Below are 57671 nucleotides of genomic sequence, written 5' to 3'. Positions count from 1 at the left end.
TTGTCCATGTGGTGGGATATTCTTCAGGGGCGGCAAACGGAAATAGACTTCCTGCAAGGTGCAGTTGTGCGTGAAGCGCAGAGTCTGGGGCTGGCAGCACCAGTCTGTGATCGGGTTTATAAGGCCATATTAAAGTTACAAACCGGCGAGGCGGTGTCCAAAACTGACTGGTTAGGCTGACTTTGCCTGATACATAGTTGAGTCGGCCAGCTCCAGCCAATGTTCGACACTTTGCACCTCGGCAGAGAATTCGGCATAGCCTATACTTGCCGACAACTGCAGATTTTGGTGCGGCTCTTTGAGATTCATTGGCTTAAATTGCATTCGCCCTAACAGCGTTTTTGCGTCGTTTAAATTGGTCTCAGGCAGAAGCACAATAAATTCATCTCCGCCAAAGCGACCGACCATATCGGAGCAGCGAATTCCTTCGCGAATACTCTGCGCGAAATGACGTAGGGCCTGATCGCCAACTAAATGCCCAAATTGATCATTGATATGTTTAAAGTTATTTAGATCCAGAAATACCAGCGTGGATACCAGTGAATGGCGTAAGCAACGTTCAAATTCCTGATTTATCTGATTAATGATGGTGTGCCGATTAGCGACCTGCGTGAGTGTATCGATACTGGCAATTTTTTCTAATTGTTTGTTTTGTTCTTCCAGCACACGTTGAGAATTGACGTAGTCGGTGCAATCCCGCGCAACGTGGATTTGGCTGGTAATCGCCTGCTGCGCGTCGAATAAGTCGAAGGTACTGCTTTCGATGTAACGGATATGGCCATCGTCCCTGACTATTCGGTAACTCAAACGCCAATTTTTATGCTGATGCTCCAGCAGCGCATGTTTAAATGCAGCCTGATCGTCAGGGTGAATAAGCTGCATAAAACTTTCCGGATCAGCATACAGTTCTTTGGCGCTGCGCCCCCAGATAATTTCATAGCCAGAATTCACATACAGTGTCCGTGAAAAGTGTGGCTCCGTAACCCATACCACCAGGTTGTCTGATAACAGTTCGACGATAGTTTTGAATTTCAGCTCAGAGACCTGTAATGAATCTTCCGCTCGCTTTTTATCCTGAATATTCTCAACCACAGAGATAAAAAATAGTGGTTTTTTTGCGCTGTCGCGCACAATGGAAACGGTGAGTTTGCCCCACAGATAGTGGCCTGATTTATGTCGGTACAGCTTTTCCATGCTGTAATCATCGGCTTTACCATCGATTAAGCGTTGTACATTGTCCAGGTCGGCAGATAAATAGTCCGGGTGGGTGATTTGCTGGAACGTTAGTTGCAAAAATTCCTGTTCTGTATAACCGAGGAAATCGCATAAGGCCGCGTTGACACGGACAAAGTTACCGTCAGTAGATACCTGGGTCATACCGACCGCGCAACGGTCAAAAATCGTTTCAAACATATTATTGGAAAGCGCGTTATCCATCGCTGCATCCTGTCATTTTTATCTTCTGCGCATAGGTATAGTTAAGATGCGCAATAATTTCCGCATGAATAGTAGGGCTTAGGTATAAAAAAACGCCCAGGTTTGGGCGTTTATTCGAAAATTCAGGGAGTTAAGGCTTTTTTGCCTGCTGTACTATGTTACGTACATCCGCCAGTAATGATTTTGCATCGTAAATTATGCCGTCTTTGATGGTGTATTTGACGCCACCGATGCGGGTAGGTTGGCCATTATCACCCAATACAAAATGGCCGGTTCCATAGAGTAACTTAAAGTTCGCCAACGGGTTTTGTTCAACGATGACCATATCCGCCAGCTTGCCGACCGCTAACGAACCAATTTGTTGCTCCATACCCAGCGCTTGCGCGCCGTTAAGTGTGGCGGACTGAATGACTTCCAGTGGATGAAAGCCAGCTTCCTGCAGCAGTTCTAACTCGCGGATGTATCCAAAGCCATAAATTTTATAGATATAGCCCGAATCTGAGCCGGTGGTGACCCGCCCACCATGATTCTTGTAATCATTGATAAAGTTCATCCAGCGTCGAAAGTTATTCTTCCAGTCAATTTCCTTTTGTGTGGTCCAGTCAAACCAATAGCTGCCATGCGCTTGTTTGCTGGGCTGGAAAAACTCCCATAAGGTCGGCAGGGTATAGTCATCATGCCAAATGGCCCGCTGTTCGCGCATCAGATCCCGGTTGGCTTCATAGATGGTTAGCGTGGGGTCCAGTGTGAAATCCAAAGCAAGAAGTGTGTTGCGCACTTCATTCCATTTTTCAGAACCCGGCTCGGCGCTTTGCATCCACAGGCGGCCCGCTTCTTCAAAGCGATGTTGTTCATTGTTGTAATTGTAATCGTGGGGATAATGCTGAATGCGTTTATCCTCAAACATGGCTTCCGGTAATCCGTACCAGTGCTCCATAGTGGTCAGGCCCATTTGCGCAGAATCAACCACATTGGTGCGCATCACATTCAGCTGTGCATGGTGCATAGCACTGCCCAGCCCCTGTTTTTTGGCTTCGTCCAACGCTGCAGCCATAATCTCCGGACGGGCACCGAAGAACTTGATCCCTTTGGCGCCTTTTTGCCGAGCTTGTTTGACCCACTTACGCGCCTGTTCCCCCGTAGAAATTGGTTCATCGGACCCCATGCCAAATCCCAGATAGGGGATAATGCGTGGTGCCGTGATGGTATTTTGGGCGCTGCGATTGACGTGGTCTAATACCCAATCGAGGCCATTGAAACTACCCGGTTCACGTACCGTGGTAATGCCATGAGCCAGCCATAACTTGAATACATATTCCGCCGGAATATCATCGGCAGAGCCGCCAATGTGCCCGTGCATGTCAATAAAACCAGGCAAAATGGTGTGACCGCTCAGGTCCAGTTCTTTATCTCCCGATTTTGCCTTGGGGCGATACTTTGGATTGATAGGGGCACCCGGTGCTCCCACGCTGACGATATGAACAATGCGATTGCCTTCGATAACGATATCGACAGGGCCCTGCAGGGGGGCACCTTCACCGCTGACATAATTAGCACCGCGTAAAATAAGGCGCGGGAAGGGACCATCACCTTCTCCGGCAGGACGGTTTGGCGCGGACGCTCCGGGGGTAGCACTGGCAGGCAGTGCCAGCAACAGCATCAGGCTGGCAATCAATAGTTGGCGCATAGTCTTTCCTTGGACCTGATCAATGAAAAATAAACAGTATTTTCAATTAACTAGGTATTGTTGTCGGTTTAATAACCGTTCTATGCTAGGCCAAACAGGGAGAGAAATACCATGCATATAATCAGAAAAATTCTGCTGGGCAGCGTATTGGTGTTGTTAGTGTTGGCCGGGATCGGCTTTTTGTTGCCGTCGCAGTATCGGGTTGAACGTAGTATTGATATTGCTGCGAAGCCAGAGGTGATTTTTGCTGAGCTTGCCGATCTTCGGCAGTGGCATAGCTGGTCGGTGTGGTATCAGCGCGACGCGTCTATGCTGGTGGAATATAGCGGCGAGCCCGGCCAAACTGGTCAGTTGTCACGCTGGCAAAGTGCGAGTCAGGGCAATGGAGAAATGCAAATTATTCTGGTTGATGCCCCCAAGCGATTGCTATACCAGTTGCGTTTTGAAGGCTTTGACATGGTCTCAACCGGAGAAATCACGTTAATTGAGCATGAGGGGCGCACTCAGGTGGTCTGGGCGGATTATGGCGATCTTGGTAACAATCCGGTTAATCATTACCTGGGGTTGGTGATGGACTCAATCATCGGGCCGGATTTTGAGGCCAGCTTGCGTGGCCTCAAACAACAAGTAGAAAAGTAATTAAGGGCGCTGTGAGTACTGGCGGAAATACTGGTGAATTGCCACGGCCAGTAACAGATGAAAGAAACTCTCAGATAATCCGGCACTTTGCATGCCGGTTAACGCCAATGCACCGGCGCCTAGAATGGCAATAAAGGCGGTAGCAAAGTGATAGGCAGGAACCTTATTGCGATACAGGCTGAGACCTTGAATAACAAATGCAGCTATGATGGCAACATCTTTAAGCCAACTGATTTGCAGGGTATAGCCCAGCATAGATACCAACAGCAGCAAATATAATGGGAAATCATCCCGCTTGATGGTACCGGCTAATACTGTGAAATACGCGACGATTCCAAAGTAACTGGCAATCTCACTCATCCAAATGTGGTAGGCCACTAGATCACTACCTGTGTAGCGTAATGCGCCCAAACAGGCAGCGATGCCTACGGTAAGCAGACCCAATGCCGCCACTCTTGGAGCCAGTCGCTTTACGACCAGCAACTCCAGGCAAATGGCAAAACAGTTGATCATCAGAATTAATTCCGCTGCAGCGGCAAATAACTGGGTTGGCAAATTAATAATGTCCGTATTCAGAAAAAGTAATCCGGTTAGAAAGAAACCGACGCCTGACTGGAAATTCTACTGACCCTCGCGCTAGCATACAAGTAATTGAATCAGGAGCGATTAGGTTAAATGCGCGCAAATAATATCGCCGAGTTAATCGGCAATACAGATTTACTGAAAATACCCAGCTTATCGGCGCTATCTGGCAGCGATATTTATGTGAAGTGTGAATTCCAAAATCCTGGGGGCTCGATTAAAGACCGTGCGGCCTTACAGATAGTTACCGATGCCATGCAAACGGGTGAACTCAAACCCGGCATGACTATCGTAGAAGGCACTGCCGGTAACACAGGTATCGGCCTGGCGTTGGTGGCGAAAGCGTTTGGATTGAATGCTTTAATAGTGATGCCGAATGATCAATCACCACAAAAAGCGCAGGCAATCAGTTTGTTTGGCGCAGAGCTCAAGACGGTACCACCGTGCCCATTTGCAAATCAGGATCACTTTTATCATCAGGCCCGGCGTATTGCCGAGAGCCGCGAAGATGCATTTTGGGCAAATCAGTTCGAAAATCTGAGTAATTTCAGGGCTCATTATCTGCAAACCGGCCCAGAAATTTGGCGGCAAACCGGCGGCAAGATAGACATTTTGGTGTCCTCTGCAGGAACCGGTGGGACATTGGCGGGAAATTCCCGCTACTTAAAGGAATGTAATCCGAACATTGAAGTGTGGTCGGTTGACCCTGACGGCTCCGGGGTCTATCACTTTTTGCAACATGGCGAATACAAAAATAATGGCGGCTCGATGACTGAGGGCATTGGCATTATGCGCCTGGTGAATAATTTCAAACAGGCGCGTATTGATACGGCGATTAATATCGGTGATGCGGATATTGTCACCATAGCCCGCTATGTGCGCGATCACGATGGGATTTTGCTGGGCAGCAGCAGTGCTCTGAATGTGGCCGGCGCATTGATGGCCGCGATTCAGCGCGGCCCTGGCAAAACGATTGTTACGTTCGCTTGTGATTTAGGCGAACGCTCGGCAGGGAAACTGTATAACCCTGACTACCTGGCTGGGCGCGGCCTTGGCCCCACATTTGAAACAATTGACCAGCTCACCACGCGTTATGCCAGTGATGAGGCCAGCGCCAAAGCTGTACAAGTTAACTGGCAGGGGATGCTTGATTAATGCGCCTTAACTGCGATTTGGGCGAAAGTTATGGGGCCTGGCAGATGGGGGCCGATGACGCGGTGATGCCGCTGATTGATCAGGCCAATATTGCCTGTGGCGTGCATGCCGGTGACCCAATTGTGATGCAGCGGACCATCGCCATGGCGCTGGAGCACAATGTTCAAATTGGTGCTCATCCCTCCTATCCGGATCGGCAAGGTTTCGGTCGCCGCAGTATGGCGTTGTCTGAACAAGAATTAATAGCGTGGCTGCATTACCAACTCAGTACACTGGATGGCATGGCCAAGGTGCAGGGCGGCAAACTCGTCTATGTGAAGCCACACGGCGCCTTGTATAACGATATGATGCATGATGAAGCATTACGTCACCTTATTTACAAGGCAATGGCGCAATATGACATGTCGTTGTCTCTGATGGTGTTGGCTGGGCCTAATGGACAAGTCTTGAGCTGTGAAGCGAAACAATTTGGTTTGTCGCTGCTGTTTGAAGCGTTTGCCGATCGCCAGTACGCCGCCAGCGGTGACCTGATACCACGTCAGATCGAGGGGGCGGTGTTGAGTCACAGTGATGCGCTGCGCCAGGCGTCGCAGCTGATTGAGCACCAGACCGTGACCACCGCCAGCGGCGCGGTTATCGCTGTTCAGGCGGACAGTTTATGCGTGCATGGCGATAACCCTGAGGCGCTGGCATTACTAAAAGATATCCGGGCGCTGATGACTTAATGAAAATTCAGCAGGGTGGGGCGAATAGTCTGATCATTTACGGGGAATTCAGCATCCTTGAATGGTCGGCACTGGCACATTGGTTACGGGATAATTTCCGCCAGATTGGCGTTATCGACGCCGTTGCCGCCCCTGAATCAGTGTATGTTCAGTTTGACCCTGTACGAATTGATGTATTTACCTTACGCCGTAAAATTCGCCACTGGCAACCCGTTGCCAGCGCACGTCTGGCTTCGACGCAACATGTTTTACCCGTGTGTTATGACCCCGCATTCGCACCGGATCTGTATGAAGTTTGTCGTCAGTTAAAGGTATCCTCAGACCAATTGATTAATTGGCACTCAAATCAAATATTTACGGTTGAAGCCATCGGCTTTGCGCCAGGATTTGCCTATCTGTCGGGTGTGCCGGATACGTTCCAGTTACCACGTCGAATGCGTCCTCGTACCCGTGTGCCGCCTGGCTCGGTTGCACTGGCTGAACGCTGGAGTGCAGTCTATCCCCAGGCGTCGCCGGCCGGCTGGCATATTATCGGTATTTGTCCTATGCCGCTATTCCAGCGATCGGCTGAGCCGCCGGTTATGCTGAATGTGGGAGACACCGTGCGGTTTACTCCCTGTACCATCAGTGAGGTCAGGCAATGGCTGCCCTGATTGAGTTTTTACGTGCGGGTCCGTTAACCACCTTGCAAGGTCCTACCCGTGCAGGATTATCTCATTACGGGGTCAGTCCCTGCTTTGCTGTGGATGCAATCAGCCTGATGCAGGTCAATCAGTTACTGAAGCGTGAACCATTGGCTCCTTGTGTGGAAATGGCGCTGGGCAATATAGAACTGAGATTCGCACAGACTGTGCAAGTCGCATTGTGCGGTGGCCACGGGCAAATTTACCTGGATGGTGTAAGAGTGCCTATGTATCGCACTTTTAAAGTTAAGGCGGGGCAACACTTACGTATTGGTCCGCTGACGCAAGGTAATTATATTTATTTGGGCATGGCGGCGCACTTACATGAGTCGACCAGCTTTGCCAGCCCATCATGCAGCGTGCGCGAAGAGCTGGGAGCGAATCAGGGCAGGCCTTACAAAAATGGCGACGTGATTCAGGGCAATCCCCTTACCGATATACCAATCCAAACCATTCCATTCGCCCAGCGACTCACATATCCGTGGCAATTAACCTTATCGTTAGTCCCGGGCTATCAGTTCCGGCAACTACCCAAAGGACTTAAGCAGGTGTTTTTTTCTCAGCCCTTTACTGTGAGTGCTGAATCTGGTCGCATGGGGGTGAGATTAGCCGGGGTTAATCTGCCGTCCAGTCAATTACGCCTGGTATCTGAAGGGCTGGGATTAGGTGCCGTGCAAATTCCCGATAACGGACAACCGATTGTGATGCTGGGGGAACATCAGACCCTTGGCGGCTACCCTAAAATAGGCTCAGTAATCGAATCTGATTGTGCTCGTCTGGCCCAGGCGAGGCCGGGTACTAAAGTGCGTTTTCGCTTGTTGAGCCGATTTGCTGCTAACCACCTCAATTAAACCGCGATTCATCAATATCCTATGGCTTTTCAGTTATTTGCAGGATAAATCTGTGCGAAATGAACTGCGAAACGCATCGCAGATAGGATAAACTGCTCAGTCTTTTAACCTTATATGTTTGGTAGCCATGTCAGTCGCATTTTTAAACGGTGAATTTGTCAAATTATCTGAAGCGCGTATCTCACCGTTAGATCGGGGATTTTTATTTGGCGACGGTGTATATGAGGTAATTCCGGCATATGCAGGCAAAACCGTTGGACTGCGACCGCACCTTGCCCGTTTGAATAATGGATTGGCTGCGCTTGAGATAACCACGGGTTGGGATGACGCTCACTGGCAACAGACCATTGATGGATTGCTGGCCCAAAACCCAGTGGGTAACTGGGGGGTTTATATTCAGGTGAGTCGTGGCGCAGATGTCACCCGTTTTCATGCCTATCCGAAAGATGTCTCGCCCACGATCTTTATGTTCGTTTTTCCTATTGCTACGCCGCCAAGTGAGTCGCCGCAAACTGTGAAGGGATTAAAGGTTGTCAGCGCTGAGGACCTTCGTTGGCAGCGCTGTCACATTAAGTCCACCTCTTTGCTGGGTAACGTTATGCATTTTCAGCAAGCTGTAACCCAGGGGGGCAATGACACGTTGTTATATGACAACCAGGGAAATCTGACCGAATTCAGCAGCGCCAATGTGTTCGTTGTGCAAGGTAACGTTATTTCTACTCCCGCATTGGATAACCATATTTTGCCGGGTATAACCCGCCTGATGTTATTGGACATGCTGCGTAAGCAGAACAAATATCAGGTGGTGGAAGGGGCAATTGGGTTGCAACAGGCTCGCGCGGCGGACGAGATATGGCTGACCAGTTCCAGTAAAGAAGTGTCACCGGTATTAAAGCTGGATGGCCGCAACGTGGGCGACGGTCTGCCAGGTAAAGTCTGGCAGGATGTGATTGCCTTATACGGCCAGCAAAAATACGATTATTAGAGCAGTTCATGACCCGACCAACCCAGGCCAAAATCAATCTTGCCAACCTCCGACACAATTACCAGTTTGCTAAACAGACGACTGGTGTTGCCTGTTTAGCGGTCGTCAAAGCCGATGCGTACGGACATGGTGCGGCGGCTATTGGACGTGCGCTTGAGCAAGAGGTTGACGGTTTTGCGGTGGGTATGCTTTCAGAGGCACTGGAGTTACGTCAAAACGGTATTAATAAGCCGGTACTATTGCTGCAAGGTGCCCATGAGCGTGGTGAAATAGGCGACATCGTTGCCAATCAACTTACCATGCTGATTGCCTCTGACTATCAGTTAGCCTGGGCGCTGGAAGCAAAGATTCCTGAGCCAATTGATGTCTGGATTAAATATGACACAGGCATGCACCGGTTAGGTTTATCACATAGCGAGGTTGTCCGGGCAATCAATTCGTTAAACAACTTACCCTGGGTGAGAAGTCTGACGCTGATGACCCATATGGCTTGCGCGGATGAGTTCAATCATCCGCATACACAGGGCCAATTGGTGCTGTTTCAGCAACTGGCACAGCAGTTCAGATTACCTGTTAGTATCGCCAATTCTGCATCATTGTTGTCGTTGCCGCAGACCCATGGACACATTGCCAGACCGGGTCTGATGCTTTACGGCACGTCACCGCTGGCCTATGAACATGCCTTAGCGAGTCAGTTAAAAGCAGTAATGACATTGGAAGCCAGTGTCATAGCGTTGCATCAGGTTCAGTCGGGGGAGTCCGTCGGTTATGGTGCGACCTGGACTGCACAGCGTCCTTCTGTGATTGCCACCTTGTCGGTTGGCTATGGCGATGGTTATCCCCGTGTAACGACCTGTGATTCGTTTGTCGTTATTCGCGGTCAGCGCGCGCCGGTTGCTGGTCGGGTATCGATGGATATGATGTGTGTTGATGTTACTGATATTAAAGGTGTTATCTGCGGCGATGTGGCCGAGTGTTGGGGCAGCCAGGTTCCGGTTGCCCACGTCGCTCAGCAAGCTGGCACGTTAGCCTACGAAACTCTGGCAGCGATGCCGGCCAGAGTTCCACGGGTTTATACCGAATAGCAGACGCTTAAGCCTTGTAGGCGTAGTCCACTTTGTTCAGGAGTGCAGGGTTCGCCACGTCTAGCCTGACCGGTTGCTGCAAAATAATTCGTCCGTCAATTTGCGAATCGGCGCTTATCGTCAGCGTAGGTTGGTGGTTGTTATTCCCAGACCACCAACTGCGTTTCTTACTTTTAAATACGATATCGCCCTTAATGTGCGAAGAGCCATCCAAACTAACATCGCCGTTCAGGCTGATGATATCGCCGCTTACCTGACTGTTATGCACCTTGATTTGACCATTCACACTTTCGATATTATGCGCGATGTGACTGCCGTTGGTGCGTATGTCACCGTTGACCGAATTCACATTGTCTGCCTGATTGTTGTGGGTAAGCTCGATATTGCCGTTAACCGCATCGATATCTTTGGCCGCAGCAAACGCCTGCAACTCGATATTGCCATTGACGTTGCTGACATCCCCAACCTGACGATGTGTTTCGATGCGTAAGTCACTGTTAACGCTGGACAAGTCGGACTGATTGCTACGGACGTAGCCGAACTCGATGTCACTGTCGTCGCCATGGCCGCCGACATGCACAATACAGCCACTCAAGCCCATGGAGCAGGTGATCACACTGGCAAGTAATAATTTTTTCATTGAGTTTTCTCACGTTATTGTTAGTTGTATTTGCTAGGCAAAAATCAAACCAAAATATTAAGTTATTGATTTTAAATCAAATTGTATTGATTTGATGATGAGATCATCTCGGGCTCGTGGCGAGAATCACGAAAATACGTGGATATTGGCTAAATTACTTGAGGGGGCACTAAATATGCGGATAATACCCGCAAATTTTTAGGGGGATTTATGGCAATTTCAGCTGACTTAGCTGCCCGTAGCGGCGAGAAATGTGAATTATGTGGTAGCACGGATGGCCTTGAGGCTGTCGAGGTGTCGGATGCACCGGTTGGCTTTAGTGCTGATGTCGTGTTATGCGCAACCTGTGCGCAGCACAGCAAAGATCCGGGCGGCATTGACGCGCATCATTGGCGCTGCCTGACCGACAGCATGTGGAGCCAGGTACCCGCGGTACAGGTGTTATCTGCCAGATTGTTGAATAAGATCAGCGCAGAGAGCTGGGCGCAGGATGCACTGGATATGTTGTATCTGGATGACGAGTTACAAAGCTGGGTCGAGGCGGGTAATGTCGATGAAATTGTTCACCTGGACTCAAATGGCGTCCGCCTGCAAGCCGGTGATAGCGTCACGATCATTAAAGATTTAGACGTAAAAGGCACCAGTTTTGTTGCCAAGCGTGGAACACCGGTGCGCGGCATCTCACTGACGTCGAATCCTGAGCATATCGAGGGGCGGGTTAACGGCACCAAGATTGTTATTTTGACCAAATATGTGAAGAAAAACTAATCACAATCAAGTGATAAAAAGCCCGGCTTAGTTACCGGGCTTTTTTGTATGTATAAACGGACAGAAACGCTGTTCGAACTCATCCGCTGGCATGTTATTGAGCAAGTCAATATTACGCTGGGGAATACTGTCGGTATCCGGGTACTGGTCGATTACTCTGGTAAGTTCGGCTTCACGTAACAGATGTAATATGGGGTAGGGAGCGCGGTTGGTGAAGTTTTCTCTGTCCTGCGCCAATGTGCCGGCAAACTGATAGGCCGGATGAAATGAGGCAATCTGATAAATACCTTCATAGCCTTTATCGGCCAGCCAGTCTTCGCATTCGGCAACCAGATCCAAATAATCGATAAAATCGTCAAAGCCATTTTCCAGTACCAGCAAGGTCGTTTCGGTCGCGATGTTGGTATTCAGATGCCCAATCTCACTGGCCAGCACAGACATGATTGCCTCGGTGTCGTCGCTGGGGCATAGCGCGATCCGAATCTTATCCTGACGGCGCGGACGGGCGGCGAAGGGACATAAATTCAGGTCAATAACGATCTCGTCCAGCCAGCGCTGAACGAGATCGAGTGTTTGCTGTGACAATGACTTACCCTTTTATTGGCAGTTCTGTGGTGTATTTGACTTGCTTGAGGGCAAACGTAGAGCTGATATGGTCGACGCTCGGCAGATGGGTGAGTTTGCTCTTTAACAGCAGTTCATATTCTTCAATGCTTTCGACCACTACTTTGAGCAGGTAATCGCGATCACCGCTGGTGGTGTGACATTCGACAATTTCATCGATGTCCTGTACTGCTGCTTCAAAGCGGTTTAATGAGGTCTCGTCATGATTTTTCAGCGACACGTAAATAAATACGCTGACACCTAAATTGAGCTTTTTGTTATTGAGTAACGTGACTTTGCGCTGTATAAAGCCGTCCTTTTCCAGGCGTTTCACGCGTCGCCAGCATGGTGTATGAGATAACCCTACGTGGTTACTCAGTTCAGCCATAGAAACAGTTGCGTCTTGTTGCAGGGTGCGCAGTATTTGTTTGTCGAATTTATCCAGTTTCATAGGTAAGGCAAAAATTTTTACAGGAAAGTAAGGATGCTTAAAATTTTTGTTTTTTTCAATTGGAATTATTAGGACGAATATCAGGTTAAGGCCCGATTGTTGGAATATTTTATTTCCAGTGTTCAATTCCCATCGCTACAAACTGCAACACCTATCCTCGTATAGTTGCGCTACCATATGCGCCTTTACACCCTATTAACAACTACCTTGGTACGTTATGTCATTATTCGAACATCCAGCTTTTGATAACCATGAACACATTGCATTTCGCTTCGATGAAAAGACCGGTCTGAAAGCCATTATTGCCGTGCACAACACCAACCTGGGACCGACGCTCGGTGGATGCCGGATGTGGCCTTATGCCAGCAGTGCAGAGGCCTTAAACGACGTATTACGTTTATCCCGTGGAATGACCTACAAGTCAGCTCTGGCAAACTTGCCACAAGGTGGGGGTAAGTCAGTAATTATTGGTGATCCACGCACAGATATTACGCCGGCATTGATGCACGCAATGGGCGACTTTGTTCAGTCTTTAGGGGGTAAGTATGTGACCGCCGAAGATTCCGGTATTTCTCCGCAAAGTCTTAAGTTAATGGCACAACGTTGTGATTACGTTGCCGGTACACAGGCAAAGTACAGCTATCACGGTGGCGAGGCTGATGGTAATCCTTCACCGGCGACTGCATATGGCACCTTCGTGGGCATTCAGGCTTCGGTTAAACAGCGTCTGGGCCGTAGCGTAGATGGGTTAACTGTCGCGATTCAGGGCCTTGGTCATGTGGGCTATCGCCTGGCCGAATTGCTGCACGCAGCGGGCGCGAATCTTATCGTCACAGATATCTTCCCGGATAATCTGGAAAAAGCGGAAAAACTATTAGGCGCTACCCTAGTGAAACCGGAAGCGATTTACGCGGTGAAGGCAGATGTGTTTGCACCATGTGCATTTGGTGCTGTTATAAATGATGACACCATTGAGCAATTTAATTTTAGTGTGATTGCCGGCGCTGCAAACAACCAGTTAGCCCATGAAAGTCACGGTGAAATTCTGCGTCAGCGCGACATTCTGTATGCACCTGATTACGTTATTAATGCTGGTGGTGTTATTGATATTTATCATCAGAATATCGACAGCAGCAACGCTGCGCTGCGTACGCACATCGAACAAATCGGTGAAACATTAACGGAAATCTTTATGCGTTCTCAGCAGCAGGGTGATGCGACCAATATCGTCGCAAACCTGATGGCGGAAGAACGTTTCAGCGCAAAGTAACTTGCATCGATGGGGCGGAACACGCATAATGCGCGCCGCCTCAATCAGGCGTATCAATGGTGGCCTTTTGGTCCTCTCGCAATGATACTCTGTGAACTCGGTCAGGCCCGGAAGGGAGCAGCCGCAGCAGACGACTCATGTGCCGGGATGTGGCTGGAAGGCCGCCACCCAAACCTCAGTTATTCCCTGTCTTTTTTTTGCTCATCTAAAAACTTTATCGCTTTGTCGATGGCGTTATTGACGTTCATTTGCATCTGCAGCTTTTCGTTCGGGGCCAGATAGAAGGCCATGTCGACCTCATAACGAATGTAGCGAGGTGGTACCTGATTCAATGCCAGGCAACATAAATCAGCCAGATAATCCTGCGATTTCTCTTTATCCAGACCAAGTTGGGTGATCCGCTCAATCACCAGATGCTCATAGTAATTGTGGATGTCGTCATCTAACTTCATGTGTGTCAATTCCCCGTAACAAACTGCAATGTACAAATCCTACTGTTTTGGTATAGAGCAGGATAGGTCAAATGTTAAGATGCAGTAAAAATTTTCCGAGAAAAAACAATGCAAAAGAATAAAGAGCCAGTTTATTACGGTGATTACCTTGGCCTCGACAAGTTGCTGGGCGCGCAATCGTTGCACAGTAGCCGCTATGGTGAGCCAGCCCATGATGAAATGCTGTTCATTATTGTGCATCAGGCATATGAGTTGTGGTTCAAGCAAATTCTGCATGAAATGCATTCCGTCATTGAGACCTTCTCGGCAGAAAAGGTTGAAGATCAGCAACTCCCGCAAGTCGTGCACAGACTGAAACGCGTGGTGGCGATTCAAAAGCTGCTGAATGATCAGATTGCAATCATGGAGACCATGACACCGCAGGATTTTCTGTCATTCCGCGATTATTTGGTACCTGCCTCCGGCTTTCAAAGTATTCAGTTTAAGATGCTGGAAATCAGCCTCGGGTTGAAAAGAGCATTTCGAATCGACTTCGATCAACAGAGTTTCCTGACCCGATTAAATGATGAAGATCGTGCTTTCCTGACTCGCTTAGAGGGCAAGCCCAGCTTGTTCGAATTAGTGGATAAATGGTTGGCGCGTATGCCATTTTTGGATCTCGGCGAATTTAAGTTTTGGCAGCATTACCGTAATGCAACTGAAGACATGCTTCTTGCTGATGCAGAGACAATCAAAGCAAACGATACGCTTAGCGAAGAACAGATTAGTCGTGAGTTAGCGGAGCTAGATAAGGTACGTGAACATTTCTCGGCACTGTTTGACAGCGATAAATATACCCAGTTACAGGAGCGTGGTGATTTCCGTCTGTCACATCAGGCGATGCTGGCTGCTCTGTTTATTGAGCAATATCGCGAAGAACCCATGTTTAATTTGGCGCACCAGTTTATTACCTGCCTCACCGAGATAGATGAAAACATGACGATTTGGCGCTTTCGCCACGCGATGATGGTCCAGCGCATGCTAGGTAGCAAGATTGGTACGGGTGGCTCATCAGGGCATGAATATTTAAAACGTACGACCGAAGCCAACCGCGTCTTTACCGACTTTTTTAATATGGCCACGTTCCTGTTGCCAAAAGGGAGTTTGCCGCAATTGCCCGACTCTGTCAGAAGCAAGTTGCGATTTCAGTGCGTTTAGCTGGTTGCTCGATTAGTAAACTAATGATTACGAAATAAAAATCAAAATTGATAAAAAAGTCGTGAAAAACTCGACGCAGATCAGCTAAAGGCCTGTTGACCCTCCGTTTTAACTGTGTTTAAAATCGATTCGAGGTTAAAGCCTTATCTAACAAAAAAGCTGTTCATTCAGTTATTAACACGAATCACTAAAAAAATATTAGTGGTCCAGGGAGAAAAATATGTCCACATTCAAGAAAAGCGTTACGGCTTTTGCCGTTGCTGCTGCGCTTGGCGTAGCTGCACCTGCATTCGCAGGTAACGATGACGGTTCTTTGAAAGGGTTAATCGTTGACTCTAAAGAAATGGCTGTTGCTGGTGCAACAATCACCGTTAAAGATAAGAAGACTGGCTTCCAGCGCTCAGTAGTTGCAGACGCTGACGGTTCTTATCGTTTCCTGAACCTGCCAGTTGGTAGCTATGAAGTTACCGTATCTAAAGCAGGTTATGAGACTCAGGTTCTGCCAGATATCAATGTTCGCATTGGTGGCTCTTCAATCAACATCCCAATGAACGCTGAAGGTGTTGAAAAAATCGAAGTAACTGGCCGTATGATCAGCATGATCGACACCACTTCTTCTGAAGCTGCACTGAACATCGGTGCGGTAGAGCTGGCTCGTCTGCCAATTGCGCGTGACGCAACCTCTGTTGCTCTGTTAGCTCCTGGTACTACTAAAGGTGATAGCCGCTTCGGTAACCTGGCGTCATTCGGTGGTGCATCGGTTGCAGAAAACGCTTACTTCGTAAACGGTCTGAACGTTTCTAACTTCCGTAACGGTCTGGGTGGTTCTACTATCCCATTCGAATTCTACAAAGAATTCCAGGTTAAAACTGGTGGTTACTCTGCAGAATTTGGTCGTTCAACCGGTGGTGTAATCAACGCTGTTACTAAGAGCGGTAGCAACGATTGGGAATACGGTGCAAACCTGTATTACACGCCTGATGCATTGCGAGAGTACAACGGCAACGTTTTACGTCGTAACGGTGAATACCTGATCTTCAACGATGAAGACAAGTACTCTAAACTGGACGCAAACATCTACTTGTCAGGTCCAATCATCGAAGATACGTTGTTCTTCTATGTATTGTATAACCCACGCGATATCACTAACGAGTACGTGTCAGGCACATCTACGTTCTACAAAGACAGCACTGATGACGCATTCTGGGGTGGTAAAATTGACTGGCAAATCACTGATGACCACAAGCTGGAATTCACTGGTTTCTCTGACAAACGCACTACTACCAGCCAAACATACGCATACGACATCGACACTGGTGCAAAAGATTACCAGGGTGATTCACTGTCTAAGCGTGGTGGTAAAAACTTAAGCTTGAAATATACCGGCTACATCACAGACGATTTCGTATTGTCTGCATTGTGGGGTAAAAACGAAGCTGACCTGACTGACCAAAGCCCGTTCGATGAAACTTGCCCGCTGATTATCCGTTGGGATCCAGCTCGTGCAAACCTGGGCTGCTGGACTAACTCTGTTCCAGAAGCAGGAAAAGATACCCGTGAAGCGTTCCGTATTGACGGTGAATACGCGCTGGGTGACCACCAGTTACGTTTCGGTTTCGATAGCGAAACCAACACGTCAGTTGCTGGCTCATTCTATTCTGGCCACGTTTACTATGGCTACTACATCTATGATGCAGGCGACAGCATTGACGCTATCGGCTGGGAATCAGACACTGACGGTACTGACGTAGCACGTGTGCGTGTATACGAGTCAGGCGGTGAGTTCGAGACTCTGTCTAACGCTCTGTATATCGAAGATACCTGGACTATCAGCGACACCCTGACTGCAACCTTAGGTTTGCGTTCAGAGTCTTTCGAGAACAAAAACGCCCAGGGCGAAACGTTCATCAAAGTTGATAACCAAATCGCACCACGTTTAGGCTTGTCTTGGGATGTTAACGGCGACGGCGACTCTAAAGTATTCGTAAACTACGGTCGTTATCACCTGCCTATCGCAGCAAACACTAACATCCGTATGGCGGGTGCTGAACTGTTCACTGCTGACTGGTATATCCTTGAAGGTCTGAACGCTGATGATACTCCACAGTTGGGTGAATACCTGGGTGGCGTACAGTACAGTGATGGTACGGTTCCAGATGTACGTGAAGTACTGGATACCAGCATCAAGCCAATGTATCAGGACGAGTTCATCTTAGGTTATCAAACCATGCTGAACGACGACTGGTCTCTGAGCGTGAAGTTCACTCACCGTGACCTGAAGTCTGTTATCGACGATATCACTATCGACAAAGCCATTCGTAAGAATGGTTGGGACGACCACGGCCACAACGTATACGTGCTGACTAACCCTAACACTGACATCACTACTTACTACGACACAGACAGCGATGGCGTGTTAGAGCAAGTGACTATCTCAGCTGCTGACCTGGGCTACCCAGATCCGAAGCGTAAGTGGTTGTCTTGGGACTTCATGTTAGAGAAGCAGTGGGATGACCTGTGGTCTGCCAGCATCACCTATACATGGGCACACAGCTACGGTAATGCTGAAGGTTACGTCAAATCAGATAACGGTCAGGACGACGCTGGTCTGACAACTGACTGGGACTTCCCATACCTGATGGACGGTGCTAACGGTAACCTGCCAAACGACCGTCGCCATACTATCAAAGCATACGGTTCATACGCTCTGACTGAGAACCTGTTATTAGGTGCCAACCTGTTGATTCAATCAGGTCGTCCACTTAACGGCTTCGGTGAAGGTCTGCCAGAAGGTTACGGCGATGGCTTCGACGAGTATGCTTATGGCCAAACATACTATGTTGGCGATGCATTCCTGCCTCGTGGTAGCTTCGGTCGTACACCTTGGACTACTCAGTTAGACCTGAGCCTGCAATACCGTACTACTTTCGGTGATGCAGACGTAACGTTACAAGCTGACGTGTTCAACGTGTTTGATGCTCAAAACGCAGTTCGTTTCGACGAAGATGCTGAGTCAGGCGGCGCGAACGAAGACTTCATGTTGCCAGTTGGCTTCCAGACTCCACGTCAGGTTATGTTTAGCGCGAACATTCGCTTCTAATCATCTTGCGTGAATAAACAAACCCCGCTTCGGCGGGGTTTTTTTTTGGTCATTTGGAAGACAGCTGATATAAGTGTTTCGGTTAAACACTGATTTACGTTCGATTCACATATCTTTTTACAAATTAACCGTAGCCACCATTTTTTGGTGCGCATATAGTGTTGCTTTGGTATTTGTATTCATCTACGTTGGATGAGTATGCTGATTAGGTAAATAACCTAAGTTCAAGGAGCGTAACGATGAGAAATATTTTTAAATTGCTTACCGCAAGCCTAGTTGTATTGAGTTCCAGTGCTTATGCGGCAACCGTCAATGTTGAATGGCGCGATATGGATAGTTTTACCGATATCGTGGAAGGTAATACCCAATCCCGTAAAAACTTTCGCCAGCGTATCCAGGATGAGTTAACGCAGGCCTTTCAGGAACAAATCGCTAAATCCAGTGATAGCCTGATTATTAATATTACCGTAATTGATGTAGATTTGGCCGGTGAAGTATCGCAAGGTTTAGCGGTAAAAATCAGACAAGTCCGCGATCAGGATTTCCCACGACTGAAGTTCATTCTGGAAATCAAAGACAGCGATGGCCAAACCTTACATGCCTCAGTGCAAAACATTAAGGAAAAGGCCGCGAAGCACGGTGCGTTTCGCATGAAAGGCTCTCAGACAGATTTTTATCTTGAGAAGCAATTAATTGAAAAGTGGTCTGAGGAAATGCTTCTTCCGAGCTTAGTAGAGCTGGGAAAACTTAAATCTTCCTAAGAATTGAAAAAAAAGGTGGCACATGCCACCTTTTTTATTGATGAATAACTCGGTATTTGAGGTTTTCATCCCACCAATTTGGGTTGATTTGTATTAATAACAAGTTCATTTGTTTGTCGGTTGGTTGCTATTTAATCAGACCTCTGGGTCTGGCCCATTAAATTGGATGCTAAATGCCCAAACCTTTAGGCAAAGCGGGGTGTGTCTTGACAAATTTGTGTACCCCATGAGAACATCCCGAAGTCGTATGCGTCAATTTTTTAACTGATGCTACACTCCTATAACAATTCGTTAAGTCAAGCCCCTCATCGCTTTGGTATAGAGCCGTAAGATGAGGATTCACAACAAATTAATGGTTGGGAACTATGTCCAAAGTAAGCAAGAGAAATATCATTTCTGCTTCTATCGCCGGTATTATGGCGTTGGGATGCAGCCAGATGGTTTCTGCAGATCCTTTGAATGAAATTCAAAAAGAAGAAGACAAAATTCGTGTCGCTGCAGTGAAATCTCAGAAGAAAATCGATGGCATTTTTGAGCAAACTCAGGAATTGCTGGTTGAATATCGTTCTGTGATTGACGAAACCGAAAACCTGAAGGTTTATAACGATCACGTAGCGACTCTGGTTCGCTCTCAGCAGGAAGAGATCGACTCTCTGCAACGTCAAATTGACTCAATCGAAGAAACCAAACGTGGTGTGGTTCCTTTGATGTATCGAATGATCGACGCATTAGAGCAGTTCATCGAACTGGACGTACCGATCAATTACGAGAAACGTAAAGCGCGTATTGAAACATTACGTGACCTGATGACTCGTGCGAACGTATCTGTATCTGAGCAGTTCCGTAAGGTACTGGAAGCGTACAAAATCGAAAATGAATACGGTGACGGTATCCAGGCTTACACTGGTACGCTGGCATACAACGGCCAGGACATCACTGTAGATTTCTTCCGCTTAGGCCGCACTGTATTCTTGGCTCAGTCACTGGACCAAAAGTCAGGCTGGATGTGGAACAATCAAGCTCGTACTTGGGAAGTGCTGGATGAGGAATACCTCAGCTCATTGACCAAAGCGATCAAAATGGCTCGTAAACTTGAGCCAGTTGATCTGATTAAGTTACCAGTAAGAGCCGCGGAGTAATCAGAATGAAATTCGTATTCAAATCTGTTTTGCTGTCTGCCGCTTTAGCAGTAACAGCAGTTCAAGCACAAACTACTACTTCTCTTGACCAACTGTTAGAGCAAGTAAAGAAAAACCGCGTAAGCGAAGCGCGTATTAACTCGCAGCGTGAAGCAGAGTTCCAGTCTGCACAAGCTGACAAGCAAGCATTACTGCGCAAAGCTCAGGCTGAATTAAAAGCCGAGCAACAACGTGGTGACCGTTTAGCAGCACAATACGCGCAAAATGAACAAACCTTGGCTGACAAGTCTCAGGAGCTGAAAGATGCAACTGGTACGTTAGGTGAAATGTTCGGTGTGGTTCGTTCTGCTGCCGGTGATGCGTATGGTCGTATCGCAACGTCAGTTGTAAGCGCACAATATCCAGGTCGTACTGACGTAGTGGAAAAAATGTCGAACGAGTCAAAAGGCTTACCTAACCTGTCTGAGTTAGAAGAGCTGTGGTTCGCATTACAAACTGAAATGACTGAGTCTGGCAAAGTCACTAAGTTTGACGCTGATGTTGTTAATCTTGAAGGCGGTGTATCACGTAAGAGCGTGGTACGTGTTGGTACCTTCAACCTGGTAGCTGACAACGGTTACCTGACTTACAACAAAGACACTAAGCAAATCGAGCCACTGGGTCGTCAGCCGTCTGACTTCCAGGCAGCTTCTGCAATGGATTTAAATTCTGCTAATGCTGGTGAAGTGGTTGCCTTCTATGCTGACCCATCTCAGGGCCAAATCCTGAACCTGTTCAAGCAGAAAGCAACTATGATGGAGCGTTATGAAGCCGGTGGTTACGTAGGTTACGTGATTACTGTGATTCTTGCCCTGGGCTTGCTGATCTTCATCGTTAAGGTAATCACCTTACTGGGTCTGAAAGGCAAAATCGCTGCACAGAAGAAAAACACAGCTAATCCATCCAGCAATAACCCTCTTGGTCGTATCTTAACCGTATATCAAGAGAACAAGAATGCGGATGTTGAGAATCTGGAGTTGAAACTGGACGAAGCGATTCTGAAAGAGCTGCCAAGCATTGAGTCAGGCATTAACCTGATTAAGATCTTCGCTGCTATCGCACCGTTGCTGGGTCTGTTAGGTACCGTTATCGGTATGATTCTGACGTTCCAACAGATTACTCTGTTCGGTACAGGCGATCCTAAGTTGATGGCAGGTAGTATCTCAATGGCACTGGTAACTACAGCGCAAGGTATTATTGCCGCATTACCGCTGATTCTGGCTCACGCTATTGTCGCTGGTATTGCTAAATCTGTAGTTCACATTCTTGATGAGCAAACTGCGGGCATCATCGCTGCCCACGCAGAGGCGGAGAAAGCTTAATATGTTATTCCTGATAGAACTTTGGGAATCTGTCAGGGATTTTATCGCGACCGGCGGTGATGTTCTTTATATCGTTGCTGCCGCGCTCTTCGTCATGTGGGTTTTGATGATTGAGCGGTATTGGTTTTTGGTATCGGGTTACCCGGTAATCTTCAAAAAGATGGTTACTGACTGGGACGCCCGTACAGATACTAATTCCTGGTACGCGCATAGAATCCGTGAAGCATGGATTTCGCAAGCATCAGACAAACTTAGTGAGAGAATGCTGTTAATTAAGACCCTGGTAGCTATGTGTCCATTAATCGGACTTTTAGGTACGGTAACCGGTATGATCAGTGTATTTGAGGTCATGGCGGTAACAGGGACCGGTAACCCTCGTTTGATGGCGGGTGGTATTTCCATGGCGACAATTCCGACCATGGCCGGCATGGTAGCAGCATTATCTGGTGTGTTTTTCAGTTCTCGACTAGAAGCAAAAGTTAAAATGCTGAAAGAAGAACTGATTGATAGCATGCCTCATCATTAAAGAGAGAAATTTATGGCTCGTAAACATCGTGCAGAAGAAGAAGATGCAGCGATCGACATGACACCGATGCTCGACATCGTGTTCATCATGCTGATCTTCTTTATCGTAACTACCTCTTTCGTAAAAGAGGCTGGTATCGAAGTGAACAAACCTAAAGCGCAAAACAAATCTGAGCAGAAGAAGGCCAATATCTTCATCGCTATCAACTCAAACGGTGAAGTTTGGATTGATAAGCGTATGGTTGACGTTGATCTGGTGTCTGCTGAAGTTGAGCGTTTGTTAGCCGAGCAACCATCTGAGGTTGTATTCATCCAGGCTGATGAAGAAGCGAAACATGGCATCGTTATGGAAGTCATGGATCAAGTTAAAGAAGCAGGGATTGATCGAATCTCGGTAGCAGCGAAAGAGTAAGTAATATGGTTCGAGTGTTAATCGCAATACTACTTGGTGCAGCAGTAACTTTCGGTCTGTTCGTGGTGATGGCAGCGTTGATCGCTAACACTTCACGTCCGGATGAAGATAAAACTGCGGCGCCAGTAATTGATATAGTGATGACAGAACCAGACAGTGCTACACAAACACGTACTCGTACGCCACCACCACCGCCTCCACCACCACAGCAGCCGCCAAAGCTGCCACCGGTGGAGCCGGACACATCAAACAACAGCAGCACAGTATCTGTTAGCCTGCCAAGTTTGGATGTGGGTGGTGCATCGGTTGATATCGGTGCCCCTGGGCAAATGATGCGTGATGGTGAAGCAACGCCAATTGTTCGTATTGAACCTAAATATCCAGCACAAGCTGCTCGTGATGGCTTAGAAGGATGGGTAAAAATGTCCTTCACTATCGACGAGTTAGGTGCTGTACAGGATATTGAAGTGGTCGATGCAGAACCTAAGCGTGTGTTTGACCGTGAAGCACGTCGCGCTCTGAGTCGCTGGAAATATAAACCTAAAGTTGTTGATGGTAAGCCTGTTCCTCAACCAGGCATCATGGTGCAACTGGACTTTAAACTGGAGGGGAATAACTAATGGTTATGTCAAAGTTAACCCTTAATCGCCTATTGGTGACTGGCGTTGCAATGGTGGGGATGCTGTCTTCAGCATCTTCATTGGCGCAGGCCGGTGGCGCGCCAATCGTGTGTCCCGGTTATAAAGCCAGCCCAACCAAAGTGCCAGGTCAACGTGTCGGTAAAAAAGTTGGTGAAGCGTATGAACTGTATTCAGCAGATCAAACAAACGAAGCACTGGCTATTTTGCTCGATATTGACACAGATGGTTTCGACCAGGCGTATGTCGATAAATTCATTGGTGGCCTTTATGCTTCTACGGATACTGCGAAAGCACTGAAGTACATGAAGCGGGCAGTTGACGCCAAAGAGTTGAACGATGGTGAGCAAGCAAACGCTATGCGCACGCTTGCAGACCTTTACATGATGGAAAAGGAATGGGGCAATGCGGTTAATGCATATAAAGCCCTGTTGACTTACACATGTAAAGAAGATCCAGATGTTTATCTGAGACTTGGTCAGGCGTATTACTCAGACGGTAAGTTAGCACAGATAATAGAACCGGCTGATAAAGCTATCAACGCTTACAAGCAAGCAGGCAAGCCCAACAAAAACGCGTATCAATTGAAAATTGCCTCGTATTATGAGCGCAAGATGTACAAAGAAACCGTTGAAGTTGGTGAAGAGTTAGTGCGAATCTTTCCTGATAACCCTCAGTTTTGGGTTCAACTAGGACAGTTCTACTTTCTCGTAGAAGACTATAAAAAAGCACTCGCTATTTTTGATGTCTCCTATGGCGCAGGCTTCTTGGACAAGCCAAACAATATCAAAATACTTGCTCAACTGTATGCGACTAACGAAATGCCTTATAAAGCGGCAACCGTATTAGAGAAGCATATTAAGTCAGGCATGCTAAAGGCGGACGCTGCGTTACTGTCCTCTGTAGGTAATAGTTATCTGCAGGCGAGAGAATACAAGAAAGCGGCTGAATATTTTGGTAAAGCCGCAGATATGGAAACTAACTACGATTATTATCGTCGTCAGGGAACATTACTTTTGGCTGCTGAGGACTATAAAGGTGCATTGTCGGCACTTGAAAAGGCTCTTCAGGGCGGTGAAAAGATTGGTTCTATCCATATGGCAATGATGGAAGCGTACTTCTATCAAGGTAAGTTTAAAGATGCTTACGAACACGTAAATCTGGCAATGAAAGACAAAGACGTTGCCCGTAGTGCAAGAAGCTGGAAACCTTACATTGAAGAAAAAGCGAAGAATCGCAAAATCAAGCTCTAAAATAAAAAGCCCCTCAAGGGGCTTTTTTTATACCTCTAAAAAGTTATTTTATATATCGACTGAAATTTTTTGTTGTTGGTTTTGGTCTGCTACCTTAACCGGGCATTTGCCTGTTTTTTAAAAGGACTCTACTTATGCAATATACAAAGAAAACACAGATATCAAAGGCGTTGGGGGCTGTGGTAATCGGCTCATTTACGGCGGCGAGTTTTGGTGTCAATGCCATGGCATTTTCTGCAGAGAAACTGGATAGCGGATATATGCAAATCGCACAAGAAGCGAAGTGTGGTGGCGATAAGGCAAATAAAGAAGGCAAATGCGGTGAAGATAAAGCCAAAGCCATGAAAGAAGGTAAATGTGGCGAAGGCAAATGCGGTGAAGATAAAGCCAAAGCCATGAAAGAAGGTAAATGTGGCGAAGGCAAATGCGGTGAAGATAAAGCCAAAGCCATGAAAGAAGGTAAATGTGGCGAAGGCAAATGCGGTGAAGATAAAGCCAAAGCCATGAAAGAAGGTAAATGTGGCGAAGGCAAATGCGGTGAAGATAAAGCCAAAGCCATGAAAGAAGGTAAATGTGGCGAAGGCAAATGCGGTGAAGATAAAGCCAAAGCCATGAAAGAAGGTAAATGTGGCGAAGGCAAATGCGGTGAAGATAAAGCCAAAGCCATGAAAGAAGGTAAATGTGGCGAAGGCAAATGCGGTGAAGATAAAGCCAAAGCCATGAAAGAAGGTAAATGTGGCGAAGGCAAATGCGGTGAAGATAAAGCCAAAGCCATGAAAGAAGGTAAGTGTGGCGAAGGCAAATGCGGTGAAGATAAAGCCAAAGCCATGAAAGAAGGTAAGTGTGGTGAAGGTAAATGCGGCGAAGATAAAGCCAAAGCCATGAAGGAAGGTAAATGTGGCGAAGGCAAGTGTGGCGGTGATAAAGCCAAAGCCATGAAAGAAGGTAAATGTGGTGGCGATAAAGCCAAGAAAGAAGGTAAGTGCGGCTCTACGCAGTAATCTTGAATATGCCGGTGGTCTCACCGGCTGTTCCCAAAGGTCATTAATGAAATCAAATGGTGTAGGCCTGGGCTTACGACGCTCAATGCTGGCAGAGATCGAAAGCTGGCCGGGGCAAGTCCCTGTGGATTTTTGGGAAATAGCCCCCGAAAATTGGATGGAGTTGGGTGGACGATATGCCAAGGTGTTTAAAAAACTAACCGATGCCTATCGGTTTACCTCTCACGGATTATCTCTGTCGATTGGCAGTGTTGACCCGTTAGATGTGGATTTCGTTAAAGACCTGAACGTATTTCTTACCCAACATAACATCGACATTTATAGCGAACATCTTAGTTACTGTTCTATGAATGGTCATTTATATGACCTTATGCCGATTCCCTTCACTACGGAGGCAGTGAAACATGTATCTGATCGAATACAGCAGGTGCAGGAAATTACTCAGCGGCCTTTGATTCTGGAAAACGTCTCTTACTATGCTGCTCCAGGGCAAGAGATGACGGAATTAGACTTTATCTGTGAGGTTATTGGCCAGTCGGGTTGTCAGTTAATGTTAGATGTTAACAATGTTTATGTTAATGCCATCAATCATGGTTACGATGCTAAAGCCTTTATTCAGGGGCTACCCTCACAATCAATTGTTTACGGGCATATAGCCGGGCATTTTGATGAGGCTGATGATTTACTGGTCGATACGCATGGTGCCGATGTGAAACCTCAGGTATGGGACTTATTGCGATTTGCATACCAAACCCATGGCGTCTTTCCCACGACACTGGAACGTGATTTTAATATTCCGCCACTGGTTGATTTGCTTAAAGAAGTTGAGGCTATCAGATCAATTCAGGCTGAATTTAAATCTGTACTGGACGTTGTCAATGGCTGAACTATTCAAACTGCAAAGAGAGTTTAGTCAGCGAATTCGCACGCCGGAACAGTACCCGCAAGATACATGGGTCGAACCCCGTCGCATGAAAATCTATCAGGAGCTTTTTTATAACAATATTAAAAGCTTTCTGGATAACGGCTTTCCTGTACTAAGCCAATGTCTTGGCGAAGGCAAATGGAGTGCTCTGGTGCGAGATTTTATTCGAGAGCATCATTGTGAGAGTCCGCATTTTATTCATATTGCCGGCGAATTTGTCACCTATTTGGCTGAAAGCCACGACGGTAACGAATTGCCAGAATATGCTACCGAACTGGCCCATTATGAATGGCAGGAACTGGAAATTAGTGTGCGTAAAGGCGAAGCGCACATTGAGTTAGGTACTTTGCAGCTAAGTGACTCAGTTTGGTTGTCGCCATTGGCTAATTTGCTGCAATACACCTATCCGGTTCATGTGATTTCGCCAGAAAATCAGGCTGATATTCAACCTCAACAAACACAAATTCTGATATTTCGTGATGAAAGTGATGAGGTTCAGTTTGTGGTAGTAAGTCCTTTAAGCATGCTACTTTTGCACCTTATTCACCAGTCCCCAGGTATCCAGTTATCTCAGCTGATTGAACAAGTGCAAGGCTATGTTGATTCGGATGCCATAGCTGATCGCGCTTTATTTGAACAACAATGCATCGAGGCGGTACAGGGCTTCTTTACGCAGACAGTGATACAACGAATTCGACCGCAATAATCTGTTAATTTTTACGACTTTCCGCTACCATTTGTCGCCTGTTAATCGGAGAGTAAGTAGTATGGCTGATCCAAATTTCAAAGATCCATTCAATGTAAAGTACCTGTTAGCTGCCCTGGTAGCATTAGTGCTGATGGCACTGGCTCCAACGCTCGCAGGTTGGGACGTATTCTTTTTCCATTAAGATTAAATAAGGATTTTTATTTTGACGCCAGAGCAGATTAAGTCATCGATCCGAACCATTCCGGATTATCCAAAACCGGGCATTATGTTTCGTGATATGACGTCACTTATGGCACATCCGCAGGCGTTTCAGGCCACCATTGACCAAATCGTTGCCCATTATAAAGGGATAAAGTTCGATAAGGTTGTCGGTACTGAAGCGCGCGGGTTTATTTTCGGCGCGCCACTAGCGCTGGCGCTGGGTGTTGGCTTTATTCCGGTGCGTAAGCCACATAAATTGCCAGGCGCGGTCATTAGCCGCAGCTATCAGCTGGAATACGGTGAAGATAGTCTGGAGATCCACAAAGACGCCGTTTCTCACGGTGAAAACGTTCTGCTGGTCGACGATTTGTTAGCCACTGGTGGCACCATTGCTGCAACAGCTGAATTGGTACGTGAATTGGGTGGCCATGTTGAGCACGCAGCATTTGTTGTATCGTTACCAGAATTAGGTGGTGAATCGGTACTGGAAAAAGCGGGGTTAACGCCGTTCGCATTGTGCCAGTTCTAGGGAGAGAATTACCGTGAGTTATCAGGTACTGGCGCGTAAATGGCGTCCGCAGAATTTCGCGCAGTTGGTAGGGCAGGAACATGTCGTTGCCGCTATTACCAACGCGCTGGAAAACAATCGACTGCACCACGCTTATTTATTCACAGGTACCCGCGGGGTGGGGAAGACCACCATCGCACGGATTTTCTCGAAAAGCCTGAACTGTGAGACAGGTATGACGGCCACGCCTTGTGGTCAATGCGCTACCTGTCAGGATATCGATCAAGGCAGCTTTATCGACCTGTTGGAAATTGATGCGGCGTCCAGAACAAAAGTGGAAGATACCCGCGATATTCTGGATAACGTGCAATACAAACCAACACGAGGCCGCTACAAGGTTTACCTCATCGACGAAGTACACATGCTGTCTAAGCACAGCTTCAATGCTTTGTTAAAAACGCTGGAAGAGCCACCGCCACACGTTAAATTCTTATTGGCTACGACCGATCCACAAAAGCTACCGGTAACCATTTTATCCCGCTGCCTGCAGTTTAATCTTAAAGCCATGTCCCGCGAGCAAATCGTCGGTCAGCTTGGCCACGTGCTTCAACAGGAACAGCTGCTGTTTGAACCCGATGCGTTAGCGCAATTAGCCAGAGCCGCAAATGGCAGCATGCGCGATGCGCTCAGCCTGACGGATCAAGCCATCGCGCAGGGAAATGGTCATGTATCACTGCAAGTTGTGACCGACATGCTGGGCCTGATGGACAAAAATCAGGTGCTTAAGTTGCTCAGTGCCGTGTTGCAACAGGATGCCAATGAGGTCTTTGCGCAAATTGAGCAACTGGCCATGCAAGCTGCCGATTTCTCGCAGGTATTGGCTGAAATACAAAGCTTATTGCATCAGATTGCTCTGACTCAGGTTGTGCCGGATGCCTGCAAACTGGAAACCATCGCAGCGCGACAGATATACCAACTGGCTAAAACCATCAGTGCTGAACATATCCAACTGCTTTATCAAATTGCCCTGCAGGGACGTAAAGATATACCGTTCGCATTAGATCCCCGTAGTGGTTTTGAAATGGCGATTCTGCGCATGCTGGCGTTTGCGCCGGGTAAGTTGCGTATGACACCGGCGCAGTTAACCGCGTCATATCAAAGTGCGGCAGCGGTAGAGGATGATTTAGCACAACAGCAGGCGCATATCCTCGAGCAAGCAGAGCAAATGCGCGAAGAACCGCTTGGTGATGATTTACAGCCCGAGGTGCTAACTGCACAAGCGACGCCAGAGGATGTCGCAGAGATTGAATCTGAATCGTCTGCAGACATGCAAAATGAATCAATATCGGGTCTTGGCGAAACTAATCAGCAGCAAGAACAAATTCGTGCAACGTCACACTCTGAAAATAATGATGATTCACAGGTATCTGCCAGTCCGGCCGCCAATACCAACGCCTTGTTGCAGTTGCGTCAGGCACTGAAACAACAGGCGGAACAGGATAATAGCGTAGTAAAAAAGCCCCACGCGGATGATCTCACCACATCGTTAAGCCAGTCTATGTCACAGTTGATGCAACAGCGTGCCGCTTCGCAATCGACTGAGTCTGAGGTTATTGAGACATCCGCAGTCACCACCGCGCAGCCAATTGATAATGAGCCGCCGCCCTGGGACGACGCGACGATTCCGGATGATAATCAGGACGTGGCGCCAATGGCTGACTTCGAATTCGATGCCAACATGCAGGATGAACCTGCACAAGCGGTAAGGGCGCCGTCACAACCAGAGCAGCAAGGACAGGAGGATGCTCAGGTAGAAGCCGATATGTTGGGCGTGGTCGTGGATATCGAAATACCTGCAAGTATAAACGGTCACAAGGTTGTCCATGCGGCGCAAATTGATACCTGGAGCCGCATTGTTAAAGAATCCGGTGTGATGGGGCTTAGCAAGCAATTAGCCATACATTCGTCCATGCGCCGCGTGCCAGATGGCTGTGAACTCGTCTTGTTGCAATCGCAGCAGCATTTGATTAATCCCAATACACAAGGCCAGTTACAGCAGGCACTGAGCCAGCTATGGCAAAAGCCGGTGACGGTAAATATTCAATTAGGTGAGCCGAAAAATACACCGTTTGCGATCCAACAGGCGGTGAATAAAATGCGCCACCAGGAAGCAATTAAAACCATTCAACAGGATGCTGGCGTGCAGTTACTGCAGCAAACTTTTGCGGCGGAAGTCGACACGCAGAGCATCCGTGCAGTAAATGAATAAGATAAACAAGCGAGGCAAATATGTTTAAAGGTGGAATGGGCAATATCATGAAGCAAGCGCAGCAAATGCAGGAGCGCATGCAACGAGCCCAGCAAGAATTGGCTGATCTGGAAGTCGTTGGGCAGTCTGGCGCGGGTCTGGTTAAAGTTACCATGACCTGTAACCACAATGTGCGTCGCGTAGAGATCGACGAGTCCTTAATGGAAGACGAAAAAGACATGCTGGAAGATTTAATAGCTGCCGCGATTAACGACGCCGCGCAGCGCGTCGAGCAAACCAGCAAAGAAAAAATGTCCAGCATTACCGGTGGCATGGGTTTGCCACCTGGCTTCAAAATGCCTTTCTGATCTCTCTGAGGGCCGGCTGATGCCGGCTACATTGCATGAAGTTTAGTCCGCTAATTAATGAATTAATCACCAGTCTTAAATGCCTGCCCGGTGTTGGCCAGAAAAGTGCCCAGCGTATGGCGTTTCAGCTTTTGGAGCGTAATCGCAATGGCGCGATGCAGCTGAGTGTGGCATTGCACAATGCCATGCAACATGTTCAGCATTGCCAGCAATGTCGTACGTTCACCGAGCAGAATTTGTGTGATATCTGCGCCGATGGTTTGCGTGGCGAAAGTGCACAAATCTGTGTGGTTGAGTCGCCTCAGGATGTAATGGCGATTGAGCAAACCGCAGAATTTAAAGGCCGCTATTTTGTGCTGATGGGGCATTTGTCGCCGATCGACGGGATTGGCCCTGCGGATATTGGCTTAGACCTGTTGGCACAGCAACTCAGTGAGCTGCAAATCGAAGAAGTGATTCTGGCCACTAACCCAACGGTGGAAGGTGAGGCAACTGCTCATTACATCGCGCAGCTGTGCAAGCAGCACAATGTCAATGCCAGTCGTATTGCCCATGGGGTGCCATTTGGTGGCGAGCTTGAATATATCGACGGTAACACCTTAACCCACGCATTTGCCGGTAGAAAATCTCTCTAATCTTCAAACGGTGCTTGAAAAGTACCGTTTCATCCCTATCTAGCATGTCATTGAAACAGGTTATCCGGTCAGGGTAACCGCCTAATCGTTGATGCAATTTGGGGAGACTATTGCTATGGCTGAAACAGCCCACAAAGAAACGCATGGCTTTCAGACAGAAGTTAAGCAACTACTTCAGTTAATGATTCATTCCTTGTACTCCAACAAGGAAATCTTTTTGCGCGAGCTGGTATCTAACGCGGCGGATGCGGCAGATAAGTTACGTTTCCGCGCGTTGTCCGATAACAGCCTGTATGAAAACGATGGTGAACTGCGAGTGCGCTTATCGGTAGATCAGGACAAAGGCACCCTGACCATTTCTGATAACGGCATCGGCATGACCCGTGAAGAAGTGATTGAGAACCTGGGTACTATCGCTAAATCCGGCACCAAGGAATTCTTCAGTAAATTATCCGGCGATCAGGCCAAGGACTCGCGTCTGATTGGTCAATTTGGTGTGGGGTTCTATTCGGCGTTTATCGTTGCCGATAAAGTCACCGTGCGTACCCGCGCTGCCGGCGTTGATGCCAGCAAAGCGGTACAGTGGGAGTCTGCTGGCGAGGGGGATTTCACCATCGCGGATATTGAAAAGGCAGATCGCGGTACTGAGATTACCCTGCACCTGCGTGAAGACGAGAAAGAGTATCTGGACGATTGGCGATTACGTCGCATCGTGTCCAAGTATTCAGACCACATTAGTATTCCGGTTGAGATGTTTAAAGCCGAAGTGCCGGAGCAAGACGGCGCGGATGGTGAAAAGATCCCAGGCGAGCCAGCCAAGTGGGAAGTGGTAAACAAAGCGACCGCGTTGTGGACCCGTGAAAAATCTGAGGTCAGCGACGAGGAATACAAAGAGTTTTATAAACATATCTCCCATGACTTTGGTGATCCGCTGAGTTGGGCGCACAACCGGGTGGAAGGTAAAACGGAATATACCAGTTTGTTGTATATCCCGGCCAAAGCACCATTTGATATGTGGAACCGTGACCAGAAACATGGCCTGAAATTGTATGTGCAGCGCGTGTTTATCATGGATGACGCCGAGCAGTTTATGCCGACTTATCTGCGCTTTGTTAAAGGCCTGCTGGACTCCAATGATTTACCGCTAAACGTGTCACGGGAAATCCTGCAGGACAACAAAATTACGCAGGCGATGCGTCAGGGCTGTACCAAGCGTGTATTAAGCATGCTGGAGAAAATGGCCAAGAACGAGCCAGATAATTATCAAACCTTCTGGAAAGAGTTCGGTAATGTGCTCAAAGAAGGCCCGGCTGAAGATTTTGCCAACCGTGAGAAGATCGCTGGCTTGCTACGTTTTGCATCAACGCAGGATAACTCCGCCGCGCAGACCGTGTCGCTGGATGACTATCTGGCGCGTATGAAAGAAGGGCAAGATAAGATTTATTACGTGGTGGCAGATAGCTTCGAAGCGGCGCAATCCAGCCCGCATCTGGAGATCTTCCGCAAAAAAGGCATTGAAGTGCTGCTGATGTCTGAGCGTATCGATGAATGGTTAATGTCTCATCTGACTGATTACAAAGAGAAGGCATTCCAGTCTGTTGCACGTGGTGCTCTGGATTTGGGTGACCTGGAAGATGAAGAAAGCAAGAAAGCCCACGAAGAAGCCGAGAAACAGGTTGAGGGCGTACTGGAGCGCGTGAAAACCTCGTTGGGCACCAAGGTTAAGGAAGTGAAGTTCACTCATCGTCTGACTGAGTCACCCGCCTGTGTGGTTGCTGATGACATGGGTATGAGTACCCAGATGATGAAACTGATGGCGGCGGCAGGCCAGAGCGTACCGGAAATTCAGTACACGCTGGAGCTAAATCCAGAGCATCAATTGGTGAAGATCCTGGCGGACATTCAGGATGAGCAACAATTTGGCCAGTGGAGTGAAGTGTTGCTGGAGCAAGCGCTACTGACTGAGCAAGGTGCGTTAAAAAATCCCAGTGCCTTTGTCACTAAACTAAACAAATTACTGTTAGATTTGGTCAAGTAAGCACAAGGTTATGCAAGCGGGCGAAAGCCCGCTTTTTTATATCTATGATTCGACCAATGTCTTAGATTTGATACGCACAAAAGCCCTGTTAATCCGGTATTTAAGGCCTAGACTGGCTTGTAACCTTTACGCTAAATGGGTAAAGTTCGGCTTTCTTAAATTCTTAATAATCTCACGCAAGAGGACACCGCATGCGCATTATTTTGCTCGGCGCCCCCGGTGCTGGAAAAGGCACACAGGCCCAGTTTTTAATGGGTAAATACGATATCCCGCAAATTTCTACCGGTGATATGTTACGGGCCGCAATTAAAGCTGGCACAGAAATGGGCCTGGCCGCGAAAAAAGTCATGGACGAGGGCAAACTAGTGTCGGATGACATTATTATTGGCCTGGTGAAAGAGCGCATCGCGCAACCTGACTGTAAAAACGGTTTCCTCCTCGATGGTTTCCCGCGCACTATCCCTCAGGCGGATGCCATGGTCGAGAATGGCGTTGAGATTGACCATGTAATTGAATTTGATGTACCAGATGACGTAATTGTTGGTCGTATGGCTGGTCGTCGTGTTCACCCGTCATCTGGCCGTGTATACCACATCGTATACAATCCACCGAAAGTGGAAGGTAAGGATGATATCACCGGCGAAGATTTAGTGATCCGCCCGGATGATGAAGAAGCTACGGTGCGTAAGCGTCTGGGGGTTTATCACGAGCAAACTGAGCCACTGGTAGCCTATTACAAAGCACAGGCTGAAAATGGTCAGTGCCAGTTCCATCGTCTCGATGGTACCGCGCAGGTAAGCGATGTGAGTAAAACCCTGGCGGCATTGCTGGGTTAATCAAACATAGCGAAAAAGCCCACTTCGGTGGGCTTTTTTAATGGAAGAAAGATGAGTTCAGGATACAAAATCGTTGGAGCAGGCACCGGAACCCCTGTGGTTTGTTTACACAGTTCCATGAGTAGTCATCGTCAGTTTTCGTTATTTGCGATGAGCATGGCGGATGAACGAAAGCTCATAATGATTGATCTATATGGGTACGGCAGTGCACCGTCTGCGCCCGGGGAACGCCCTCATTCGTTACAGCTTGAGGTTGAGCGGGTGTTGGGAATTTTGCGCTCGTTGGACGTGGTGCACTTTGATCTGGTGGGGCACTCCTTTGGTGGTGCATGCGCGCTGTTGTTAGCTGCACAGCACAGCGCGCGTGTAGGGAAACTGGCGCTGTACGAACCGGTCGCATTTCATTTACTGCCTGCCAGCCATCCTGTCCGTAACGAGGTTATTGCACTAGCCGGGCAAATGCATGGAGTCGATGCCGCGCAGGCTGCGGGCGTGTTCCTCGACTATTGGAATGGCACAGGCTTTTTTGCACAGCTGCCAGAAAAAATACGACAACAATTTACCGCCCAGGTTGCCAAGGTGGAGCTGGATTTTGAAGCATTGATAGGCTCCTCGCTGACCGCATCGGATCTGCGCACGTTTCATGTACCAACCTTGTTGCTGTGTGGCCGTCAATCACAGCCTTCCGCTCATGCCGTTGCCGAACAGATTAATGCGCATGCCCCAGCTGTGGAACTTCGATGGATTGATGCGGGCCATATGGCGCCGGTGACACATCCTGATCTGGTAAATCCGCACTGGCAGGCATTTCTGCAAAGCGAGCAATAAAAAAGCGGCCCACATAGGGCCGCTTACAATCTAACAGGGAGAAAAGAGCGCGAATTAGCCTTGGTTTTCGATCAGATTACCGCTGCCAATTTCAATTTTGCGTGGCTTTTTCGCCTCTGGAATCACACGCTCCAAGTCAATATGTAGCAGGCCGTTTTTCATGTCGGCGGCTAATACTTTGACGTGATCCCCAAGCTGAAACTTGCGTTCAAAACTGCGCTCGGAAATGCCTTTGTGCAGGAAGCGACGTTCTTCCCCTTGTTCTTCTTTGGTACCGCTGACACGCAAGGTGTTGTCCTGAACCTCAATCTCGATATTTTCAGGGGCAAAACCGGCGACAGCCATACTGATGCGATATTTGTCTTCCGCCAGAAGTTCGATGTTATACGGCGGATAAGCGGGTTGTTTTTCATTGCGACTAGCGTTGTCAATTAAAGACGCTAAGTGATCAAAACCAATGAAAGAACGGTAAAGTGGAGTTAAATCGATATTACGCATGTTCATATCCTCAATATTAAGCAATATGGTTAAATTGTGTGCCCCGCAATGCGGCGGCGAGATTTGCCGACCCTTCTGGCGTCGACAAAACTCTATGTATGGCTGGCAACATGCTTTTCAACAATTTCGATGTAAAAAAATAAAAATAATTTTTAACTAATTGAAATTATTAAATAAGTTTTTTGAACGCGCGTTCATTTCGAAGTGCTAGCTCGTCAGGTACTTTTGAAAATAACACGTTTTTCGCTTTACCCTGGATTAGGTCTCGGCGCACTAAACCAAAATAGCGTGAGTCTGCGCTGTTATTGCGGTTGTCGCCCAACATCAGGAATTCATCCTCACCTAAACGAACCGGCCCAAAGGCAGTATTGGGATTACCGTTATTGATCCACTGCAGAGCATGCTTGCCTGCCAAATCCTCATAAATATGGCCGTCCGTTTGGCTATAGGTGAGTGGCTGTCCGTTTATCGTGAGGCGGTTGTTGAGCATTGAAACAACATCTCCAGGTCCGGCAATCAGACGCTTGATTAAACGGGTACCCGTTTGTGGATGTTCAAACACCACAATATCACCTGCTTTGGGGTCGTCTAGCCGGGCGACGATGAGATTGGTGAAAGGCACTTTTACATCGTATGCCAGCTTGTCGACAAAAATGCGATCGCCTTCGACGATAGTCGGTTGCATCGACCCTGTTGGCACTTCATACCAATCCGCGATTGAACTGCGGCAGGCAAAAAGCCCGATAACTAATAGGGCTGTGGGCAGATATTCCCGGATTAGTTTCATCAATTTAGCTGGCATGTTTGTTCCTTAGTTAAGTTTATCCATCCAACGGTTTGACCAGTCATACCCGAATCGTTCAATTTGACCTTGTAACTAATTGTAAGGATGACCACACTTAGGACGCGTAAACGGAAGGATAGTTAAATGAAAGTCTACGGAGACCTGAAGTCCGGCAATTGTTACAAGGTGAAGTTGTTACTCGATTTATTGAAAAAGCCTCACGAATGGGTCCATGTTGATGTGGTTGCGGGGGACACGCAGACACCGTCATTTTTAGCCAAAAATCCGGTGGGCAAAATCCCGTTACTGGAAATTGAAGAGGACTGCTGGCTTAGTGAGTCCAATGCAATTTTATTTTATCTGGCCGAAGGCACCGAGTTTATGCCGACCGATCCGCTGGGCAAGGCGCAGGTGTTGCAATGGCAGTTTTTTGAGCAATATAGCCACGAACCATACATTGCCGTGGCTCGCTATATTGTCGAGTATTTAGGCAACCCACCAGAGCAGCAGGCGCGCTTGGAATCCACCAGAGCGCCGGGTTATCGGGCACTGGCGGTGATGGAACAACATCTGCGCAAATTCAAATATATGGTCGGTATGGAATACAGCGTGGCGGATATTTCTCTTTATGCGTATACCCATGTGGCAGCGGAAGGTGGCTTTGCTCTGGATGAGTTTCCCGCGATTCGTGACTGGATTGCCCGGCTGGAAATGGAGCCCGGACATGAGCCGATGGCGACCTATTTGGCTAACGAGCCGGATCGATAACGTCACCCAGGCTGTTGTTGACCCGGAACCAGCCAGCGATGCTGTAGCGGTCGCGCTTCGCTGCTAACACTTCATGGGGAAAACGCTCACTGAGAAAAATAATCATCGTACCGTATTCAGGGCGCAAGCTCAGCAATGGCTGCTTTTGTTTGCGCTCATACATGAGTAACTCACCACCGTCATCGTCCTGCCATTCATGGTTTAAATACAGCACAGCTGACAATACCCGGTTGGTTCGCCCTCTGAATGCGTCTAAATGACGCTTATAGAAATCGCCGGGCGCGTAGTGGGCGAAATGGCACTCGTAATCAAATAACCCCATAAACAGGCGACGATTGAGCGCGATACGCAAGCCTTCCATGCATTGTAAAAACTGGCATTCAGCGCCATTGCTGTGTGTCAGCCAGCGAATGCTGTCGGTACGGATAGTTTCGTTTAGCTGATTATCATCTCCGCGGCCAATGCCCGCCTGCTGAAAGTCGCCATCGTCCAGCCCTTGTACACGCTGATTAAGCTGCATTAGCAGCGATGGATCAAAGCCGCGACGAATAATGGCATAGCCCTGTTCAACCAGTTGATCGGCAATATTGTCGTATAGTTCTTCAGTAAACGTTGGAATGGCCGGTTCAGTAGGCTGCATAAATTTCACATAGGCAATTAACGCGCGCTTTTTAGCGTAATTTGATGTGCCTGTATAGTGAAACTTGTTGCCTGTAAGGGGAAAAATAACCCCGGCGTGGAGCGCCGGGGTTTGTTGGTTACTGACGGACACCTTCGATATGCAGGTCGAAGGTAATTTTGCTGTCTGGGAACATTTTTATACCAAAGTCACCCAGTTTGAATTCGGTGCTACCGGTAAAGCCTGCGCGGTAGCCACCCCATGGGTCCTGACCTTCGCCCACTTTTGCAACATTGATCACGATGGGTTTCGTCACGCCATGTACGGTCAGGTCGCCGTTGACGGCCAACTTACCATCGCCCAAGTCTTTCACGCTGGTGCTGCTGAATGATGCGGTGGTGAATTTGCTGACATCCAGAAAATCGTCACTGCTGACGTGCTTATCGCGACGGTCATGGTTGGTATCAACGCTTGCCGGGTCAATGTTGATACTGATCTTCGATGCTTCTGGCGCAGCCGCGTCATAGCTGAATTTGCCATCGAACTGGTTGAAGCGACCCACAATGTAGGAATAGCCTAAGTGGCTGATTTTAAAATTAATTGAAGCGTGCGCACCATCGGTATCGACCACATAATCTGCGGCGTTGGCGAAAGGGGCGGCAGCGAGTAGTAATGCGCTAAGTACGGTCTTTTTCATAACAATCTCCTTAAGGTTTTAACATCTTTTTCAGTGTGTCGTCTTTGTCTATTACATGATGTTTAATCGCTGCCAACGCATGCAGGATGACGAGTCCTATCAGGCCATATGCAACGTATTCATGAATTTCGCCCGCTATATCTTTTTGGTCGGCAAACCATTCTCCGAGCGAGGGGACGGTGAACCAGTCAAACACCTCAATACCGCGCCCATCACCGGTTGGGATCAGATAGCCGCTAAAAAACAGCGTAAATAACAGTAGATAAAGTAATGAGTGCACTAGTTTAGCCGCAGACTGCTCGAGCTTACTGCCACTGGCCGAATGTACCGGTTTGATAAGTCTCCAAACCAGTCGGTAAATTGTCAGCATGGCCAGCAGAATGCCCACACTCATATGCCAATGAGGGGCGCGTTGATACCAACTGCTGTAGTAATCGAGATCAACCATCCATACACCGACGGCGAACATACCTATCACAACGACAGCACTGCTCCAGTGCAGCAAAATGGCGGTGAGTGAATAGCGGTGTTGTTTCATGTTGGTTGGTCTCTTAGTTATCTGCGTACAGCATATACTTGCAGAAGAACGAATAAAAAGTGAATTATTCGTGACTTTTTTTCTAAATATTAGAAAGTTGAATGAAGAGTGCTGGTTTTGTCAAAGTCCCATTAAGCAGGAGTATGCAATTGGGTTTCGGTCGCGTTGGTCCATGCAAATAAAGGAATAAAATTGTTGCGCTCTGAAAACAAGATAAAAAAATCCCCGCGCTAGCGGGGATTTTAGAATAATCAGGCGATTAAAATTACTTAACGCCGTGCATGCCTTTTTTCAGGATTGGTGAAATCAGTATCACAAATGCACCGACGCCGAAACCTACCCACATCAGGAATTCAAACAATTGGGCATAAGTTGCCCCCATTTCGCTGATGCTCATTTGCTCAGCGCCGCTGGTGTCGATAGACGCCATCTGTGCTAGACGCATAGCCACTGTTTCGGCCAACGCGGTGGCCAGGAACCAGGTCCCCATCGCCATACCCACCACGCGTTTGATGGAAAGTTTGGTTACTGCTGACAAACCGACCGGAGAGACGCAAAGTTCACCAGTTGTGTGCAGGAAGTAGGCCAGTACCAGCCACCACATGCTGACATGACCGGTTTCATCGGCCAGGCTGAAGCCTAGTACCAGAGCACCGAAACCTAATCCGACCTGAACAATACCTAGGCCAAACTTGACCGGTACTGATGGTTGCAGTTTGCGTTTTTCCAACCAAACCCACAACGCGGCAATCGGAAGCGCAAGAAGCATAATGAAACCTGCATTCAGTGAGCCAAATTGCGAAGCTGTGAACGTAACATCACCTAAGGTGCGATCTACCACACGGTCAGCAAACAGGGTCATTGAGCCCGCAGATTGTTCAAACAGCGCCCAGAAGATAATCGTCGACGCGATCAGCACCATCAGCACCATCATGCGGTGAATTTCTTCTCTACTGCCTTTTACAAACGCGAAGCCGATAAGGCCAACCGCTGCAGCAACCAGCATGGTTTGTTGACTCAAAAACACGACATGTTCACGCTGAATCACCCACCAGATGATGCCAAGGCTGAGAATAGACAGAGCATAGATGGCAACTTCTTTGGTGAATATACCCATGACCTTTTCTTTCAAAAGCGCAGGGTCACTTGGCTCGGCCAGTCCGTGCAGATATTTTTGGCCGTACAGGAAAGTCGCCAGACCTACCAACATACCGATACCCGCAGCACCGAAGCCATAACCCCAACCATAGGTTTCACCTAACCAGCCACACAGCAAGGTGGCAGTGAATGAACCGATGTTGATACCCATGTAGAAAATGGTAAAACCAGAGTCACGACGCGGATCATCCTGGCTGTATAGCTGACCTACGATGGTTGAAATGTTGGGTTTCAGAAAACCCACACCCACAACAATCAAAGACAGGGCAAAATAGAACACGTTAAGTGCAGCGGTGTCCTGAATTTTGATAGTCTCAGTTAACAACGTACCAGCGGCCAATACCGTACCATCGTGCAGGGTCAGTGCACTGGTCAACACTGTGCCTGCATCGTATTGCACGGCTTGATGGCCTTCTACTGCCATCAGCAGGTGGCCCATCACCAACAATAAACCGCCAAACAACACGGCTTTACGCATACCCAGGTAACGGTCAGCTAAAAGACCACCGATAACCGGCAGGGCATAAACCAATCCGGCATAGGCGCCTAATACTTCCAGGCCCTGGCCATCGCTGAATAAGTGATACTTTGTTAGGTACAGAAGAAGTAGGTACTTCATTCCGTAAAAAGAGAAGCGCTCCCATAACTCGGTCGCGAAACAGACGTACAATCCTTTAGGGTGGCCAAACAGCTCACCTGAATTGGATTGTTGCAGCGTTTCTGTTGCCTGCATACAAATACATCCCCGGTAATTATCGTTATAAGTGTCCGCAGTGAGTAACCACTATACGGATATTGTAAAGGCAGAGGTTTTATCAGTTACCGCATTGGAACACAAGGCATTCGAAGTTAACTGGACCGTTTTGGCGGTTAATTGTGCAATTAGGCCACTGTTTAGTGAATCTTCTTGAAACCGCAGTGCAAGCCTGATAAAACGCGCAACTTGCCATTGTAACGTGATTATTTGGCGCGATAAGCAGTTAGATGCGGGATGCTCTTTCATGCAGTTGCTGGATTGGGCTATTATAGCGCCCGATCAGTGCGACAAAACTACAGGCAGCCAATGCCAAAACCAGGGACGTAGTATGCTAAGACCTTTTCTTACAACGATTTTTTCTTTATTCGTTGCCGCTAGCGTAAATGCGCAATCCTTTGTGCCCAGTCAAGCGCAAATCGAACAATTCAAACGACTTCCTCGTGCTCAGCAGGAAATGCTGGCTCGGCAGATGGGTATTAACCTATCCGACATAGATAAGTTAATTGCCGGCACTTCTAACAAAAATGAACCACCAAAACCACAGGTTGATTTGGTTGAACGCGACGTTGACGAACAGGCAATTACAACGGCTTTAGCCCGCCAAAGTAGCGCGCAAGAGCAAGCTGAAAAACTTAAACCTTTTGGTTACCAGTTATTTAACCGGTCAGCGGAAAGCTTCGCACCTGCATCAAACATAGCGGTACCAAGTGATTATGTGTTGGGTCCGGGTGACAGCGTAAATGTCCGTTTGTTTGGCAAAACGTCGGAGCAATTTGAGTTGGTCGTCAACAATGAAGGAAGTGTGGAAATTCCGGAGTTAGGGCCGATGACGGTTACGGGCACTACCTATCAGGAATTTAAACAACAATTATCCCAGCGTTACGCAGAGCAGATGATTGGTGTAACGCCGCATATCACTATGGGGCAGTTGCGCACTATTCAGGTTTTTATGGTGGGAGAGGCGTTCCGACCGGGATCATTAACGGTCAGTTCTTTGTCCACCCTCACCAACGCATTATTTGCCAGTGGTGGCGTAAGCAAAATAGGCACGTTGCGTAATATTCAACTAAAGCGTGCAGGTAAAACTGTTGCCGATTTTGATTTGTATGAATTGCTAGTCAATGGAGACACGACCAACGATATTCGTTTACAGCAAGGGGACGTTATCTTTATTCCCCCGGTTAGCAAAGTTGTGTCAGTTGATGGTCTGGTTCGTCGTCCAGCGATATACGAGTTGAAGCAAGGCGAGTCGTTAGCTGAATTGTTAAACATTGCCGGTGGCTTGCTGCCTGCCGCAGCATCTACTTTGCAAATCGCCCGCAGTGACCAAACCAGTGGGTTTAGCATTGAAAGTGTGAGCCTTGGCGAAACGCTGTCTGCGGTAAAATTGCTAAACGGTGATTTTATCAATGTGCCAGAGGCCGGAAGAGAGTTTTCCAATGCATTGCTGGTTGTTGGTGCGGTAAAAACACCAGGTATTAAGCAATTTCAGGCGGGAATGCGTTTATCTGATGTAGTATCGCCGGACAGCGTCATGGCGTCTGTAGATACGGAATACGGTCTGATTATTCGCCGAGGTAAGTTCGAGCGTCACAGCGAGGTCATTCAGTTTTCACCTAAAGCACTGTTCAGTGGCCAATACGATGTGAACCTTTCGGCTCGGGATAAAATTCTTTTATTTAACGAGTTTGAGTCAGTTGCAGACAATAGCATGTCTGACACCGGAAAAGTTGGTACACAAACAGAAAATGCCCCAGCCGCGAAATCCAATCCAATCCAATCCGGAAACGATAGACAATCACTTTTGTTTTCGAACGAGCAAAATGACATTACAGAAAGTAACTATCTATTAACGATTGAAAACTCTGTGTTCACCGAGCAGCAATTGGTTTTGCAGGAAACACAGAAAATGTCTCGGGACAAATTGCTTGCCCCAGTCGTAGCATTACTTCGCGCTGAAGCTGATGATAAACGCCCCGCGCGATTAGCTGAGATTAATGGTGACGTGAAATTCCCGGGGATCTATCCCATTCCATCAGGCTCAGATGTTGCTAGCTTGATTAAAGCAGCAGGTGGACTGCGTGAATCTGCATATGCAAAGCGTGCAGAGGTTACACGTACTGTGTTGAATGGTGAAAGCGTTACAATCCAGCATTTATCGTTTGACCCAACGAAAGCGTTAAGTGGCGTAGAATCCGCTATGTCGGTAGAGCCAAAAGATAAAATAAATATTCTACGTATGCCCGATTGGCATGAGAGTAATCAGGTTGAATTGGTTGGTGAATTTGTATTCCCTGGCGTTTATCAAATCCGTAAAGGTGAAACCTTGTCTCAATTGATTGCCCGCGCTGGCGGTGTAACCGACAAGGCAAGTGTAGAAGCGGCAATCTTTACTCGTGAAGAACTGCGTAAAAAAGAGCAGAACAATATTGACCGTGCGGTACAGGAACTGCGTGAGCAAATCATTAACTCAAATTTGAAGTCCAGTCAGTTTGTGCAAGCCGTTGACTACGACCAAGCCCAAAAAATTCTAAAAGACCTAACCAATGTTAAGTCAGTTGGTCGCCTAGTTATTGATTTCAAGGGAATAGTTGCAGAAAACGCGAAAGCGGATATTGAGCTCAAAGACGGCGATAAAATCTATCTGCCGAATATTACTCCTGCAGTATCCGTCATCGGGGAAGTGTTTGTACCATCCACCCACTCTTATTCCATTGGTATGAGCATCGAAGATTATGTTCGATTAAGTGGTGGCCTGAAAACCTATGGCGACAAAGACCGTATTTACGTAGTAAAAGCAGATGGTTCTGTACACATACCGGGCAATAACTTCTGGTTTAGTAGCGATGGTAAAAAGCAATTATCTCCTGGCGATACAATTGTGGTGCCGCGTGATGTGACCAATTATGAACAATTAGGGTTGTGGCAAGCAGTGACGCAGATTGCGTATCAGGCAGCCGTGGCATTAGCTGCGATTAAGAGTTTTTAGAAATGACTAAAAATATGGAACACACTCTAGTAAATAAATCTGACCAAATAGATATTGGAAAGTTGTTGAAAATACTTTTCGCACATAAATGGTTCATAATCATTCCTGCCGTTGTGGTTGCAATAGGAGTAGCAATTTGGGTAATTCAATTACCAAATATCTACAAGAGCGAAGCAACCCTATACCCAACCGAAGAAAGTCAAGGTGGTGGCCTGTCAGCGATAGCTGGCAAGTTAGGGGGCTTGGCATCGCTAGCTGGTGTAAATTTGTCATCTGGCGGGAGTGATAAAGTCTCCCTCGCTTTAGAATTAATGAAAAGTCGTGATTTTTTGATTAGTTTTTTAGAGCGTCATGAATTGAAAATTGACCTAATGGCGACTAAAGGATGGGATAGGGAGAATGACAAATTAATAATCGATGAGGATGAGTATTCGATCAATGAAAAGAAATGGGTGAGAGATGTTTCTTTTCCAAAGAGAATAGAACCAAGTAATTTAGAGTTATATAACTACTTCATTGAAAATAATCTTTCGGTTTCAAAAAGCAAGGATTCAGGTTTGATTGTTGTTGGAGTAAAGCATTACTCTCCAACGTTGGCAAAAAAGATTGTTGAATTACTTGTGGGCGATATCAATCAATATATGAGGAGTTCAGATATTGATGAGGCCGAAAAGAGTATTCATTATTTAAATGATACGTTGAATAATACTGGCAGCGCAGAACTGAAAGGCACGCTTTTTCAACTAATTGAGCAACAGCAGCAGAAAAAAATGCTGGCGACAGTAAGAGAGGAATATGTATTTAAAACTGTAGATAGCGCTTTTACTCCCGAGGTAAAAGTTGCGCCTAACCGACTAATGCTTCTTTTATTCTCAAGTATACTTACAGTATTAATTTCTGTTTTTTTAATATTGGTAAAGTACGCATTTAGGAAAGATAGTATCAACTAAAATTTTAAATTGCTAATAGCGACCACTATTTTGAACTTATCTTTAATTGCTCAAACATCCTTGTTAGGTTGTATTGTTGTTTCTATATTTGCTCTGTACTTTTTTGTACATGCAAAAAGAAGTGATGTTGGAATTCATTTGTTTGATGCATATTTCATTGGTGTCTTAATCTTTTCAATAGGCGTCTTTCTTGCTCAGTTTTATGAACTGAACGAATCAAGTTTGACATTATTTGAAATGACAACATTGTTGTTGGTTGTTGTTTTTTTAGTGTGGTTTATGTCGCTATTTTTATCCCAAAATAGAATGCAGTTTCAGCATTTTAATATAGGGACCAGTAGCAATCATTTTTTCGCAATATTTTCGGCTGTATTTCTTGTTTTTGTTAATTTTGTATTCATTTATCTAGTTTATACAAGAATTATAAAAGGGCATTTTGCAGGTGCATTTGTTTTGCTTGATATCCGTAAAACAATAGCATCGGGTGAGGCTGGATATTTCTATCCAGGCTTAGTCAAGCAGGTGCGTGATATATATGGGCCAGCCTTTTTGGTTTGGATTAGTCTATTCTACACAGGTGTATATCGTAGACAGGTTTATTGGGTCGTGCTGATAACAACTCTCTTGTCTATGATGATTGGGGGGCAGCGGACTCCAATTTTAGTTTTGCTTTTGAGTGTATTACTTGTTGGCTTCATAAAGAATAAATTGCAACAGAAAAAAATAAAAATTAGTAAGTTTTTATTTATTGTTCCAACTGCATTACTATTTTTACTCTTGCTCAACATTTTGCTCGGTCGTAGTGACCAAGAACAGAATCTATTTGTCTCTATATTCACTTTGGTAGTTTCTTTGTTGGGGCGAGTTTTTACTACTGTTCCGATTGAAAATATCCATGCGCTTAAATTTATTGAAAATATAAACATTGAATATTTTTCTCTTTGGATGTCGGATTTGTCTATTCTGTTGCCTGGTACCCAAACTGGGTTTTCAAATGAACTGCACTCTTTTTTGGGGGGATCTAAGCAAGGAAATGCTGTGCTTGGTTATTCGCTCGATATAGTTGTCAATAGTGGTTACCCAGGGTTAGTTGTTGTTCCCCTAGTTACTTACGTTGCTCTAAATACAATTCAGGCCTCAATTATCAGAAATAAAAATGCATTTTCAATTTCTATATTTTTAATAGCGTTGCTATATTTGCCGTTCTGTTATTCATTTTACCATTTTTTGTTGAATGGTGGTTTGCTGCTAATTGCCTATGTTATATACGATATTTTAGTGGTTAGGAAAACGAATGTTTTGGAAAATTAGAAAGTTTATAGTTGTTGTTTATTTAAGGTTATTTCGACGTAACGTAAAGATTCAAGGTTTTTCGTATTTGGGCCCAGGAACACATTTTTGTAAAAATAGAAAGATGAGTTTCGGCAGGGGTTTTTCATGTGGAATTAGGTGTCATTTCGCTGCGAATATTAAAGGTGGAGAAGATGTGATGATTGCTTCGAGTGTAGCATTTGTCGGTGGAGACCATAATTTCGACTACACAAACGTTAGCATGAATAAGTCCGGTCGCGCAGAACCGAAGGGAATCTTAATTGGCGATGATGTTTGGGTTGGTCACTCTGCGATAATAATGGATGGTGTGAAAATAGGAAATGGAGTAGTTATTGGTGCTGGTTCTGTAGTTACTAAAAATTTAGATGACTATGGAATATATGCTGGTAATCCAGCAAAATTAATTAGATATAGAAAGAGAATTTAATTTTGCGGTCTTGGATTATATCTTTGTCTGGGAGTTTGGTAGGCAATTTATTAACTGTAATTGCAGGGATTTTAATTGCGCGCAGTGTATTGCCAGATGAACGCGGCGATATTGCTAAGATATTTATGTACGCTCAGGTTTTTATTCTCTTTTGTACGTTCGCTGCATCTGATTATTTAGTCGTAAAAGGAAATAGCAAACATACATTCATGATGTTGATTATGAGTGGATTTCCATTAACTATATTTGCAACGTTTATTTCATTATCAACATTTAATATTTTTGACTATGCAGACAGCGTTTCATCCATATATTACCTTGTTTACTTTATATTATTTTTTCCTGTTTACTATTTAAGAAGCATCTGTTTAGCACACTTGGCATATAAAGGGAAAGCAAAGCAGGTTGCCGCAGAAAGATCTGTTTATGGACTTTTTTACATTTTAGTACTAGTCGCTATGTTTATTTTCAGTTCGATAAATGTGGGTGTAGTAATACTGTCTTCGCTTTTCGCTGAAGTTCTATCAACTGTATATGTCTTTAACAGAGTAAAAGCTAGCTTCTACGAGTTTAGATTTGATATTGGTTTTAAGCCGCTATGGATATGTAATAATTTTAAGCAGTTTTTGTCCTTTTCTATGAGTGTGGCTTCTAAGAATGTTGACAAGTTGGTAGTTTTTATTTTTGTATCCTCTTACCTTGCTGGAATTTATGTCGTCGCATCAGCGTTACCAGCGATGCTTACTCAGTTTTATAGTAAAGCTTCCCAAGATGTAATTTTTGTCCAATCAAAATTAAATAGTAAGTTGTTGATGTCCTCATTAAGGCCTTTGTATCTGATGAGTTTGATTCTTCTTTTGTCTATCATGTTTAGTAATTTATTTGGACAAGAATTTATCGTGATTGTTTTCGGGGAGGATTACAAGCAATCAGCAGACTATTTGTCTTTATTATTTTTATTGGGGTACTTGATTAGTGTGAAAGAGTTTTTGTTAAAGTTGATTAAACCTCATTTTGTTGATTTCGTAATAAAGGCAGAGGTTGCTTATCTTTTACTATTATTTTCGAGCGTATATATTTTATCAAGTTTAAGTGACAATGATTTTTATCATTTAATATTTGGTATGACTGTAGTCGTCGGAGTATCAGCATTTGCCGTTATGTTAGTTTTCGTCCGCTTAGTCCGTACACAAAAATTGGTTTAGTTCATGCGAGATTTAAGGAAAGCTGTCCAATCAGCCAAAAGTAAGGTGGCGATTTTTGGCATAAAATTATTTTTGCTTAAAGTTGTAGAGATAGCCATATCGGAGATATTAGTTCGAATACCCGTTAGATTAAGAAAAACAAGTGTTCCGCTAAAAAGAGATAGGTTAAAAGTCAATATTTTAAGTGATATTATAGATGAGTCACAGCGGTTATATAGTGATTCGTTTTCATTGGTCTCCAATTGGTTAGACTATCGTTATTTAGTTTTTGGTCAATGGTTAAATTTTAAGAGTGACTCTTTAATTAATAGTGATATAGAGTCTCTAAATAATACTTTAACATCCGAGCAAATTAGAAATCTTAAGTTTGTATTTGGTGATTGTTTTCAACTTTCCTGGGATGTTGACGTAATAAATGATTATAAGTTTAGCAACAAGTCAATTCCCTATAATATAGCTGAGGTAAAGGTTCCTTGGGATTTCGGCCGTTTTTTATATTTTCCTCAAATGGCAATGTATTCAGATGAACTAGATAGAGTTGGATATATTTTTCAGAGAGACGTCATTTCGTTTTATATTAAGAATGGTAAATCAAGTTCCATTCAATGGGCCAATGCAATGGAAGCTGGGATAAGACTGCATAATCTGTGTCTTACCTACATGATACTCCAGGCTCGTGGTTTCATATTTGAAGATGGATTCGAGACGCTTTTTTATTCTGGCGTAAAGATGCACAGAAAGTTTATCTTTCTGAATAATGAGTTTTCATTCGCGCAAACCTCGAATCATTTTGCTTGTAATATATTAGGTGTGGTGGCGAGTTTTTATTTTTACCCTAGTAAATTTCAGTCGTGGTTAATGCGGAAATTGTTTAACTTCGAAGTGCAACGTAACACTCATGAAGGATTACTAAATGAAGGCTCTACCGCTTATCATCGTTTTACGTCAGAAATTTATCTATCCACATTTTTTCTATTAAGTGGTTTGTCGGGTGACAATAAATCTGATGAATATGGGAATGTTAAAGCCACTTTAACTAAAATGTTTAATCTGGTGGAACAAATAGAAAACCCATTAGGCTTACATACTCAATCCGGAGATGCAGACGGTGGCTTTTTAAATTGGATTACTGTTCCTTTCTCCAATAAATTACAGTGCTTTACTCCCTATGATGTTAGAAGTTATCGATCTTTTATCGAGGTTTTAGGCAAATCTGTGAATCTAAGTATAAATGATGTGTCAAGTAATGGTCTAAACGAGTTAAGTGATCGCCAGATTATAGTATTCAGAGACTCTAAGTTATTTGTCATGATTAATAATATTAGAGTGTGTAGTGGCGTATTTAACAAAACCCATTTTCACGATGACCATGGTTTCGTGGAAGTGTTTTATGAAGATAAATGTCTGAGTATAGATCCAGGTATGCCTTGTTACACATCAGATATTGCCAGCAGAACATTTTTCCAAGGCGCATCTGCGCATTATGCTTTTCAGTTAGCTAATAAAGCGGATAACCCATTTGCTGATATCGATCGAGCTATCAATTTGATTACTTATGAGGAAGATGACTACGTTTTGACTATAGAAGTTGCTAATGAGAAGGATGAAGTCCTATTTCAATTGCACTATGATAAACCTAAACAAGAAATAGTTAAGTTTTTTAAAAAAAGCAATAATAGTAAAATTATATTTGTTAACTATTTGTCAAAACCTATTTCACTGAGTTGATTTAATAGATGTATTTATTCATTAGGAGTTCCACTAATCCCGGCCCCCGTGTCAGTAGGATAATTAATTTTTTCACAAGCCAGGACAAGAAAGTACGATATTTATCGCCGATTCGATCTGGTGATCCCATAGCAGAATCAGTAGAGAGGTTGGGGGACTTAGGGCGTTTCGATTATTTCGATGGAAATGGTTACGGTAAGTATCTTTTGTTTTTATTGAAAACGAATATTAAAACTTGTATTTATTTGTGGAAACACAGAAGTGAACTGGAGTTCGTTCATTTTTCTGATCTTGAATCGGTTCTTTTAGGAGGATTATTTTGTAAAATTTTAAATATTAAATATATTTATAATATACACGATAATTTTTTCCAGCGTTATGCATTTAATAAAATGTTAGCGGCGTTTCTTTGTCGGTTAGAATCCATATTTATTCGTATGTCTCATAAAACCTTGGTTCCAGAGAGTTTTAGGCGTGATGCATACCCAACTTCTGTCCATTCAAGAATCGAAGTGTTAAGAAATTTACCTGATTTTGACGTGACTACTGACCGTTTGCCATTTACAGACTCTCAAGTAGTACTATTTTATGGCGGTTGGATTTCCCCTAATCGCAACATGGACATATATTTAACACTTGCAAGTTATCTGATTAGTATTAACAAAGACGTAATTGTAGTTATGTGCGGATGGGGATCTGAACAGTATATACAACAACTGTCTCATCAATTTGAGTCAAAAGGTGCAACGTTTAGATATTTGGGGCAACTATCACAGTCTGATTCAGTAGGTTATTTAAAAGTAGCTGATATTTCCATAGCGCATTACTCACCTGATAAGATCATCAACGTTTTTGCTGCAAGTAATAAAATACCAGAAATTATTGGTTCAAATACGATACTACTGACTAATGCTCAAACAAAAATGGCGAATGAAATATTGCCATATGATATTTCAATTCAGTATGAGGCTAGTATCAGTGAAACATTTGAACCCTTACAAAGATTAATTGATGACCGACAGGCGTTGATAGAGTTTATAGCTCGCGCTAATGATTACTATCAATCGAATTACAACCCTAGAATAACTACAAATAGAATGAGAGAGTTGTTTGATGAATACCTTTAAAAAAGTATTTAGATACATTTTGATGTATGGATTTTATCGTACTTTGGCGAAGTCATTGTATAAGGTGGATAAGCCAGTCTCATACTCTTTGCTTGGTGCTATTTATAATTGTCGTGCTACTTTTCGTGAAAGAATTGGGATAATTGGATTAGGAAATCATGGCTTTACACTTATTGCTTTTTTTGTTTGCGTTACAGCAAAACGTAAAATTTCTTTAGTTATTGATCCATCGCCAAAGGCAAAGGTGTTAGCGGAAAGAGTATTAAAATGTAAGTACTATAGAAGCGTTGCGGAAGCAAAGCAGGATGATGCGTTCTACGGTGATTTATTATATATAGCATCTGACCATTTCTCTCATACAAAGCACGCGCTAGAAGCGTTGGATAGTTTTAAAAAATTGTATGTGGAGAAACCGCTTTTCGTTAATCGCGATCAGGAAAGTGATTTCCTAAAGCTGTTGGATTCAGATAAATCAATTTACACAGGCTTTAATAGACCTCAAGCTCCATTCGTTTCGCAATTAAAGCAAGCGATGAGTCCTCGGTCTTCTATTGCGATGATTGTAAATGGCCATTATCTCCCAGCTGATCATTGGTATAGAAATGCTGAGCAAGGTTCAAGAGTGCTTGGTAATCTGACTCACTGGTTAGATTTGGCGATACGTCTCCTTGCAATAGGCAAATCGGAACTCGTTTTGCACCTGTCAATGGTTAAGGGAGACTTGGATGATGTTACTGTTACGTTAAAAGAAGGAGCTCGAAAAATTGATCTGGTTTTTTCAGCAAATTGCGAGCCAAACGACGGCGTCGAGGAGTTCATTTATTGGAACACTGAAATTTCAGTCGGTTCAATTAGCAACTTCCGCTCCTTAGACGTTACAAATGTTGATAGAACTCGTTTAGTTAAAGCTGGAAGAGAAAAAAACGTGGGACACGAGAAAGCCGTAGTTGCTCCGCTTAATCAAGAAGAGACGGATATTCAATTGGCGGTGGTTTCCTCCTCATTGGCTTTAACAGTGGAAGAAATGTTTATAAATAATATTTGTGAACAGACCGTATTATTTAAGATTTAAAAATTATTGGAGTAATTATGTACCAGGTAGTTCAGGATATTAATTCGGGCACAACAGAAATCATAGAAATCCCCAAGCCGATAAACAAATCACACCATTGTTTGATTAAAACAAATTTGACGCTGATCTCCAGTGGTACTGAAAAAATGCTGGTCGATTTTGGGAAGTCCGGTTTAATTGGCAAGGCGCTGGGGCAACCTGAAAAGGTTAAAATGGTGCTTGAGAAAGTAAAGACCGATGGCCTTGCCGCCACATATTCTGCGGTCAAAACCAAACTTGATGAACCTATGCAATTGGGTTATTGCAATGTGGGTACGATTTTGGAGACCTCAAATGACAACCTACCGATCGGTACGCGTGTAATTTCCAATGGCAAACACGCTAGCGTTGTAAGGGTTCCAAATAATCTTATTGCAAAAATTCCTGATAATGTTTCTGATGAGGAAGCGGTATTCACCGTATTGGGTTCTATTGCAATGCAGGGTATTCGACTGGTGAACCCAACAATAGGTGAAACTGTTGTGGTTACCGGCCTTGGCCTAATAGGCTTAATTGCGGTTCAAATTCTCAAAGCTAATGGTTGTAAAGTAATCGGAATTGATTTTGATTCGTCAAAGTGTGAGTTAGCAAAATCTTTTGGCGCAGAGGTAGTGAATCTATCCAAAGGTGACGATCCAATAGCAGTAGCTAATGAAATCTCACGTGGTAGAGGTGTTGACGCCGTTTTAATTACCGCCAGTTCAAAAAGCCACGATATTGTTCATCAGGCAGCTACAATGTGCCGTAAGAGAGGGCGAATAGTTTTGGTTGGTGTAGTCGGTTTGGAATTAAACCGGAACGACTTTTACGAAAAAGAATTAACCTTTCAGGTATCGTGCTCATACGGGCCGGGCAGATACGATCCAGAATACGAAGATAAAGGGAAAGATTATCCGTTTGCATTCGTTAGATGGACGCAACAACGAAATTTTGAAGCGATTCTGGATTTGATTTCCGAGGGTAAGTTAAATCTTCGTCCATTGATTAGCTATCAGTTTGAAGTTGAGAAGGCTGCCGAAGCATACGCTAAATTAGACGAACGAGACTCGTTGGGTATCATTATTAACTATGAGAAAGCATTAGCGAATGATCCGTTGCTTTCTTCGGTTAACCTCATTAAAAGTGACGTTGGGGGAGAGCTTAAGGCATCATCTGGTCGCATTTCGTTTATCGGTGGTGGCAACTACGCTTCTCGTGTACTCATACCAGCATTTAAAAATGCCGGGGCAGAGTTAGCGACAATCGTTACAAGTACTGGCATATCTGCTGTTCATAACGGTAAAAAGGCAGGCTTTTCAAAAGCTGCGACAGATATTGGCGAGGCACTGGGAGATTCGACAGACGCGGTAGTTATTGCCACCCAGCACAATTTGCACGCATCGCAGGCGATATCTGCTTTGGAAAAAGGCAAGCATGTGTTTGTTGAGAAACCTTTAGCGCTGACGCATGAAGAGATTAATGAAATTGAAGACGCACAGCGCACGTCAAATGCTATGGTGATGGTTGGCTATAACCGTCGTTTCGCGCCACAAGTCCAAAAAATAAAGGCATTATTGGCTCCTAAAAAGGTACCCAAAACCTTTATTATGACAATGAACGCGGGGGCGATTCCTGCTGATCATTGGACGCAAGATCCAGCGATTGGTGGTGGACGCATTATCGGTGAAGCGTGCCACTATATTGACCTCATGCGCTTCCTGGCCGGAGCCAAAATCACTTCATTTAATGCGGTAAAGATGGGTGACGTAGATGGCGTTGAAATTACAGAAGACAAAGCAATTATCACTTTGACATTTGAAGATGGCTCGGTTGGTTCAATTCACTACTTTGCCAATGGCGGCAAGGCTTTCCCGAAAGAGCGAGTAGAAGTTTTCTGTGACGATGCCGTTTTACAATTGGATAATTTCCGGAAGCTTACAGGATTTGGCTGGAAAGGATTTAGCAAAATGAATTTATGGTCTCAGGACAAAGGCCAGGCAAATTGCACGAAGGCGTTTGTAGACGCAATACAAAATGGTAACCCTTGCCCAATTCCGGCGGACGAAATTTTTGAAGTAGCCAGAATATCCGTAGATATTGCCCAGCAACTTAGAAAATAAGGACAAGGCGCCTCAAAGGCGCCTTATTTTTCATGAAAAAAGTTTCACTCTATTTCCACACACTGAAGTATCTCAAACTCAAACAGTTCGGCTATCGGCTCTTGAAAAAGCTTTCACATCCCAAGGTTAATTTTTTTGATGATATCGCCACGTTAGCACCATCAGTTACCACATGGATTGCGCAACCTTTGGGTAAGCAAAAGTTCCTGTCTGAGACTGATTGTTGTTTTTTGAACAAGCCGGGAAGTGTGCTTTCGCAGGATGACTGGAATGAGCCTGCGCAAGAAAAATTATGGTTGTATAACCTGCATTATTTTGATGATTTGATTGCGAAAAATGCAAGCGAACGTCGTGCGGCGCAAAGTGTTTGGCTGGATAACTGGATTAAGCATAACCCGGCACCCAAAGGCAATGGCTGGGAGCCGTATCCAATTTCGTTGCGGGTAGTTAATTGGGTTAAAGCATTTTTGGATGGTTTTGACCCAAAGCAAGCCTGGCTTAATTCGCTGGCAACACAAGCGGACTATTTGTCGCAGGAGCTGGAGTACCATTTACTTGGCAACCATTTGTTTGTTAATGGCAAAGCCTTGCTTTTCGCAGGATGTTTTATTGAAGGGCAGGAGGCAAATAGGTGGTTGGAAAAAGGAGCGGAAATCATCGGGCAAGAGCTGGATGAACAGGTCCTTGAAGATGGTGCAAACTTTGAACTTACACCTATGTATCATGCAATTATGCTGGTCGATTTGCTTGATATGGTCAATTTGGGCAGAACATTCCCTGCTAAGTTTCCGAAAATATTACTTAAGCGTCTGGAAGACAAAATTCCTGCGATGCTGCAGTATTTGGCGGACATGAGCCACATAGACGGCAAGATTAGCTTTTTTAACGATAGTGCCTTGGGGATCGCACCGGATAACGCCGAGATATTCGAATACGCTAAAAGTTTGGGTTTTTCTCAACCTACAGTTAGTTATGCAGATTTGACGACCATCGATTACCCGAAGGCGGGACATGTTGTAGTCAAATCAAGTGACGTATCGTTAATCGCGGATTTATCTCAAATAGGACCGACTTATATTCCTGGTCATGCTCATGCTGATACCTTTTCTTTCGAACTCGCTGTCGAAGGTAAACGCGTTTTCGTTAACTCTGGTATCTCAGAATATGGTTTAAGTTCAGAGCGCCTGCGTCAGCGTCAAACATCAGCTCATAATACCGTTGCAATTGACGGAATTGATTCGTGCGAAGTCTGGAGTGGATTCAGGGTTGCACGCCGGGGTAATACGATTCAACGAACTGTTGATATTAACAAACATCAATTTTCTGCGTCACACACTGGATTCAAACAGCAAGGTATTAATTGCCTTCACAAGAGAGAATGGCAGGTGTCGTCCAATAAACTGGTGATTGCAGATGAATTGATTGGTTCCTATGACGAGGCAGAAGGTTATTTGCATCTGCATCCTGACGTCGATATCTCGCATGTTGATACTAGCGAAGTGACCTTGAATATTGGTGGTACAGAGTTGAAGCTTGCAACGGAAGGTGCCCACTTCCGAGTGGCGGAGACAAGCTGGCACCCTGAGTTTGGTATCTCTGTTCCAACCAAAAAAATAGTTTATATTTTCGATAAGCCTTCTGTTGTAACGCAGATAACCTGGAAGTAAATCTGTATGCATATTCTCTTTCTAACGGATAATTTCCCTCCTGAGGGCAATGCACCGGCAACACGCACCTATGAACATGCACGTGAGTGGGTCAAGCTGGGTCACAAGGTTACTATTATCACTGGAGTCCCTAATTTTCCTGAAGGTAAGGTATTTGCAGGTTACAAAAATAAATGGTTTCAGAAGGAAATTATCGACGGAATAGAAGTTCGTCGGGTAAAAACCTTCATTACAGCGAATGAGGGCTTCGTTAAGCGCACTTTAGACTTTTTGTCTTTTATGGCCACCGGTTTTTTTGCCGGACTGTTTGTAAAAAAGCCAGACGTTATTGTTGGCACCTCTCCTCAATTTTTTACCGCTTGTGGTGCCTGGGCATTAAGTGCAGTTAGAAGAAAGCCATTTGTTTTTGAGTTGCGGGATATTTGGCCGGCTTCAATAACTGCGGTTGGTGCAATGGAAAAGTCTGCAGCGATTCGGTTTTTAGAAAAAGTTGAAATGTTTCTATATCGCCGCGCAGATCGGATTGTGTCTGTGACGCATTCGTTTAAACGTGAATTATTAGACCGTGGGATTGATGGGGACAAAATCGGTGTAGTGCTAAACGGTGTGGATCTTTCAACCTACAAGCCAGTTAAGTGCAAAGACGAAGAGTTAGCCGAACGATATGGGCTAACTGATAAGTTTGTTCTTGGCTATGTTGGTACCCACGGTATGGCGCATGCACTGGATAAGGTGTTGGATGCTGCGGCATTACTAAAAGAGAACGATAAAATACGTTTTTTGTTCGCGGGTGGTGGGGCAGCAAAAGAGCAATTGAATGAGGGTATCACCGGTAGAGACTTGACCAATGTCGTGTCAATTCCTCGCCAACCAAAAGAAATGATGCCTCGTCTTTGGAGTCTTTGTGATGTCTCATTGATAAGTTTGAAGGACACCGAATTATTTAAGACGGTCATTCCATCAAAGATATTCGAAAGCATGGGTATGGGACTACCCATGATAATCTGCGCACCAAAAGGCGAGGCTACTGACATCATTGAATGGACGGATTCGGGACTCATCATTGAGCCTGAATGTCCCAAAAAATTGGCTGATGCACTGAGATTGTTAGTAAACGAAAGTGATATGAATAACACCTTTGCCGCAAATGCATATCGGCATGCCTCGTTATATGACCGAAAGGTTTTAGCGACTAAAATGCTTGAAGAATTTGAGCAAAGCATTAAAAAAAGGGCGTCATGAAATTTTTAGTAACCGGTGCAGCCGGCTTTATCGGCTTTTTTGTAACTAAACGCCTTCTGGAACAAGGTCATTCCGTTATTGGCTTAGATAACCTCAACGATTACTACGATGTGCAACTCAAACGTGACCGAGTTGCACAACTTGCTGGTACGCCGGGGTTTGAGTTCGTTGAAATGGATTTGGCTGACCGCGAAGGCATAGCTGCGTTATTTGCTTCGCAGCAGTTTAATCGTGTTATTCACCTAGGCGCGCAGGCGGGGGTACGTTACTCGCTGGAAAACCCCATGGCCTATGTGGATAGTAACCTCACAGGCACGATGACGATTCTGGAAGGATGTCGCCACAACAAGGTTGAGCATTTAGTTTATGCCTCGTCCAGCTCGGTATACGGCATGAACAGTAAGATGCCGTTTGCAACCGGGGACAGAGTAGATCACCCGGTGTCCTTATATGCGGCGACCAAAAAATCCAACGAACTGTTGGCCCATTCTTATAGCCATTTGTACGGTATCCCTACAACCGGTTTACGCTTTTTTACCGTTTATGGCCCGTGGGGCCGGCCGGATATGGCGATGTTTTTGTTCACCAAAGCTATTTTGGATGGTAAGCCGATTAAGGTATTTAACCACGGCAAAATGCAGCGGGATTTCACGTATATCGACGATATTGTTGAGGGGATTGTGCGCATTCAGGATGTGATCCCACAACCAAATCCGGGCTGGAACGGTTCAGATGCATCAACCAGTTCAGCGCCTTATAAGATATTTAATATCGGTAACAATCAGCCAGTGGCGTTAATGGATTTTATTCAGGCGATTGAAAAAGCGACGGGCATTGAAGCCATCAAAGAATACTATCCCATGCAGGATGGTGATGTGCCGGCTACCTACGCTGATATTGACGATTTACAACAAGCCGTGGGATTCCGGCCTGCTACCTCTATAGAAGAGGGCGTTCAGCGCTTTGTCGATTGGTATCGGGGGTATTATAAAAACTAACCAAGGATAGTCACTTAAAGGCGCTTCTTTTCAGATGTTTAAGTAAATCTTCACTTTGACGTGATATTGTTCGCAAATACACGAAATTTAATAGTTATAAAGGTCTATTTTGAATATCACTGTTTTCGGTACGGGATACGTGGGATTAGTACAGGGGGCGGTACTGTCCGAAGTTGGTCACAATGTTATTTGTGTGGACGTTGATGCTAAAAAGGTCGAAGGCCTGAAAAATGGTGTCATTCCAATTTATGAGCCAGGGTTGGAACCGATTGTTAAATCGA

At 45.6% G+C, this 57671-nt stretch carries 57 protein-coding genes and 1 other RNA gene (2 of these 58 cut by a window edge); 45 read left to right on the top strand and 13 right to left on the bottom strand.

Translation table 11 applies throughout. The annotated features are described in order from the left end of the window. Positions 1-180: the 3' portion of a ketopantoate reductase C-terminal domain-containing protein gene (locus TK45_RS03130; protein ID WP_131257174.1), read on the top strand. It extends 807 nt beyond the left edge of the window; only the last 180 of its 987 coding nucleotides appear in the window; the start codon falls outside the window, past its left edge; it ends in the stop codon at positions 178-180. Here the strand turns inward: TK45_RS03130 and TK45_RS03125 are convergent. After that, entirely contained in the window at positions 172-1437 is a 1266-nt protein-coding gene (locus TK45_RS03125; RefSeq protein ID WP_131257173.1) for a diguanylate cyclase, read from the bottom strand. The two genes, TK45_RS03130 and TK45_RS03125, sit on opposite strands and share 9 nt — an antisense overlap. 130 nt (positions 1438-1567) lie before the next feature. Continuing rightward, complete coding sequence (locus TK45_RS03120; protein WP_131257172.1) at positions 1568-3124, bottom strand: amidohydrolase family protein; 1557 nt, start codon at positions 3122-3124, stop codon at positions 1568-1570. A gap of 111 nt (positions 3125-3235) precedes the next feature. Here TK45_RS03120 and TK45_RS03115 point away from each other — a divergent pair, with 111 nt between their 5' ends. Next, entirely contained in the window at positions 3236-3763 is a 528-nt protein-coding gene (locus TK45_RS03115; RefSeq protein WP_131257171.1) for an SRPBCC family protein, read from the top strand. On the opposite strand, the gene TK45_RS03110 is transcribed toward TK45_RS03115, so the two are convergent. Next, positions 3764-4318, bottom strand: a complete 555-nt coding sequence (locus TK45_RS03110) for a hypothetical protein (protein ID WP_131257170.1) — start codon at positions 4316-4318, stop codon at positions 3764-3766. A 120-nt stretch (positions 4319-4438) separates the two neighbouring features. Between TK45_RS03110 and TK45_RS03105 the strand changes: the two genes are divergently transcribed. The 6 genes from TK45_RS03105 to alr all read left to right on the top strand — a co-directional run bounded on the left by TK45_RS03105 (position 4439) and on the right by alr (position 9829). Then, positions 4439-5500 (top strand): cysteine synthase A, encoded by a 1062-nt coding sequence (locus tag TK45_RS03105; protein ID WP_131257169.1) that lies wholly within the window; start codon positions 4439-4441, stop codon positions 5498-5500. Further along, on the top strand, positions 5500-6225 hold the full coding sequence (locus TK45_RS03100) for a 5-oxoprolinase subunit PxpA (RefSeq protein WP_131257168.1): 726 nt from the start codon (positions 5500-5502) through the stop codon (positions 6223-6225). Before TK45_RS03105 ends, TK45_RS03100 begins: the two co-directional genes overlap by 1 nt. Next, positions 6225-6878 carry an allophanate hydrolase subunit 1 gene (locus TK45_RS03095; protein ID WP_131257167.1) on the top strand — a complete coding sequence of 218 codons (654 nt, stop codon included), beginning with the start codon at positions 6225-6227 and terminating at the stop codon, positions 6876-6878. The genes TK45_RS03100 and TK45_RS03095 overlap by 1 nt, the downstream gene beginning before the upstream one ends. After that, on the top strand, positions 6866-7759 hold the full coding sequence (locus tag TK45_RS03090; protein WP_131257166.1) for a biotin-dependent carboxyltransferase family protein: 894 nt from the start codon (positions 6866-6868) through the stop codon (positions 7757-7759). The genes TK45_RS03095 and TK45_RS03090 overlap by 13 nt, the downstream gene beginning before the upstream one ends. A gap of 127 nt (positions 7760-7886) precedes the next feature. Next, the gene (locus tag TK45_RS03085; protein ID WP_131257165.1) at positions 7887-8744 is read left to right on the top strand and encodes an aminotransferase class IV; all 858 of its coding nucleotides are present in this window, start codon (positions 7887-7889) and stop codon (positions 8742-8744) included. An 8-nt stretch (positions 8745-8752) separates the two neighbouring features. Then, complete coding sequence (gene alr / locus TK45_RS03080) at positions 8753-9829, top strand: alanine racemase (protein ID WP_131257164.1); 1077 nt, start codon at positions 8753-8755, stop codon at positions 9827-9829. Between the two features lie 7 nt (positions 9830-9836). Here alr and TK45_RS03075 read toward each other — a convergent pair whose 3' ends face one another. Next, on the bottom strand, positions 9837-10469 hold the full coding sequence (locus TK45_RS03075; protein WP_131257163.1) for a hypothetical protein: 633 nt from the start codon (positions 10467-10469) through the stop codon (positions 9837-9839). Positions 10470-10679: 210 nt separating this feature from the next. Here TK45_RS03075 and TK45_RS03070 point away from each other — a divergent pair, with 210 nt between their 5' ends. After that, entirely contained in the window at positions 10680-11237 is a 558-nt protein-coding gene (locus tag TK45_RS03070) for an alkylphosphonate utilization protein (RefSeq protein WP_131257162.1), read from the top strand. Between the two features lie 27 nt (positions 11238-11264). Here TK45_RS03070 and TK45_RS03065 read toward each other — a convergent pair whose 3' ends face one another. Beyond that, positions 11265-11822 carry a DUF1415 domain-containing protein gene (locus tag TK45_RS03065; RefSeq protein ID WP_131257161.1) on the bottom strand — a complete coding sequence of 186 codons (558 nt, stop codon included), beginning with the start codon at positions 11820-11822 and terminating at the stop codon, positions 11265-11267. A 4-nt stretch (positions 11823-11826) separates the two neighbouring features. Next, positions 11827-12291 (bottom strand): Lrp/AsnC family transcriptional regulator, encoded by a 465-nt coding sequence (locus TK45_RS03060; protein WP_131257160.1) that lies wholly within the window; start codon positions 12289-12291, stop codon positions 11827-11829. A 217-nt stretch (positions 12292-12508) separates the two neighbouring features. Between TK45_RS03060 and TK45_RS03055 the strand changes: the two genes are divergently transcribed. Then, complete coding sequence (locus TK45_RS03055; protein WP_131257159.1) at positions 12509-13561, top strand: Glu/Leu/Phe/Val dehydrogenase dimerization domain-containing protein; 1053 nt, start codon at positions 12509-12511, stop codon at positions 13559-13561. Positions 13562-13626: 65 nt separating this feature from the next. After that, an RNA gene (gene ffs, locus TK45_RS03050) (signal recognition particle sRNA small type) lies at positions 13627-13723 on the top strand. A gap of 17 nt (positions 13724-13740) precedes the next feature. Here ffs and TK45_RS03045 read toward each other — a convergent pair. Then, on the bottom strand, positions 13741-14013 hold the full coding sequence (locus tag TK45_RS03045) for a late competence development ComFB family protein (protein WP_131257158.1): 273 nt from the start codon (positions 14011-14013) through the stop codon (positions 13741-13743). A 108-nt stretch (positions 14014-14121) separates the two neighbouring features. Here TK45_RS03045 and TK45_RS03040 point away from each other — a divergent pair, with 108 nt between their 5' ends. The 20 genes from TK45_RS03040 (at position 14122) to TK45_RS02950 (ending at position 34696) form a co-directional block, all read left to right on the top strand. Further along, a complete protein-coding gene (locus tag TK45_RS03040; RefSeq protein ID WP_131257157.1) occupies positions 14122-15210 on the top strand; it encodes a tryptophan 2,3-dioxygenase family protein in 1089 nt (362 codons plus the stop codon). A gap of 220 nt (positions 15211-15430) precedes the next feature. Continuing rightward, a complete protein-coding gene (locus TK45_RS03035; protein ID WP_131257156.1) occupies positions 15431-18310 on the top strand; it encodes a TonB-dependent receptor in 2880 nt (959 codons plus the stop codon). Positions 18311-18549: 239 nt separating this feature from the next. Continuing rightward, positions 18550-19071, top strand: a complete 522-nt coding sequence (locus TK45_RS03030) for a DUF3016 domain-containing protein (RefSeq protein ID WP_131257155.1) — start codon at positions 18550-18552, stop codon at positions 19069-19071. 365 nt (positions 19072-19436) lie between these two features. After that, on the top strand, positions 19437-20210 hold the full coding sequence (locus TK45_RS03025) for a DUF3450 domain-containing protein (RefSeq protein WP_131257154.1): 774 nt from the start codon (positions 19437-19439) through the stop codon (positions 20208-20210). Positions 20211-20215: 5 nt separating this feature from the next. After that, on the top strand, positions 20216-21571 hold the full coding sequence (locus TK45_RS03020) for a MotA/TolQ/ExbB proton channel family protein (protein ID WP_131257153.1): 1356 nt from the start codon (positions 20216-20218) through the stop codon (positions 21569-21571). Between the two features lies 1 nt (position 21572). Further along, on the top strand, positions 21573-22097 hold the full coding sequence (locus tag TK45_RS03015) for a MotA/TolQ/ExbB proton channel family protein (protein WP_131257152.1): 525 nt from the start codon (positions 21573-21575) through the stop codon (positions 22095-22097). 12 nt (positions 22098-22109) lie between these two features. After that, positions 22110-22508: a biopolymer transporter ExbD gene (locus TK45_RS03010; RefSeq protein WP_131257151.1), complete on the top strand. Its 399-nt coding sequence runs from the start codon at positions 22110-22112 to the stop codon at positions 22506-22508. Between the two features lie 5 nt (positions 22509-22513). Then, positions 22514-23128: an energy transducer TonB gene (locus tag TK45_RS03005; RefSeq protein ID WP_131257150.1), complete on the top strand. Its 615-nt coding sequence runs from the start codon at positions 22514-22516 to the stop codon at positions 23126-23128. A 5-nt stretch (positions 23129-23133) separates the two neighbouring features. Further along, the gene (locus TK45_RS03000; protein ID WP_131257149.1) at positions 23134-24399 is read left to right on the top strand and encodes a lipopolysaccharide assembly protein LapB; all 1266 of its coding nucleotides are present in this window, start codon (positions 23134-23136) and stop codon (positions 24397-24399) included. Positions 24400-24533: 134 nt separating this feature from the next. Next, positions 24534-25400 carry a hypothetical protein gene (locus tag TK45_RS16315; protein ID WP_254426532.1) on the top strand — a complete coding sequence of 289 codons (867 nt, stop codon included), beginning with the start codon at positions 24534-24536 and terminating at the stop codon, positions 25398-25400. A gap of 46 nt (positions 25401-25446) precedes the next feature. Further along, a complete protein-coding gene (locus TK45_RS02990; RefSeq protein ID WP_131257402.1) occupies positions 25447-26286 on the top strand; it encodes a DUF692 domain-containing protein in 840 nt (279 codons plus the stop codon). Then, complete coding sequence (locus TK45_RS02985) at positions 26279-27031, top strand: DUF2063 domain-containing protein (protein ID WP_165490682.1); 753 nt, start codon at positions 26279-26281, stop codon at positions 27029-27031. The genes TK45_RS02990 and TK45_RS02985 overlap by 8 nt, the downstream gene beginning before the upstream one ends. Positions 27032-27092: 61 nt before the next feature. Continuing rightward, positions 27093-27215 (top strand): hypothetical protein, encoded by a 123-nt coding sequence (locus TK45_RS16390; RefSeq protein WP_256372525.1) that lies wholly within the window; start codon positions 27093-27095, stop codon positions 27213-27215. A 21-nt stretch (positions 27216-27236) separates the two neighbouring features. After that, on the top strand, positions 27237-27764 hold the full coding sequence (gene apt / locus TK45_RS02980; protein WP_131257147.1) for an adenine phosphoribosyltransferase: 528 nt from the start codon (positions 27237-27239) through the stop codon (positions 27762-27764). Between the two features lie 13 nt (positions 27765-27777). Further along, positions 27778-30012 (top strand): DNA polymerase III subunit gamma/tau, encoded by a 2235-nt coding sequence (dnaX, locus tag TK45_RS02975; RefSeq protein ID WP_131257146.1) that lies wholly within the window; start codon positions 27778-27780, stop codon positions 30010-30012. A 20-nt stretch (positions 30013-30032) separates the two neighbouring features. After that, on the top strand, positions 30033-30359 hold the full coding sequence (locus TK45_RS02970; RefSeq protein ID WP_131257145.1) for a YbaB/EbfC family nucleoid-associated protein: 327 nt from the start codon (positions 30033-30035) through the stop codon (positions 30357-30359). Between the two features lie 35 nt (positions 30360-30394). Beyond that, positions 30395-30994: a recombination mediator RecR gene (recR, locus tag TK45_RS02965; RefSeq protein WP_131257144.1), complete on the top strand. Its 600-nt coding sequence runs from the start codon at positions 30395-30397 to the stop codon at positions 30992-30994. Positions 30995-31109: 115 nt separating this feature from the next. Further along, the gene (htpG, locus tag TK45_RS02960) at positions 31110-33032 is read left to right on the top strand and encodes a molecular chaperone HtpG (protein WP_131257143.1); all 1923 of its coding nucleotides are present in this window, start codon (positions 31110-31112) and stop codon (positions 33030-33032) included. A gap of 191 nt (positions 33033-33223) precedes the next feature. Next, positions 33224-33868 carry an adenylate kinase gene (adk, locus tag TK45_RS02955; protein WP_131257142.1) on the top strand — a complete coding sequence of 215 codons (645 nt, stop codon included), beginning with the start codon at positions 33224-33226 and terminating at the stop codon, positions 33866-33868. A gap of 51 nt (positions 33869-33919) precedes the next feature. After that, positions 33920-34696 carry an alpha/beta fold hydrolase gene (locus TK45_RS02950; RefSeq protein ID WP_131257141.1) on the top strand — a complete coding sequence of 259 codons (777 nt, stop codon included), beginning with the start codon at positions 33920-33922 and terminating at the stop codon, positions 34694-34696. A gap of 54 nt (positions 34697-34750) precedes the next feature. On the opposite strand, the gene TK45_RS02945 is transcribed toward TK45_RS02950, so the two are convergent. Together TK45_RS02945 and lepB are read right to left on the bottom strand one after the other, a co-directional pair. Continuing rightward, positions 34751-35194, bottom strand: a complete 444-nt coding sequence (locus tag TK45_RS02945) for an Hsp20 family protein (RefSeq protein WP_131257140.1) — start codon at positions 35192-35194, stop codon at positions 34751-34753. Positions 35195-35363: 169 nt separating this feature from the next. Further along, positions 35364-35996, bottom strand: a complete 633-nt coding sequence (gene lepB / locus TK45_RS02940; protein WP_217350802.1) for a signal peptidase I — start codon at positions 35994-35996, stop codon at positions 35364-35366. Positions 35997-36122: 126 nt separating this feature from the next. On the opposite strand from lepB, the gene TK45_RS02935 reads away from it, so the two are divergent. Then, the gene (locus TK45_RS02935; protein ID WP_131257139.1) at positions 36123-36746 is read left to right on the top strand and encodes a glutathione S-transferase family protein; all 624 of its coding nucleotides are present in this window, start codon (positions 36123-36125) and stop codon (positions 36744-36746) included. Here TK45_RS02935 and TK45_RS02930 read toward each other — a convergent pair. From TK45_RS02930 to TK45_RS02915, 4 genes are all read right to left on the bottom strand, one after another. Next, positions 36727-37386 (bottom strand): 2OG-Fe(II) oxygenase, encoded by a 660-nt coding sequence (locus tag TK45_RS02930; RefSeq protein WP_131257138.1) that lies wholly within the window; start codon positions 37384-37386, stop codon positions 36727-36729. The genes TK45_RS02935 and TK45_RS02930 overlap by 20 nt on opposite strands. Before the next feature lie 118 nt (positions 37387-37504). Next, positions 37505-38062, bottom strand: a complete 558-nt coding sequence (locus tag TK45_RS02925; protein ID WP_131257137.1) for a YceI family protein — start codon at positions 38060-38062, stop codon at positions 37505-37507. A gap of 10 nt (positions 38063-38072) precedes the next feature. Further along, a complete protein-coding gene (locus TK45_RS02920) occupies positions 38073-38600 on the bottom strand; it encodes a cytochrome b (RefSeq protein ID WP_131257136.1) in 528 nt (175 codons plus the stop codon). Between the two features lie 265 nt (positions 38601-38865). After that, positions 38866-40491, bottom strand: coding sequence for a peptide MFS transporter (locus tag TK45_RS02915; RefSeq protein WP_131257135.1), 1626 nt, complete (start codon positions 40489-40491; stop codon positions 38866-38868). Between the two features lie 352 nt (positions 40492-40843). On the opposite strand from TK45_RS02915, the gene TK45_RS02910 reads away from it, so the two are divergent. From TK45_RS02910 to TK45_RS02850, 13 genes are all read left to right on the top strand, one after another. Beyond that, entirely contained in the window at positions 40844-43504 is a 2661-nt protein-coding gene (locus TK45_RS02910; protein WP_131257134.1) for an SLBB domain-containing protein, read from the top strand. A gap of 2 nt (positions 43505-43506) precedes the next feature. After that, positions 43507-44454, top strand: coding sequence for a Wzz/FepE/Etk N-terminal domain-containing protein (locus tag TK45_RS02905; protein ID WP_131257133.1), 948 nt, complete (start codon positions 43507-43509; stop codon positions 44452-44454). A gap of 30 nt (positions 44455-44484) precedes the next feature. Further along, positions 44485-45765 (top strand): hypothetical protein, encoded by a 1281-nt coding sequence (locus TK45_RS02900; protein ID WP_131257132.1) that lies wholly within the window; start codon positions 44485-44487, stop codon positions 45763-45765. Then, positions 45749-46213: a DapH/DapD/GlmU-related protein gene (locus tag TK45_RS02895; RefSeq protein ID WP_131257131.1), complete on the top strand. Its 465-nt coding sequence runs from the start codon at positions 45749-45751 to the stop codon at positions 46211-46213. Before TK45_RS02900 ends, TK45_RS02895 begins: the two co-directional genes overlap by 17 nt. A gap of 23 nt (positions 46214-46236) precedes the next feature. After that, complete coding sequence (locus TK45_RS02890; protein WP_131257130.1) at positions 46237-47418, top strand: hypothetical protein; 1182 nt, start codon at positions 46237-46239, stop codon at positions 47416-47418. 3 nt (positions 47419-47421) lie between these two features. After that, a complete protein-coding gene (locus TK45_RS02885; protein ID WP_131257129.1) occupies positions 47422-49146 on the top strand; it encodes a hypothetical protein in 1725 nt (574 codons plus the stop codon). A gap of 149 nt (positions 49147-49295) precedes the next feature. Then, a complete protein-coding gene (locus TK45_RS02880) occupies positions 49296-50273 on the top strand; it encodes a hypothetical protein (protein ID WP_131257128.1) in 978 nt (325 codons plus the stop codon). Further along, positions 50260-51345 carry a Gfo/Idh/MocA family protein gene (locus tag TK45_RS02875; protein WP_131257127.1) on the top strand — a complete coding sequence of 362 codons (1086 nt, stop codon included), beginning with the start codon at positions 50260-50262 and terminating at the stop codon, positions 51343-51345. The genes TK45_RS02880 and TK45_RS02875 overlap by 14 nt, the downstream gene beginning before the upstream one ends. 17 nt (positions 51346-51362) lie before the next feature. Next, positions 51363-53483 (top strand): bi-domain-containing oxidoreductase, encoded by a 2121-nt coding sequence (locus TK45_RS02870; protein WP_131257126.1) that lies wholly within the window; start codon positions 51363-51365, stop codon positions 53481-53483. A gap of 32 nt (positions 53484-53515) precedes the next feature. After that, positions 53516-55150: a heparinase II/III family protein gene (locus TK45_RS02865; protein ID WP_131257125.1), complete on the top strand. Its 1635-nt coding sequence runs from the start codon at positions 53516-53518 to the stop codon at positions 55148-55150. A 6-nt stretch (positions 55151-55156) separates the two neighbouring features. Continuing rightward, positions 55157-56392: a glycosyltransferase family 4 protein gene (locus tag TK45_RS02860; RefSeq protein WP_131257124.1), complete on the top strand. Its 1236-nt coding sequence runs from the start codon at positions 55157-55159 to the stop codon at positions 56390-56392. Further along, a complete protein-coding gene (locus TK45_RS02855; protein WP_131257123.1) occupies positions 56389-57390 on the top strand; it encodes an NAD-dependent epimerase in 1002 nt (333 codons plus the stop codon). Before TK45_RS02860 ends, TK45_RS02855 begins: the two co-directional genes overlap by 4 nt. 109 nt (positions 57391-57499) lie before the next feature. Next, on the top strand, positions 57500-57671 hold the 5' portion of the coding sequence (locus TK45_RS02850) for a UDP-glucose/GDP-mannose dehydrogenase family protein (RefSeq protein ID WP_131257122.1). 1172 nt of this gene lie beyond the right edge of the window; 172 of the gene's 1344 nt are visible here — the first part of the coding sequence; it begins with the start codon at positions 57500-57502; its stop codon lies off the right edge, out of view.

Origin of the sequence: Bowmanella sp. JS7-9 (genome assembly GCF_004329715.1) — a bacterium.
GTDB classification, from domain to species: domain Bacteria; phylum Pseudomonadota; class Gammaproteobacteria; order Enterobacterales; family Alteromonadaceae; genus Pseudobowmanella; species Pseudobowmanella zhangzhouensis.
The sequence above is the reverse complement of the archived record's forward strand: the minus strand, read 5'-3'. Positions and strand labels throughout refer to the sequence as shown.

Bases quoted from the DNA above. Each gene is read 5' to 3' on its own strand.
- TK45_RS16315 (WP_254426532.1), top strand. From the start codon at position 24,534: ATGCAATATACAAAGAAAACACAGATATCAAAGGCGTTGGGGGCTGTG.
- TK45_RS03100 (WP_131257168.1), top strand. From the start codon at position 5,500: ATGCGCCTTAACTGCGATTTGGGCGAAAGTTATGGGGCCTGGCAGATG.
- TK45_RS03030 (WP_131257155.1), top strand. From the start codon at position 18,550: ATGAGAAATATTTTTAAATTGCTTACCGCAAGCCTAGTTGTATTGAGT.
- TK45_RS03060 (WP_131257160.1), bottom strand. From the start codon at position 12,291: ATGAAACTGGATAAATTCGACAAACAAATACTGCGCACCCTGCAACAA.
- TK45_RS03095 (WP_131257167.1), top strand. From the start codon at position 6,225: ATGAAAATTCAGCAGGGTGGGGCGAATAGTCTGATCATTTACGGGGAA.
- TK45_RS02885 (WP_131257129.1), top strand. From the start codon at position 47,422: ATGCGAGATTTAAGGAAAGCTGTCCAATCAGCCAAAAGTAAGGTGGCG.
- TK45_RS02925 (WP_131257137.1), bottom strand. From the start codon at position 38,062: ATGAAAAAGACCGTACTTAGCGCATTACTACTCGCTGCCGCCCCTTTC.
- TK45_RS03025 (WP_131257154.1), top strand. From the start codon at position 19,437: ATGTCCAAAGTAAGCAAGAGAAATATCATTTCTGCTTCTATCGCCGGT.
- lepB (WP_217350802.1), bottom strand. From the start codon at position 35,996: ATGCCAGCTAAATTGATGAAACTAATCCGGGAATATCTGCCCACAGCC.
- TK45_RS03085 (WP_131257165.1), top strand. From the start codon at position 7,887: ATGTCAGTCGCATTTTTAAACGGTGAATTTGTCAAATTATCTGAAGCG.
- alr (WP_131257164.1), top strand. From the start codon at position 8,753: ATGACCCGACCAACCCAGGCCAAAATCAATCTTGCCAACCTCCGACAC.
- TK45_RS03040 (WP_131257157.1), top strand. From the start codon at position 14,122: ATGCAAAAGAATAAAGAGCCAGTTTATTACGGTGATTACCTTGGCCTC.
- adk (WP_131257142.1), top strand. From the start codon at position 33,224: ATGCGCATTATTTTGCTCGGCGCCCCCGGTGCTGGAAAAGGCACACAG.
- TK45_RS03090 (WP_131257166.1), top strand. From the start codon at position 6,866: ATGGCTGCCCTGATTGAGTTTTTACGTGCGGGTCCGTTAACCACCTTG.
- TK45_RS03055 (WP_131257159.1), top strand. From the start codon at position 12,509: ATGTCATTATTCGAACATCCAGCTTTTGATAACCATGAACACATTGCA.
- TK45_RS03020 (WP_131257153.1), top strand. From the start codon at position 20,216: ATGAAATTCGTATTCAAATCTGTTTTGCTGTCTGCCGCTTTAGCAGTA.
- TK45_RS02860 (WP_131257124.1), top strand. From the start codon at position 55,157: ATGCATATTCTCTTTCTAACGGATAATTTCCCTCCTGAGGGCAATGCA.
- TK45_RS02895 (WP_131257131.1), top strand. From the start codon at position 45,749: ATGTTTTGGAAAATTAGAAAGTTTATAGTTGTTGTTTATTTAAGGTTA.
- TK45_RS02865 (WP_131257125.1), top strand. From the start codon at position 53,516: ATGAAAAAAGTTTCACTCTATTTCCACACACTGAAGTATCTCAAACTC.
- TK45_RS03015 (WP_131257152.1), top strand. From the start codon at position 21,573: ATGTTATTCCTGATAGAACTTTGGGAATCTGTCAGGGATTTTATCGCG.
- TK45_RS02945 (WP_131257140.1), bottom strand. From the start codon at position 35,194: ATGCGTAATATCGATTTAACTCCACTTTACCGTTCTTTCATTGGTTTT.
- TK45_RS02875 (WP_131257127.1), top strand. From the start codon at position 50,260: ATGAATACCTTTAAAAAAGTATTTAGATACATTTTGATGTATGGATTT.
- TK45_RS02985 (WP_165490682.1), top strand. From the start codon at position 26,279: ATGGCTGAACTATTCAAACTGCAAAGAGAGTTTAGTCAGCGAATTCGC.
- TK45_RS02990 (WP_131257402.1), top strand. From the start codon at position 25,447: ATGAAATCAAATGGTGTAGGCCTGGGCTTACGACGCTCAATGCTGGCA.
- TK45_RS03035 (WP_131257156.1), top strand. From the start codon at position 15,431: ATGTCCACATTCAAGAAAAGCGTTACGGCTTTTGCCGTTGCTGCTGCG.
- TK45_RS03010 (WP_131257151.1), top strand. From the start codon at position 22,110: ATGGCTCGTAAACATCGTGCAGAAGAAGAAGATGCAGCGATCGACATG.
- TK45_RS02915 (WP_131257135.1), bottom strand. From the start codon at position 40,491: ATGCAGGCAACAGAAACGCTGCAACAATCCAATTCAGGTGAGCTGTTT.
- TK45_RS16390 (WP_256372525.1), top strand. From the start codon at position 27,093: ATGGCTGATCCAAATTTCAAAGATCCATTCAATGTAAAGTACCTGTTA.
- TK45_RS03000 (WP_131257149.1), top strand. From the start codon at position 23,134: ATGTCAAAGTTAACCCTTAATCGCCTATTGGTGACTGGCGTTGCAATG.
- TK45_RS02920 (WP_131257136.1), bottom strand. From the start codon at position 38,600: ATGAAACAACACCGCTATTCACTCACCGCCATTTTGCTGCACTGGAGC.
- TK45_RS03045 (WP_131257158.1), bottom strand. From the start codon at position 14,013: ATGAAGTTAGATGACGACATCCACAATTACTATGAGCATCTGGTGATT.
- htpG (WP_131257143.1), top strand. From the start codon at position 31,110: ATGGCTGAAACAGCCCACAAAGAAACGCATGGCTTTCAGACAGAAGTT.
- TK45_RS02870 (WP_131257126.1), top strand. From the start codon at position 51,363: ATGTACCAGGTAGTTCAGGATATTAATTCGGGCACAACAGAAATCATA.
- TK45_RS03105 (WP_131257169.1), top strand. From the start codon at position 4,439: ATGCGCGCAAATAATATCGCCGAGTTAATCGGCAATACAGATTTACTG.
- TK45_RS02855 (WP_131257123.1), top strand. From the start codon at position 56,389: ATGAAATTTTTAGTAACCGGTGCAGCCGGCTTTATCGGCTTTTTTGTA.
- TK45_RS02950 (WP_131257141.1), top strand. From the start codon at position 33,920: ATGAGTTCAGGATACAAAATCGTTGGAGCAGGCACCGGAACCCCTGTG.
- TK45_RS02935 (WP_131257139.1), top strand. From the start codon at position 36,123: ATGAAAGTCTACGGAGACCTGAAGTCCGGCAATTGTTACAAGGTGAAG.
- TK45_RS03115 (WP_131257171.1), top strand. From the start codon at position 3,236: ATGCATATAATCAGAAAAATTCTGCTGGGCAGCGTATTGGTGTTGTTA.
- TK45_RS02910 (WP_131257134.1), top strand. From the start codon at position 40,844: ATGCTAAGACCTTTTCTTACAACGATTTTTTCTTTATTCGTTGCCGCT.
- TK45_RS03005 (WP_131257150.1), top strand. From the start codon at position 22,514: ATGGTTCGAGTGTTAATCGCAATACTACTTGGTGCAGCAGTAACTTTC.
- recR (WP_131257144.1), top strand. From the start codon at position 30,395: ATGAAGTTTAGTCCGCTAATTAATGAATTAATCACCAGTCTTAAATGC.
- TK45_RS03125 (WP_131257173.1), bottom strand. From the start codon at position 1,437: ATGGATAACGCGCTTTCCAATAATATGTTTGAAACGATTTTTGACCGT.
- TK45_RS03120 (WP_131257172.1), bottom strand. From the start codon at position 3,124: ATGCGCCAACTATTGATTGCCAGCCTGATGCTGTTGCTGGCACTGCCT.
- TK45_RS02905 (WP_131257133.1), top strand. From the start codon at position 43,507: ATGACTAAAAATATGGAACACACTCTAGTAAATAAATCTGACCAAATA.
- TK45_RS02970 (WP_131257145.1), top strand. From the start codon at position 30,033: ATGTTTAAAGGTGGAATGGGCAATATCATGAAGCAAGCGCAGCAAATG.
- TK45_RS02930 (WP_131257138.1), bottom strand. From the start codon at position 37,386: ATGCAGCCTACTGAACCGGCCATTCCAACGTTTACTGAAGAACTATAC.
- TK45_RS03070 (WP_131257162.1), top strand. From the start codon at position 10,680: ATGGCAATTTCAGCTGACTTAGCTGCCCGTAGCGGCGAGAAATGTGAA.
- TK45_RS03075 (WP_131257163.1), bottom strand. From the start codon at position 10,469: ATGAAAAAATTATTACTTGCCAGTGTGATCACCTGCTCCATGGGCTTG.